Here is a 54782-nt window from a genome sequence, read left to right on the forward strand (position 1 = left end):
GTGAAGCTGTACTTCATGTGCGGCCTGCCGACCGAGACCGACGAGGACGTCCTCCAGATCGGCGACATGGCGGTCAACGTGATCGCCAAGGGCCGCGAGGTCTCCGGCCAGAACGACATCCGCTGCACGGTCTCCATCGGCGGTTTCGTCCCCAAGCCGCACACCCCCTTCCAGTGGGCCCCGCAGCTCTCCGCCGAGGAGACGGACGCCCGCCTGGAGAAGCTCCGCGACAAGATCCGCGGGGACAAGAAGTACGGCCGCTCCATCGGCTTCCGCTACCACGACGGCAAGCCCGGCATCGTCGAGGGCCTGCTGTCCCGCGGCGACCGCCGCATCGGCGACGTGATCCGCGCGGTCTACGAGGACGGCGGCCGCTTCGACGGCTGGCGCGAGCACTTCTCGTACGACCGCTGGATGCAGGCCGCCGAGAAGACCCTCCCCGCGTACGGCGTGGACGTGGCCTGGTACACGACCCGCGAGCGCACGTACGAGGAGGTCCTGCCCTGGGACCACCTCGACTCGGGCCTGGACAAGGACTGGCTCTGGGAGGACTGGCAGGACGCCCTCGACGAGACCGAGGTCGAGGACTGCCGCTGGACCCCGTGCTTCGACTGCGGCGTCTGCCCTCAGCTCGGCCTGGACATCCAGATCGGGCCGACCGGCAAGAAGCTCCTGCCGCTGTCCGTGGTAAACAAGTAGCCGTACCCTTGCTCCGGCCCTGTCCCAGGACGGGGCCGGAGCGCTGTCAGGGAGAAGCCGGGAACGCGTCCGGTTTGAGGGCCAGGCCCGCCTCGACGCCGAGTGGCACGGCCAGCTCCAGCCGGATCCCGGGAGCGCGGCGTCGCGGGACCCTCGTCCGGATGACACGGCAGCTGACCTGCGCCCGCAGCAGGTCCCCGGCCATGACCCGCAGTCCGCCGCGGGCCCAGCGGTCGGCGAAGGTCTCCCCCGTGGGGCGCTGTGCCCATAGGGAGCCGCCGGTCCGCTCCGGGTCTGGACGTACGTACTCCCGTACGCACACGGGCAGGGCACCCAGTGCGGCAACGGCCTCGGCGGCGAGCGCGCGGTACACGGAGTCGGGGTCGGGCGCGCCCAGACCGCCGCTCGGGCAGCTCCGGCACCGCAGGTAGGAGTAGGTGCGGCCGCCGGCGGAGGTCCTGTGGACCGTCATGTTCGTCGTGCAGTCCGCGCACACCAGGACCCCCAGGAACTCCGTCGCACCCGCCGGGTTCCGGCGCGGCTGCGACTTCGTCCGCAGATCGAGGGCGCGCTGCAAGCCCTCCCACTCGGCCCCGGAGAAGACCGGATCGGCAATCGGGACCGTTCTGCCGTGCCGGTCGAGCACCGGCTTGGACCGGCGGACCCCGCCCTCCCTGTGCTCCGTGACGCGCAGGCCCATCAGAGCGGGGTTGCGGAGTCTGCGCAGGAGCGTGGTCGCCGTCCATTGTCCGCCGCCACCCGTGGGAACCCGGGCGCGGGTGAGCACGATGGTCATGCGGCGTGCAGATACGCCTCGCAGCGCCGCGCTGCGGCACCAGTGGAGCACGCGGCGCGCTTGCGGATCGATCACCAACCTCCCGTTCCCGTCGGTTGCGTAGCCGTAGGGAGGCTTTCCCACGAGCCAGTCCGTCTGGGCCCGCGCGTACTCCCACAGGCTCGCCACCCTGGTGCTCGTGTTGCCCGCCTCGAGCTGGGCGAGAGCACCGATGACCTCGGCTACGGCCCGCCCCGCGGGGCTGGCGAGGTCGATGGCGTCGTGCCGGGAGACGAGGTTCTTCCCGTGTGCCGAGCACCAGTCGAGCATGGCGCCGAGGTCGGTGGCCCGCCGGACGAAGCGGTCGATCTTCCAGAAGAGCAGGACGTCGAAGTCCGGAACGCGTTCGTTCAGCCAGTGACCCAGTTCCCTGCGCTTCCACGGCGGGACCCTCGTGGCGGACACGTTCAGGTCCCTGGCGACACCGACGACGCGGAAGCCCCGCGCTGCGGCCAGGATCCGCAGGTCGAGTTCCTGGCGGACGGGCGAGGTGGACTCGGCACTCAAGGCGGACAGGCGTACCGAGAGCAGGGCCCTCGGGGCGTTCGGGGGCAGGGTGCGCTCGGCTTCCCGGAGTTCGTCGAGCAGCGCCAGATCGGCCTTGCGCCAGGTGGGGCGGGGGGCCCGGCCCGCGCCGGCACCGGTCGTTCGCGTAGTGGTCACGATTCCTGCAACGAGCGGGGCGGGCCTCGGATGTGCACGTGTCGGGGTCTGTTCCAGATGGATATCCACATCCGGCCGGTCCGGGCGGGCTGCCATACCGCGCCGTTGCAACTGGGCGGGGTGTGTTGCATGTCCTGGTGGGCATGGACATGCAGGAGCGGGGCGGAGTGGGCGCGGGGCCGGGGGCGGACGGGCTGCTGGTGGTCGGGGTGCGGGCGGTGGTGCGGGGGTTCGCGCTGGTGGTGCTGCTGCCCGTGCGGATGGCCTGGGATCTGGCGGCCGCGGCCGGGCGGGTGCTGCTGGGGCGGGTGCTGGCGCCGGTGGGGCGGGCCCTCGTCCGGTTCGCGGACCGCGCGGTGGTCCGCCCGGCGGTGTGGGTGGGGAAGCGGGTCCTGGCCCCGGGGGCGGTGCTCCTGTGGCGGCTGGTGTTCGTATGGCCGTGGGTGGGGCTGTGGCGCTACGTGCTGGTGCCGGTCGGCCGGGGTGCGCACCGGTGGGTGCTCCGGCCCGTCGGGGGAGCGCTGGGCCGGCTGCTGGCGGCGTGCGTGCGGTACGTGCTGGTGCCGGTGGGCCGGGGTGCCGGGTGGCTGGCCGTGTGGGCGTGGCGCGGCACGGCCCGGGCCGCCGGGTGGACGTACGCCCGGCTGGTCGCGCCGGTGGGGCGGGCGCTGGTGTGGGCGGTCCGGGGGGTGTGGGCGTACGGGCTCGTGCCGGTCGGGCGCGGGTCCGTGCGGCTGCTGGCGGTCGTCCGGCGCGGGCTCGCGTGGTCGGCGGGCGGGCTGCGGCGCGGCACGGTCGGGGCGGTCCGCGCGGGGTGGCGGGGGCTGCGGTGCGTTGGTGGCGGGGCGTGGCGCTGGGTGGTGCGGCCTGTGGGGCTGGCGGTGTGGTGCTGGGTGGTGCGGCCCGTTGGGCTGGCGGTGTGGCGCGGGGTGGTGCGGCCCGTCTGGAGGGCGCTCGGGTGGGCCTGGCGGGTGGCCGGGCGGGTGTCGCGGGCTGTCGGCCGGGGCCTGGCCCGGGCCTGGGGGCTGCTGGTCGTGAGGCCCGCGCGGTGGGTGCACCGGGTGGGGGTGCGACCGGCCGGGAGGCTCCTCCGGGAGGTGTGGGGGGCCGCCCGTACGACGGTCCGGGAGGTGCGGGCCGAGGTGCGCCGCGCGCTGTTCGGAAGTCCTCCCGGGGAACCGGCGAGGTCACCGGCGCGTACTCTGGGTAGTACGACAGCCGTCGGTACGGAGCCCGCCGCCGAGATCTCCCTGCGCAAGCAGGGGTGAGCCGGAGGGCGGGGAGCGTCCGTGCGGCTCCACAGACCTCAAGGGCGGCGCGCGCCAGCGCCCGCCCCGCACCAAGGAGAAGGACCACTGGGCAAGCGACAGCCCGAAGGACCGCCGCCCGCACCCGCGGTGCAGCGCATCCGTCTGCGCTACACCAAGCGCGGCCGCCTCCGGTTCACCAGCCACCGTGACTTCCAGCGCGCCTTCGAGCGGGCCCTGCGCCGCGCCGAGGTGCCCATGGCGTACTCGGCGGGTTTCACCCCGCACCCCAAGGTCTCGTACGCGAACGCCGCCCCCACGGGGACCGGCAGCGAGGCCGAGTACCTGGAGATCGCCCTCACGCAGACCCGCGACCCCGAGAAGCTGCGCGAGCTGCTCGACGAGTCGCTGCCCGCCGGGCTCGACATCACCGATGCCGTCGAGGCCCGCACCTCCGGCCTCGCCGACCGGCTGACCGCCTCCGTATGGGAGCTGCGCCTGGACGGGGTCGAGCCCGCCGAGGCCGGGCGCGCCGCGGCCGCCTTCCTCGCGGCCGAGACCGTCGAGGTCCAGCGCCGGACGAAGAACGGCATGCGGACCTTCGACACCCGCGGCGCTGTGGTGAGCCTCGAGGCGGGCCCCGCCGGCACTGATAGGCCGCTGGACAATGCCTGTGCGATACTGCGGCTGGTTGTTCGGCACGTGACACCTGCCGTGCGACCCGACGACGTCCTGTCCGGTCTCCGAGCTGTGGCCGACCTGGCGCCGCCGGTCCCCGCAGCGGTGACCAGGCTGGCGCAGGGGCTCTTCGACGAGGAGTCCGGCACGGTGACCGACCCGCTCGCGCCCGACCGCGAGGCCGTCACGGCCGCCCCACCCACGGCGCCGTAGCGGACGACGCGAAGGCGCCGGCCGGTCCCGCGCAGGGACCGTCGTCGCCGCGCAGCCCTGGAACTCGGGAGCCACCTGGGTCGGGCCGCGCACAGACCTGAAGACTTCCGCCAGGCCGTACGAAACGACGTACGGAACCGGCGGCCATGGACCAATGCTCCTGTGCGGTGCACGCGCCCCGGAGGCCGGTCCGCGCCGTTCACGCGCGGACCGCGCCGGACCGGATGTCAGCCGCGGCGCCCGGGAGCGTGACGGGAGAACCGCCCGCATGCCGATCAACGAACAGTCCGGCTCCGCCGACAACAGCCCCAGCGACAACCTGCCGCCGCGCCGCCGCCGCCGTGCGGCCTCGCGCCCGGCCGGCCCCCCCGGCGGCGCCGCCGAGGCGGTGACCGAGACTCCGGCCGCCGCCGAGCCCGCTCCGGTGGCCGAGGAGGCCCCCGCCGCCGCCGCTCCGGCCCGTACCCGCCGCCGCGCGACCCGCGCCGCGAGCGCCCCCGCCGCCGAGGCCGCCGCTCCGGCCGCCGAGCCGGTCGTGGAGGCCCCTGCCGCGCCCGTGGCCGAGGAGGCCCCGGCCGCCGCCCGTACCCGCCGCCGTGCGACCCGCGCCACCACCGCGGCCGCCGCCGAGACCGCCGCTCCGGCCGCCGAGCCGGTCGTGGAGGCCCCTGCCGCGCCCGTGGCCGAGGAGGCCCCGGCCGCCGCCCCCGCCCGTACCCGCCGCCGCGCCACCCGCGCCGCTGCCGCGCCCGCCGCCGAGGCGGCTGCCCCGGCCGCCGAGCCGGTCGTGGAGGCCCCTGCCGCGCCCGTGGCCGAAGAGGCTCCGGCTGCTGCTCCGGCCCGTACGCGCCGCCGCGCCACCCGCGCCGCTGCCGCTCCGGTCGCCGAGGCGGCTGCCCCGGTGGCCGAGCCGGTCGTGGAGGCTCCCGCCGAGCCCGCTCCGGTGGCCGAGGAGGCCCCGGCCGCCGCCCGTACCCGCCGCCGTGCGACCCGCGCCACCACCGCGCCCACTGCCGAGGCCGCCGCTCCGGCCGCCGCGCCGGAGACCGTGACGGTCACCGTGGCCGACGCCGTGGACGCGCCCAAGGGCCGCGGCCGCCGCCGCGCCACCCGTACCGCGCAGGCCGCCTCCTTCGAGGCCCCGAAGACCGAGCCCAAGGCCGAGGCCGCGAAGACCGAGGCCCCGGGCCGCGGCCGCCGCCGTCCGGCCGTCGCCGTCTTCCAGGCCCCGGTCTTCCAGGCGCCGATGTTCCAGACCGCGATGACCGCCGCCGCGGCCCTGGCCGCCGAGCCGGAGGCCGAGGTCGAGGAGGAGGACGAGGCCGCACTGCTGGAGGCCGACGAGACCGTCGAGGCCGTCGTCGAGGTGTCCGCCCCGCAGCCCGCCGCCCGTCGCCGCCGCCGTCGCGGCGGGGTGAGCGAGCCCGAGCCGGCCGCCGAGCCCGCCCCCGCCGCCGCTGCGCCCGCCGAGGCCGCGGAGGTCGTCGAGGCCGCCGAGGCCGAGGCCGCGGAGGCCGACGCCGAGCTCGACGACGCCGACGAGTCGGGCGAGCGCCCGGGCCGCCGTCGCCGCCGGGGCGGCCGTCGCCGCCGCCGGGGCGAGTCCGCCGACGCGGACGAGTCCGCCGAGTACGAGGCGGAGGCCGAGTCTGACGAGGAGTCTGACGAGGAGTCCGAGGAGGACGCCGACGAGGCCGCCGCGCTGGGTTCCAGCTCCAGCCGCCGCCGGCGCCGTCGCCGTCGCCGCTCCGGGGACGGCGGCGACTCCGAGTCCGGTGCCGCCGACGAGGACGGCGTCCGCACGGTCGTCAAGGTCCGCGAGCCCCGCCCGGCCCGCGAGAAGGAGACCTCCTCCGACGAGGTGCAGTCCATCAAGGGCTCCACGCGCCTGGAGGCGAAGAAGCAGCGCCGCCGCGAGGGCCGCGAGCAGGGCCGCCGCCGCGTGCCGATCATCACCGAGGCCGAGTTCCTGGCCCGCCGCGAGGCCGTCGAGCGCGTGATGGTCGTTCGCCAGAACGGCGACCGCACCCAGATCGGCGTCCTCGAGGACAACGTGCTCGTCGAGCACTACGTCAACAAGGAGGAGGCCACCTCCTACGTCGGCAACGTCTACCTGGGCAAGGTCCAGAACGTGCTGCCGTCCATGGAGGCCGCCTTCATCGACATCGGCAAGGGCCGCAACGCCGTCCTGTACGCCGGCGAGGTCAACTTCGAGGCCCTCGGCATGGCCAACGGGCCCCGCCGCATCGAGTCCGCCCTGAAGTCCGGCCAGTCCGTGCTCGTCCAGGTCACCAAGGACCCGATCGGCCACAAGGGCGCCCGCCTGACCAGCCAGGTCTCGCTGCCCGGCCGCTACCTGGTCTACGTGCCCGAGGGCTCGATGACCGGCATCAGCCGCAAGCTGCCCGACACCGAGCGCGCCCGCCTGAAGACCATCCTCAAGAAGATCGTCCCCGAGGACGCCGGCGTCATCGTGCGCACCGCGGCCGAGGGCGCGAGCGAGGACGAGCTGCGCCGCGACGTCGAGCGCCTGCAGGCCCAGTGGGAGGAGATCCAGAAGAAGGCGAAGCAGATCACGACCTCTTCGCCGAGCCTCCTTTACGGCGAGCCGGACATGACCGTCCGCGTGGTCCGCGACATCTTCAACGAGGACTTCTCGAAGGTCATCGTCAGCGGTGACACCGCCTGGGAGACCATCCACGGCTACGTCAACCACGTGGCCCCGGACCTGGCCGACCGCCTGTCGCGCTGGACCTCCGAGGTCGACGTCTTCGCGACGTACCGGATCGACGAGCAGCTCGCCAAGGCCCTGGACCGCAAGGTCTGGCTGCCGAGCGGCGGCTCGCTGGTGATCGACAAGACCGAGGCGATGATCGTCGTCGACGTCAACACCGGCAAGTTCACCGGCCAGGGCGGCAACCTCGAGGAGACCGTCACCAGGAACAACCTGGAGGCGGCCGAGGAGATCGTGCGCCAGCTGCGGCTGCGCGACCTGGGCGGCATCGTCGTCATCGACTTCATCGACATGGTGCTGGAGTCCAACCGGGACCTGGTGCTGCGGCGCCTGCTGGAGTGCCTGGGCCGGGACCGTACGAAGCACCAGGTCGCCGAGGTCACCTCGCTGGGCCTGGTCCAGATGACCCGCAAGCGGGTGGGCCAGGGCCTGCTGGAGTCCTTCTCCGAGACCTGCGTCCACTGCAACGGCCGCGGCGTGATCGTGCACATGGAGCAGGCCACCGCCCAGGGCGGCGGCGGCAACGGCAAGCGCTCGAAGAAGCGCGGCCGCGGCGGCGCCGGCGAGCACGACCACGACCACGAGCTCGTGGCGGGCACCGGTTCCGAGCAGGCCGACTCCGGCACCGAGACCGAGGCCGAGGTGGCTGCCGAGGCCGCAGCGCCGGTCGCGCTGCCCGAGCCGGGCTTCGCGCCCGACGAGGAGCTGTACAGCAGCGCCGCCGAGGCCGAGGCCGCGGCGGGCCTGGGCGGCGGCCGCCGCTCGCGCCGCCGCGCCACCCGCAAGGCCACCGCTCCGGCGGGGGCCCCGCGCGGCGCCGCGGCACCGGCCTACGAGGCCGCCGTACCGGTGACGGAGCCCGCGGACACGGTCCTGGAGCCGGCCGCGGAGCCCGTGGCCGAGGTGGTCGCCGAGGCCGTTGCGGAGACCGCCCCGGAGGCCGTGGCGCCCGCCGAGACGGCCCCCGCGGCCGACGAGGCCGCGGCTGCTGCACCGGCCCGTACGCGCCGCCGGGCCACCCGGAAGGCCACCGCTCCGGCGGCAGCCGCCCAGGCCGCCGAGCCGGCCGCCGAGGCCCCGGCCGAGGCCGTCGCGGAGCCCGTCGCCGAGGTCGTCGCGGAGCCGGTCGCCGAGCCGGCCGTCGAGGCCGAGCCCGCGGTCGAGGCCGCTCCGGCCCGTACGCGCCGCCGGGCGACCCGCAAGGCCACCTCTCCGGCCGGCTCCCCGGCCGGCGCCGAGGCAGCCGTCCTGGTCGTGGACGCACCCGCGGCGGAGGCCCCGTCCCCCGTCGAGGCGCCCGAGGCCGAGGCCGGGACCGAAGCCGCGGCTGACGCCGAGGCGGAGGCCGCAGCGGCCCCGGCCAAGAAGACGGCCCGCAAGGCCGCGGTCAAGAAGGCCCCGGCCAAGAAGGCCCCGGCGAAGAAGGCCGCCACCGCCAAGAAGACGGCGGCCACGGCCAAGAAGGCCGTAGCCGCCAAGGCCGTCGCCAAGAAGACGGTGGCCAAGAAGACCACGGCCAAGAAGGCGACGAAGAAGACCGCGGCGGCGGAGCAGCAGGCGCTGCCCTCCGTCTCGGCTTCGACCGACGCCTGACCGGGCCGTAGAAACAGGGGGCCGGGGCCCGGTTTGACCTCTCAAACCGGGCCCCGTACCCTGGACCGTCGGCGTGTCTGTGGATGCGCCAGCTCCTGAGCACCTCACCCTCCGGGCCTCACGGCGCGGGGGAGGCCGCCTGCTGTTCGGCGGGGTCGGCTGGCTTCAGGGGTTCCCGATTTTCGAGCGAGAGAGAGATCCGCGTGTACGCCATCGTGCGCAGCGGTGGTCGCCAGCACAAGGTTGCTGTCGGCGACATCGTTGAGGTTGACAAGATTTCCACTGCCAAGGCTGGCGACACGGTCGAGCTCTCGACCCTGCTCGTCGTCGACGGCGACGCCGTGACCTCGGACCCGTGGGTCCTGGCCGGCATCAAGGTGCAGGCCGAGGTCGTGGACCACACCAAGGGCGCCAAGATCGACATCCTGCGCTACAAGAACAAGACGGGCTACCGCCGTCGCCAGGGTCACCGTCAGCAGTACACGGCGATCAAGGTCACGTCCATCCCGACCGCCGCGAAGTAAAGAGGGACTGAGCAATGGCACACAAGAAGGGCGCATCGTCCACCCGGAACGGTCGCGACTCCAATGCCCAGCGGCTCGGCGTGAAGCGCTTCGGCGGTCAGGTCGTTTCCGCTGGTGAGATCCTCGTCCGCCAGCGCGGCACCCACTTCCACCCGGGCGCCGGTGTCGGCCGTGGTGGCGACGACACGCTGTTCGCCCTGCAGGCCGGTTCGGTGCAGTTCGGCACCCACCGTGGCCGCAAGGTCGTGAACATCGTTCCGGCCGCCTGATCCAGCTCCTGCTGATCAAGCGTTCGTAACTTACCGAGGGCGGATCTCCGTCTTCCCGGCTGGTCCGGGAAGACCGGTCCGCCCTCGGCGCGTTTGCACTCACACACGTTTAATGGGCAGTAGTGCCCGGAACCATCCCGTTCTTTTCTGGAGGCAACACCATGACCACCTTCGTGGACCGCGTCGAGCTGCACGTCGCCGCGGGTAACGGGGGCCACGGCTGCGCCTCCGTGCACCGGGAGAAGTTCAAGCCGCTCGGCGGCCCGGACGGGGGCAACGGCGGCCGCGGCGGAGACGTGATCCTGGTGGTGGAGCAGGCGGTCACGACCCTGCTGGAGTACCACCACAGCCCGCACCGCAAGGCCACCAACGGCAAGCCCGGCGAGGGCGACAACCGCTCCGGCAAGGACGGCCAGGACCTGGTCCTCCCCGTGCCGGACGGCACCGTGGTCCTGGACAAGGACGGCAACGTCCTCGCGGACCTGGTCGGCCAGGGCACCACGTTCGTGGCGGCCCAGGGCGGCCGCGGCGGCCTCGGCAACGCCGCGCTGTCCTCCGCCCGCCGCAAGGCCCCCGGCTTCGCCCTGCTCGGCGAGCCCGGCGACGCCGGCGACGTGGTCCTGGAGCTGAAGACCGTCGCGGACGTGGCCCTGGTCGGCTTCCCGAGCGCCGGCAAGTCCTCCCTGATCTCCGTGCTCTCCGCCGCCAAGCCGAAGATCGCGGACTACCCCTTCACCACGCTGGTCCCGAACCTGGGCGTGGTCACCGCCGGCGCCACCGTCTACACCATCGCGGACGTCCCCGGCCTGATCCCCGGCGCCAGCCAGGGCCGCGGCCTCGGCCTGGAGTTCCTGCGGCACGTCGAGCGCTGCTCGGTGCTGGTGCACGTGCTCGACACGGCCACCCTGGAGTCGGACCGCGACCCCGTCAGCGACCTCGACGTGATCGAGGAGGAGCTGCGCCTGTACGGCGGGGGCCTGGAGAAGCGCCCGCGCCTGGTCGTGCTCAACAAGGTGGACATCCCGGACGGGCAGGACCTGGCCGACATGATCCGCCCCGACCTGGAGGCGCGCGGCTACAAGGTCTTCGAGGTCTCCGCGGTCGCCCGTACCGGCCTGAAGGAGCTGTCCTTCGCCCTCGCGGAGATCGTCGCCCGGGCCCGCGCCCGCAAGCCCAAGCAGGAGGCGACCCGCATCGTCATCCGGCCGAAGGCCGTGGACGACAGCGGCTTCACCGTCGAGTTCGACGAGGCCGAGGAGGTGTACCGCGTACGCGGCGAGAAGCCGGAGCGCTGGGTGCGCCAGACCGACTTCAACAACGACGAGGCCGTGGGCTACCTCGCCGACCGCCTCAACCGCCTCGGTGTCGAGACCGCGCTGATGAAGGCGGGCGCCCGCGCCGGCGACGGCGTGGCCATCGGCTCCGAGGAGAACGCCGTGGTCTTCGACTGGGAGCCGACGATGACCGCCGGCGCCGAGATGCTCGGCCGCCGCGGCGAGGACCACCGCATGGAGGCCCCGCGTCCGGCCGCCCAGCGCCGCAAGGACCGCGACGCTGCCCGGGGCGACTCGGCGCAGCGGGAGTACGACGAGTTCCGTCCCTTCTGAGCCGGCGGGGGCTCCTTGGGCACCGTGGTGGGACCACGGTGTTGAAGGAGCCTTTACGCCGCTCCCGTAGGATCCCCGGGTGAGTAACGTGCTCGACCAGAAGATCGGTGGAATGGAAGCCTCCACCGATCGCGCAGATGGCGGCGACAGCAGCACCGGCAGCTCCGTTTGCGTGGTGGTGATCGCCTACAACGACGCCGAACTCGTCGGCGAGGCCGTGGAGTCGGCCTTGGCGCAGGGTGATGCCGTCTCCGAGGTCGTCGTCGTCGACGACGCCTCGTCGGACGGCACCGCCGGCGTGCTCGACGAGCTCGCCGCCGTGCACCCGCGGGTCCGGGTGATCCACCGCGCGGACAACAGCGGCGGCTGCGGCACCCCGCGCAACGACGGCATACGGGCCGCCACGGCCCCGTACGTCCTCTTCCTCGACAGCGACGACGTGCTGCCCCCCGGCGCCGCCGCGGCCCTCCTGGCGGCCGCGGAGCGGCACCGGGCCCCGGTGACCGTCGGATCGTGCGTACGCCGCGAGCTGCCGCAGGAGCACGACGTGCCGTGGGTGCCCGGGCTCTACCAGGCGGCGGCGGTGATCGAGCGGCCGGCGGACATGCCCGAGCTGGTCCGCGACACCCTCTGCGTCAACAAGCTGTACTCCCGGTCCTTCCTGGACGAACATTCCATCCGCTTCCCCGATGGTCGTTTCATCTACGAGGACTTCGTCTTCACCGCCCGGGTGCTCGCGGCCGCGCCGCGGATCGCGGTGATCCCCGAGCTCGTCTACATCTGGCACGTGCGCCGCAGCGCCGCCCAGGTGTCGATCTCCCTCGACCGCGCGGACATCGGCAACTGGCGGGCCCGCGTCAGCGCCCACCGCAAGGCCGTCGAGATCCTGCGCGCCTCCGGCTCGGAGGCCCTCGCCGCCGCCTGCCGGGTCAAGTTCGTCGAGTACGACCTGCGCATGTACCTGCGCGAGATCGGCGGGAACGCCGAGTACCAGGCGGCCTGGTGGGAGCTGACCCGCGCCTACCTGGACGGTTTCGAGCCCGCCGAGATCGCGGCCGCGGGCGCCTGCGCCCGCTGGGTCGCGCACGTGGTCCTGTCCGCGCCGCGCCCGCCCGCCGACCTGGCCCGCCTGGTCGAGTTCGCCGCCGAGACGCCCCGCCTGCTGCCCCCGTACGCGCTGGCCGGCGGCCGGCCCGTGTGGAGCGCGGAGCTGCCGGCCGCGGAGCTCGACGGCATGGCGGACCTGCCGCTGGCCGAGCTGCCGCTGACCGTGGACGCCCGGCTCGTCACCGGCCTGGTCGGCGAGCTGAAGGTCCGCGTCCACGACCTCTACGGACGCCTCGCGGCCGCCGGGCCCCGCACGGTCCACCTGGAGTTCGACACCCGCCGCGGCGACGAGCCGGCCCTCAGCCGGCCCGTGGAGCTCAAACCCGACGGGGAGGGCGCCTGGAGCGCCAAGCTGCCCGTCGGCATGACGGCGCTGGCCGCCGCCGGCCGCCGCCGCGGCCGCCGGGGGCTCCAGGTCTGGGACGTGCGGCTGCGCGTGCACTGCGCCGACGGGGGCTCGCTGCTGGCCTCGCTGCGCCCGCACTCCGAGCGGCTGGGGCGCAGCGCCCTGTTCAGCAGCCGGTACGGTGTTCTGCTGGTGCAGCCGTACGCGACGGCCAGCGGATCGCTGGCGCTGCGGCTGGCGCCGGGAATGCACGGGACGGTCAGCCTGGTCCGCAACCGCATGGACCGGGCACGGATGCGGCGCGCGAGCCGTTAGAACCGCCAACAGGCTTCACCAATCGGGAGATTCGAATGACGTTTCTGATCACCGGCGGCGCCGGCTACATCGGTTCGCACGTGGTCCGGGCGATGCTGCTCGCGGGCGAGAAGGTCGTCGTCCTCGACGACCTGTCGACGGGCAGCGCGGACCGGGTGCCGGAGGGCGTCCCGCTGGTGATCGGATCCGTGCTCGACCGGCTCGTCCTCGACGAGGCCATCCGCGAGCACAAGATCACCGGAGTGGTGCACCTCGCGGGCAAGAAGCAGGTCGGCGAGTCCGTAGAGAAGCCGCTGTACTACTACCACGAGAACGTGGAGGGCCTGCAGGTCCTCCTCGGCGCCGTGGCCGCGGGCGGCGTGCGCAGCTTCCTGTTCTCCTCCTCCGCCTCCGTGTACGGGATGCCCGACGTGGACTCGGTGACGGAGGAGACCCCGTGCGCGCCGATGAGCCCGTACGGCGAGACCAAGCTCGCGGGCGAGTGGCTGGTCCGCGCGGCCGGCAAGGCGCACGGCATCGCCACGGCCTGCCTGCGGTACTTCAACGTGGCCGGCGCGGCCGCCCCGGAGCTCGCCGACACGGGTGTCTTCAACCTGGTCCCGATGGTCTTCGAGCGGCTGGACGCGGGGGAGGGCGCCCGGATCTTCGGCGACGACTACCCGACGGCGGACGGCACCTGCATCCGCGACTACATCCACGTCGAGGACCTCGCCGACGCGCACCTGGTCGCCGCCCGCAAGCTCGCCCAGTGGGCGGGCGCCGGGGAGTACCGCGACCTGACGGTGAACATCGGCCGCGGCGAGGGCGTCTCCGTCCGCGAGATGGTCGAGCTGATCAACGAGAACACCGGGCACACCCACGCCCCGGTGGTCACCCCGCGCCGCCCCGGCGACCCGGCCAAGGTCGTGGCCTCGGCCGACCGGATCGCCGCCGAGCTGGGCTGGAAGGCCCGGCACGACGTCCGCGCGATGATCGACTCGGCCTGGGAGGGCTGGGTCGCCAACCGCGGGGCCAAGGCCCACGCGGAGCGCTGACCCGAAGGTCTCGGACCCGCTGCCGGGCCCCGTGCGGACGCTTCCGCACGGGGCCCGGTGCCGTTCACGGCCCGGTGCCTGCTGTCAGCGCGCGGCCCGGCGGTGGCCCGCCGCGCCCCGGACCCCCGTCAGGGCGCGGCGGGCCCGGCGGACCAGCCGCCGGCCCACGGTGGGCCGGACGGTCAGCCGCAGCGGCTCCCCGCCCGGGCCCGCGACCGGCAGGTCCCGCCGGAGGCCGCCCGCCTCCAGGCGCAGGCCGAGCGCCCAGCTGCCCGCGGGCAGCCCGCGCAGCCCGCTGCGGACGGTGATGCGGCCCTCGGGGCCGAAGACGACCTGCGCGGCCGCCGGGACGGTCGCGCGGCCCGGCGCGGTCAGCAGGGGCCGTACGAGCGCGTCGGCGGGGCAGCCCGGCACGGTGACCGCGATCTCGGCGGTGTCCCGCCCCCAGGGCCCGCGCAGCACCTGCCCGCGGGCGTCGCGGCCCAGGGCGAAGCGGGTGGCGCCCACGTCGAGGTTGACGTGCGCGTGCGCCTCGGAGTGGAAGACCGCCACCGCCGTGGTCCCGGCGGCCCCGCGGTCCACGAGCCGGGGCTCGGGCGGGGCGTCGTACGCGCCGTCCGCGGGCCGCGGCAGCCAGGCCTCCCTGCGCAGTTCCCCGCCCGCTCCGGCGGTGACCGCGACCCGCATGGTCCAGATGCCGTCCGGCAGCGGCCCGCCGTCCGCCGCGCGCCCCACGTCCACGGTGCAGGTGTAGCGGCCCTCGGCGTCGCTGCGGGCGGGCACCAGGTACGTGTAGCCCTGGCGGCGCAGCAGGATCCCGGTCTGCTGCGGGGTCTGCGCGTCGAGCCCGGTCAGCCGGGCCCGGCCGGCCAGCCGCAGCACGGGCCCGTCCCAGGCGTACGAGCCGAGCTCCTGGCTCAGTGCGATGCGCGAGGTGAGCTCGAAGAGGGAGTCGGGCAGCGCGGCCGCCGGGTCGCGGAAGCCGGGGTAGCGGACGAAGGCCCGGTCCCCCTCGACCAGGGTCGCCACCGCCGTTCCGGCCGCCTCGGCCGCCGCGTCGGCCTCCGCGACGGCGGCCAGCCCGGCTGCGTCCCGCTCCCGCAGCAGGTGGGCCTTCAGCCGCAGGCCGGGGGGCAGGGCGGCGAGCACCCCGTCCGTGAGCCAGCGGTCGGCCAGCAGTCCGCCGGCTTCGGCCATGTCCCGGCGCCCCGCGGCGTCCCGGGCGAGGTAGCGCTCCCCGAAGAGCGCCAGCACCTCGCCGTGGAAGTGGCGCTGCATGAGCCGGTCGCGGTTCGGGCCCGCGGGCACGTGCTCGGCGACCAGCTCGAATATGCCGCCCACGAACCCGAGCTGCTCGGGCCAGTCCAGCTCCTGGCGGGTGGCGTTGGAGCCGTCCTCGCGGCCCTCCAGGTAGTAGCAGTCGTGGTCGGCGACCACGGAGACCTTCGCGGCGTGCAGCAGCCCGTGCACCGAGAAGGGCAGGTCCTCGTTGACGAGGCGGCCCTCGGTGAAGCGCAGGGAGTACGCGTCCACGAGGCTGCGGCGCCACAGCTTGTACGCGGCGAGGGTCCAGTAGACGGGGGACTCGAAGATGTCCACGTCGGGGCTGGTGGTGCGCAGGTCCACCGGGGCGGGGCGGCCGCCGGTGCCGACGATCCGCCCGTAGACGATGTCGGAGCCGTGCTCGTCCGCCATCGCGACCAGCCGCTCCAGGGCCTCCGGGCCGAGGTAGTCGTCGGAGTCGAGGAAGAAGAGGTAGGTGCCGCCGGCCCGCTCGATGCCGACGTTGCGGGGGCGGCCCGGCCCGCCGGAGGCCTCCTGGTGGACGACCGTCCTGCCGGGGTGCCCGGCGGCCCAGGCGTCGAGCCAGGCCGCGGAGCCGTCGGTGGAGCCGTCGTCGACGGCTATGACCTCGATCCGGTCCTCACCCAGGGTCTGGGCGGCGACCGAATCGAAGCACCGCGGGAGGTATTTCGCGGTGTTGTGGACCGGTATGACCACGGTGACGCGCGAGCCCATGCAGGCACTTCCTCGGATGGTTGCCCCTGAAGCTTCCTGTTTCCCGAGGTTACGGATGCGGACGACGGGCCACCACTGCTCAAATGGTGACCCGTCGGCTGTGTCCCAAAAGATTCCGTGCCCGGATCAGGGATTCCGCTTCGCGGCTCCCCGGTCGCGGACCGGCGTCAGCGCTGGAGGAACGCGAACAGCTCCTCCCAGCGCCGGGTGATCTCGGCGCTGGAGTAGCGGCGGACGTCGGCGAAGGCCGCGTCGCCCAGCCGGTCGCGCAGCTCCCGGTCGCCCATCAGGGCGTCGAGGTGCGCGGCGAGCTCCATGGTGTTGCCGACCCGCGCCAGCAGGCCGTCCTCCCCGTGGCGGATGATCTCGCGGACGCCCGGCGCGCAGTCGAACGCGGCGCAGGGCACGCCCGCGGCCATCGCCTCCAGCAGCGTGATCGGGAAGCCCTCGGCGCGGGACGCCTGGGCGAACACCGAGGCCTCCCGGAGCGCGCCGAGCACGTCCGAGGTACGGCCCATCCACTCGACGGTGCCGTCGAGGCCGAGCTCCGTGCAGCGGGCCCGCAGCATGGGCTCGTCGTCGCCGGCCCCGTAGATCCGCAGCGTCCAGTCCGGGTGCTTCGGGGAGGCCTCGGCCCAGGTGTCGAGGAGCAGGTCCACGCCCTTCTCGTCCGAGAGCCGGCCGATGCTGGCGACGACCTTGGCGCTGCGGGCGACGGGGGCCTCGGGCATGAAGGGCAGCGGGTTCGGCATGGAGCCGGTGTTGTCCAGGCCGCTGCGGATCCAGCGGTCCGCGTCCTCGGGCGTGAGGACCAGCATGCGGTCCACGTCCTTGTAGTAGCGGCGGACCCGGGCGGCGCGCGAGGACTTGGTGCTGGCCACGTACGACTCGTGGCTCATGCCGATGAGCGTCACGTTCTTGGTGTCGGCCAGGGCGACCCACTCCATCGCCCACACCTGCGTGACGATGACCACGGCGCCGGGCCGGGCGGCCCGGAACAGCGTGGAGAGCTGGTCGGCCTTCTCCCGCATCAGGGCGTCGCGGGCCGCGCGGCGGGCCCGCTCGGGGGCGTTCAGCTTGCCCTTGAGGCCCCGCATCGGCGGGATGCTCGGCGGCCGCTCCTCGTAGAGGGTGGTGGTGGCGTACGGCAGGTCGGCCGGGAACTCCTGGCGCAGGCGCTCCTCGACCGGGGAGATGCCGATGACGTGGACGCTGTGCCCGCGGTCGGCGAAGAGCCGCGCCATCTGGTGGGACCAGGTGGTCACGCCGCCGAGCTCGTCGACGCTGTTGCTGACGAGGAAGATGTCGCGGCCGCCGGCGGTGCCGGCCTGCTCGGTGCTCACTTACCGCTCCTGGTGAAGAACTTCTCGACGATCTGGCGGGCGGCGTCGCCCCGGTCGAAGGCGCCGAACTCCGCCACGAAGCGCTGCCGCGACTCGGAGAACTTGGCCTCGGCCTCCTCGAGGCCCTCGACGGCGTCGAAGAGCTCTTCGGCGGTGGCCACGACCGGACCCGGCGCCTTCTCCTTCAGGTCGAAGTAGGTGCCTCGGATGTCGTTCTTGTACTCGTCGTAGTCGTACGCGAAGAACAGCATCGGCCGGTCCAGCAGCGCGTAGTCGAACATCACCGACGAGTAGTCGGTGATCAGCGCGTCCGTGAGCTCCAGCACCGGGGTGATGTCGGGCAGCTTCGTCGCGTCCAGGACCTTGCCGCGCACGGACGGCGGCAGGGTGACGTTGTTCAGGTAGTGCGTACGGATCAGCAGGACGTACCGGTCGCCGAACCGCTCCGCGAACTCCTCCACGTCGAAGGGCAGCGAGAAGCCCTTCACCGCGCCTTCGGCGGTCGCCCGGAACGTCGGCGCGTACAGCAGCACCTTCTTGTCCGCGGGGATGCCGAGCTCGGCCGCGAGGGGGCCCCGCACGCGCTCGCCGCTGGCCGCCTCGGCGCGGTGGGCGGCCACGAGCGCGTCGTTGCGCGGGTAGCCGGACTCCAGCAGGACGGACTCCTTGAGGCGGAAGCCCTTGGCCAGGGTGCGCCGGTCGTGCTCCGAGCGGATCAGGAAGTGGTCGAAGCGGTCCAGCGCCTTCTGGAAGGACTGCTGCCCCGCCCGGCCCTGCGCCTTGGTGCGCGGCTCGTCGAAGCCCATGCGCTTGAGGGCGGAGCCGTGCCAGGTCTGGATGTACGTGGTGCCCGCGCGCTTGGTGAGCGACAGCGGGAAGCCCTGGTTGTCGACCCAGAACTCGGCCTGCGCCAGCGCCCGCAGGTACGACCAGCCCCACCGCTTGACCAGGGTGGCGTCCTTCGGGAAGCCGGTCGGCTTGGCGCCCGCGTACGACCACACGGCGTCGAACTTCACGCCCTGCCGGCGCAGCTCCTCGTAGATCGCCCGGGGGCTGTCGCTGTACTGCTTGCCCAGGTGGCTCTCGAAGACGACCAGGCCCTTCTTGAGCGGCAGCTTGGAGAAGACCTCGTGGTAGACCTTCACCTTCTGCTCGCCCGAGCCGAGGTTGCGCTTCGCCTTCAGCGCCCACCGCAGCCGCGCCTTGACGACCCCGGCCGCCTTGGACTGCATCGCGTCGTCCAGCAGCTCCGTGGTGCGCACCGCCGCCCTGCCCTCGGCGGTCAGCACGTACGACAGGTTGCCCTTCTTGGTGATCTCCGGCAGGAAGCGGTCGGAGACCAGCCGGGTCAGGCGGGGGCGCACCTTCAGGGAGCGCGCGGCCTCCAGGTCCGTGCCGCCCACCGAGACGCGGGTGACCAGCGTCTGGCCGTCGGCCTTCAGGACCAGCCGGACGTCCCAGACCGCGTCGATGATGCCCAGCGGGCGCACCGTGGAGGCCACGTCCGCCTCGGCGGACCACTCGATGGCCGTCGGGGTGTGCCGCACGCTCGTCACGGGGAAGCGGAAGGACTTCACGCCGACCTGGCGGCGGGCCTTGAACTCCAGCTCCGCGCTCAGCTCGGCGTCCGCCTTGATCCGGCCCAGCGGGTTGACCACGGCGCCCGACAGCCGGACCGTGCCGCGGCCGTCGTCCTCGTACGAGTTCAGCCGGTTGCCGAGCGTGAGCCCGGTCAGCGGACGGGTGTGGAAGCCGTCGGCGGTGACGTCCAGTATGCGGCGGGCCTCGGGCTCGTCCAGGTGCTCGGCGCACCAGTAGATCCGGCCGTCGTGCTCGGCAAGCGCGGACGTGAGCCGGCCCGTGTTGGTCAGCGCCTCGGCGGTCGGGAGCAGGTTGTCCCAGTCCTCCTTGCTCAGGAGGTACGCGCAGATCGCCTGGAGGCGCTGCACGTGGTCGTAGGCGCCCGGGTCGATCGTGGCCAGGTAGCCGTTGGCCAGCTGCGCGAACTCGCGCCGGTACGCGTCGTCCAGCAGGGGCAGGTCGCGCAGGTGCAGGACCAGGTCGTGCTTGAGGAACTTGACGTCCTTGGCGAACTTCAGGCCTTCGTGGCCGTGGGCCTCCAGCAGCTCGTCGACGCGCCGGTGGATCTCCATGCGGTGCACGAAGTTCGCGATCTCGTGGCGCCGGTTGCTGATCGACTTCGACGCGGCCTTCTCGACCACGTTCCAGTAGTAGACGTGGTTGGGGATCAGGGTGATCCGCTTGGCGGCGACGTAGGCCTGCGCGGAGAACAGCAGGTCCTCGTAGTGGATGCCGACCGGGAACTCCAGGCCGGCCTCGCGCAGGAACTCGCGCCGGTAGCACTTGTTCGTCGACAGGGTGTCGAAGACGAGCAGGTCCGGCAGCTCGGTGACGGACTCCAGCGTGCGGGTGCGCGAGTAGATCCAGGGGTACCACTCGACGGTCTTCTTGTGCCGGCTGTCGAGGTGCACGCGCACGCAGATGCCGGACACCAGGTCGGCGCCGGTGCGCTCGGCGGCGTCGAGCATGTTGCGGCAGGCGTTGCGCTCCAGGACGTCGTCGCTGTCCAGGAACATCACGTAGGCGCCCTCGGCCTGCTGGATGCCGTGGTTGCGCGGGGCGCCGCAGCCGCCGCTGTTCTGCTCCAGCTGGAAGGCGCGGACCCGGCCCGGGTGCGCTGCCTCCAGCTGCTTGGCGACCTCGAATGAGCCGTCCTTGCTGCAGTCGTCGACGATCACGACCTCGACCCCGTGCAGGGTCTGGTCCAGGACGGACTGGACAGCCGTCGGCAGACGCTCTGCGTCGTTGTAGACGATGACGACCACGGAGACGTCAGGCACTGGCACCTCAAATCCACATTGTGTTCTCTTTGCGGCCACGCGGATCCAATCCGGCGGGACCCGAGCCAAAGTACCGTGTGTTGCGTGCAACCCGGACAGGCGGCGGCTGCCGCCGGACCCGGTGGCCGACCGCGCTGGTGTTCCCCGACCGCCCGTCAAAGCTACCGCGTGTCGCCCGTGGGCCCGGCAGCGGTGGCCCGGAGGGCCGCCCGGGGGACAAACCGCACCTCACCCGGATGAATGAAGCACGCATAAATACATCAACTGTGCATACTGGGCAAAAGTGGCGTAACGCCAGGGGATCAGGCCCGCTCGGGAGCGCGCCGGTACGCATGTTGACGGGGAACCAGACATGACGAAGCTGTCCGTAGTCGTCCCGTGCTTCAACGAGGAAGCGGTCATCGACAGCTTCGACAGGGAGATCCGCAGGGTCCTCGACGCGCTCTCCGCCGACTACGAGGTCTGCTACGTCGACGACGGCAGCGCCGACGGCACCCTCGGCCGCCTCCGCAAGATCGCCGCCGTCCACGGCGAGCGCGCCCGCTACGTCTCCTTCAGCCGCAACTTCGGCAAGGAGGCCGCCATGCTCGCCGGCCTGCGCGAGGCCACCGGCGACGCCGTCGTGATCATGGACGCCGACCTCCAGCACCCCCCGGAGCTCATCGGCCGGATGCTGGAGCTCTACCGGCAGGGCCACGACCAGATCATCGCCCGCCGCTCCCGCGACGGCGAGGAGAAGATTCGTTCCGCCCTCAGCCGCCTCTACTACCGGGGCGTCAACAAGTGGGTCGACGTAGAGCTCGCCGACGGGGTCGGCGACTTCCGGATGCTCTCGCGCCCCGCCGTCGACGCCCTGCTGTCCATGCCCGAGTACAACCGCTTCTCCAAGGGCCTCTTCTCCTGGATCGGCTTCGACACCGTCCACTTCGACTACCGCAACGCCCGCCGGGAGGCCGGCGAGACCAAGTGGAAGTTCGGCGCCCTGCTCAACTACGGCATGGACGGCCTGATCTCCTTCAACAACCGCCCCCTGCGCGCCGGCATCTGGATCGGCGCCGCCCTGAGCGCCCTGGCCGCCCTCTATGCTCTCTGGGTGGTCGGAATGGCACTCGCCTTCGGGGTCAGCGCACCCGGATACGTCACCCTCGTCGCCATCACCGTCGGCCTGGGCGGGGTCCAGCTGGTCATGCTCGGCCTGATCGGCGAGTACATCGGCCGCATCTACTACGAGACCAAGCGCCGCCCGCACTTCCTGGTCAAGGAGTCCCACGCCCCCACGACCGGGCCGGCCGACCTCGCCGCCCGCGCCGTGCAGGCCGCCCGCGCCGGGCTCGGCGACCCGGCCGTCGGGCTCGACCGCCGGTGAGGGGCAGCCTCCCGGAGATACTCCGCTTCGGGCTCGTCGGCGCCGTCAACACCGGCACCTTCTTCGCGCTGTACCTGCTGCTCCACCCCCCGCTGCCCTACTTCGCGGCCTACACCCTCGCCTTCCTGCTCAGCATGGTCGGCTCCTTCTTCCTCAACACGTACTTCACCTACCGCACCCGCCCCACCTGGCGGAAGTTCCTCCTCTTCCCCCTCACCAACGCCACCAACTACGCCGTCCAGTCCGCCGGCCTCTACGCCCTGGTCGGCTGGGCCGGGATGGACTCCCGCACCGCCCCGCTGCTGGCCGCCGCGGCCGCCGTGCCCGTCACGTACCTGCTCTCGAAGCGGATCCTGGTGCCCGCCCGCGGGCCGGAGCCGTCCGCGGACCGGAATGCGGCGGCGGGCCGCCCCGGTCACCCCGTAAATTGGTGACAGCTCACCGGGAGCGGTACGTGGTGCTGTGACGTGCTGCAATGCGCAAAGGGGACGGACGTGTCAGCGGCTAGGCAGGGAGTCACCGACGCCCGCAGGATCGTGGTCAAGGTCGGCTCCTCCTCCCTCACCACCGCCGAGGGCGGTCTCGACGCCGACCGCGTGGACGCCCTCGTCGACGTGCTCGCCAAGGCGCGCAGCGGCGGCGAGAAGGAGATAGTGCTGGTCTCCAGCGGCGCCATCGCCGCCGGCCTGTCCCCGCTCGGCCTGCGCCGACGGCCCAGGGACCTGGCCCGGCAGCAGGCCGCCGCCAGTGTCGGCCAGGGCCTCCTTGTGGCCCGGTACACCGCCTCCTTCGCCCGCTACGGCGTCCGCGTCGGCCAGGTCCTGCTGACCACCGACGACACCAGCCGCCGCGCCCACTACCGCAACGCCTACCGGACCCTCGACCAGCTCCTCGCCATGGGCGCCCTGCCGGTCGTCAACGAGAACGACACCGTCGCCACCGACGAGATCCGCTTCGGGGACAACGACCGGCTGGCCGCCCTCGTCGCCCACCTGGTCCGTGCCGACCTGCTCGTCCTCCTCTCCGACGTGGACGGCCTCTACGACGGCGACCCCTCCCTGCCCGGCAGCAGCCGCATCGAGGAGGTGCACGGCCCGCAGGACATCGAGCACGTCTCCATCGGCAGCGCCGGCAAGGCCGGGGTCGGCACCGGCGGCATGGTCACCAAGGTCGAGGCGGCCCGCATCGCCGCCGCCGCCGGCATCCCCGTGGTCCTCACCTCCGCCAGCCACGCGGCCGACGCCCTCGCCGCCCGCACCACCGGCACCTTCTTCCACGCCACCGGCCGGCGCTCCGCCGACCGCCTCCTGTGGCTCCAGCACGCCTCCACCCCGCAGGGCCACCTGGTCCTCGACGAGGGCGCCGTGCGCGCCGTCACCGAGCGCGGCAGCTCCCTGCTGCCCGCCGGGATCGCCGCGGTCGAGGGCGAGTTCACGGCCGGCGACCCGGTGGAGCTGCGCGACGCCCAGGGCCGCGCGGTGGCCCGCGGGCTCGTCAACTTCGACGCCCGCGAGCTCCCGCAGCTGCTCGGCCGCTCCACCCGCGAACTCGCCCGCGAACTGGGCCCCGCATACGAGCGCGAGGTCGTCCACCGCGACGATCTGGTCCTGCTCCAGGGCTGACGAGGGCCCCCCGCCCGGCCGAGGTTCGGCAAAACCGGAGCGCGCTCGCGCTCGGGCTGGTCAACTTTGTGGGCGGGACATTGACGGACGAACGCAACCAGGAGGCCGCCGGTGAGACGAACGCGCCCGGGGGAGCGAGCGCTGACCAGTGTCGAAACGGGCGACGACGTGGTGGCGTCCCGGCTGTGGCACGTCACCCTGAGCGTCTCGGGCCGCCCGGCCCCGCTCGCGGAGGTCCGCCGCGCCCTGGAACAGCTCGCCCACGACCACCCCTTCCTGCTCACCAGCCGGTACGCCGAGGACCACGCGGAGATCCGCTACTGGGAGGAGGCCCGCGACCTCCACGACGCGGCCGCCGTCGCCCTGCGGCTCTGGGGCGAACACCGCTCTTCGGCCAAACTGCCCCCGTGGGAGATCGTCGGTCTGGAGGTCATCGACCGGGCCACCTACCACCAGCGCGTCGCCGAGGGCTACGGGCCCCCGCCGGCCTCCCCGGTCGGGGTGCACCCGTACTGACCCGGGCCCGAGCCCCCGGGAGCAGCCGCGGCCGGGCCCCGGCCCGGCCGCGCCGCACCCCGGCACCCCAGCGGGCCCGGCGCGGCCGCCGGGCTCCGAAAGGGGCCGGCCCGGCCGTCTCGGGGGCTGGAACCCCCGCGGCCGCCTCCGTCCGGGGGACTACGCTGCATGCATGACGACCCCGCTCAACGAAGCCTCCGCGTCCCCCGTCATCGCCACGGCCCACCGCGCGCGCACCGCCGCCGCGGACCTCGCGCCACTGCCGCGCTCCGCCAAGGACGCCGCGCTGCTCGCGATCGCCGACGCGCTGGAGGCCCGTACCGCCGAGATCGTGGAGGCCAACGCCGTCGACACGGACCGCGCCCGCGAGGCCGGTACCAGCGAGACCGTCATCGACCGGCTCACGCTGACCCCCGAGCGGGTCCGCGCCATCGCCTCGGACGTCCGCGACGTGGCCGCGCTCCCCGACCCCGTCGGCGAGGTGGTCCGCGGCTCCACCCTGCCCAACGGCATCGACCTGCGGCAGGTCCGCGTCCCCCTCGGCGTGGTCGGCATCATCTACGAGGCCCGCCCCAACGTCACCGTGGACGCCGCCGCCCTCTGCCTGAAGTCCGGCAACGCCGTCCTGCTGCGCGGCAGCTCCTCCGCGTACGCCTCCAACACCGCCCTGGTCGCCGTCCTGCGCGACGCCGTCGAGTCCGCGGGCATCCCGGCCGACGCGATCCAGCTCGTACCGGGCGAGAGCCGCGACTCCGTCCGCGAGCTGATGCGCGCCCGCGGCCTCGTCGACGTGCTCATTCCGCGCGGCGGCGCCTCCCTGATCCGCACCGTCGTCGAGGAGTCGACCGTTCCGGTGATCGAGACCGGTACGGGCAACTGCCACGTCTACGTGGACGCGCAGGCCGACCTCGACATGGCCGTGGAGATCCTGGTCAACTCCAAGGCGCAGCGGCCCTCCGTCTGCAACGCGGCCGAGACCCTCCTCGTCCACCGCGATATCGCCCCCGCCTTCCTGCCCCGCGCCCTGGACGCCCTGGCCGAGGCCGGGGTCACCGTCCACGGGGACGCGGCCGTGCTCGGATACGCAGCGGACTCCAAGGCCACCGCCGTCGCGGCCACCGAGGAGGACTGGGAGGCGGAGTACCTCTCCTACGACATCGCCGCCGCCGTCGTGGACTCCCTCGACGCGGCCGTGGCCCACATCCGGCGCTGGACCTCCGGCCACACCGAGGCCATCGTCACCACCTCGCAGTCCGCCGCCCGCCGCTTCACCCAACTGGTCGACTCGACCACGGTCGCCGTGAACGCCTCCACGCGGTTCACGGACGGTGGCCAGTTCGGCTTCGGCGCGGAGATCGGGATCTCCACCCAGAAGCTCCACGCCCGGGGCCCCATGGGCCTTCCGGAGCTCACGTCCACGAAGTACATCGTCACCGGCGACGGTCACGTCCGGTAACCGGATGCCCGGCTCCGCGTGGCCGGAAAACACGCGGACCCTGCCCAAAGCGGCCCCCCGGGTCTACGCTGGTCCTGTGCCGGACGACGTGGGGGGCAAGCCGTCCCCGGACGACTGGGAGCCCGAAGGCCACCGCGGTGGAGCGGATGAGGAATTCGCCTCCGTGGTGCTCGACGAGGCCTTCGTCAGGGGCGCGCGGATCCATGAACCGACCGCGGCCGAGCGGACCCGGGCGGCAGCCCAGGCCCGGGCCGAGGCCGAGGAGGCCCGCGCCATCGCGGGCATCAGACCCGCCCCCGACGACGGCTGCGAGAGCTACGACGGCTACCTCGACCGCTACGGGTACGGCTACGGCCCCGACGGCACGCCGTACGGCTTCGGCCCGGACTTCGCGTACGGCTACAACCTCGGGTACGGGCCCTACGGAGCCTACGGCGGCGCCCTGCGCCCCTACCGGGGGCGGGCCCGCTGGCACCGGCCGGTGGCCTGGATGCTGGCCGTGGTGCTGGGCGTCGGCATGGTGGTCCTCGCCTTCACGGCCGTCTACCGGGGCGCCTCCGACGACCGCCGGGACCAGGCGCCACCGCCCGCCACCACGGGCATCGGCACCGCCCCGGGCAGCCCGGCCGGACAGGGCGCGCTCACCGGCGGCCCGGGCTCCCCGCCCGTGCTCCTCGCACCCTGAGCCCGCGCGGGCACCGCTGCCGGGACGGCGCCCGCCGCCCCGTAAGTTCCCCGCACGGCGGCGTTTACCTTTCCCCTCCACGACCAACCCTGAAGGTACGGCCCCTCCGCGCGGGGGGCCTCCACACGGGGGCTTCTCATGCGGGGAGAAGCAATGGCTGTACCTGGAGATCCACCGGACGGGGCACCCGACGGCGCCGGCGGCGCCGATGACGAGTACCGGTCCCTGGTGTTCGACGAGGACTTCGTCCGGGCTGCCCGGCTGCAGGAGTACTCCGCACAGGAGCGCCTCGGGGAGCACACCCGGGCCGTGCGCAGCCGCTCCGCCTGGTCCTCCGGCACCGGCCGGCCCGTGGCCCGGGGCGGCCCCGGCGGCAGCCGCAGGCACGGGCTCCTGATCGTCCTCCTCATCACCTGCGCCTTCGCCGCGGCCGTCTACATGGGCCTGCGCCACCCCTACGTGCCCGCGCCGAGCCCCTACACCGAGCCGATGACCGCCACCGTCGTGCCCCTGCGCCCGCAGGGCCCCGTGCCCGGCGGGCGGCCCGCGGAGCTCTACGCGTCCGGACCGGCGGCCGAGTACCGCATCGGCGCGGCCGGGATCACCCTCCCGGCCGTCCGCCGCACGGCGCACTTCAGCGACGGCCAGGTCCTCAACGCCCTGTCCACGGCCAAGGACTACCTCGTGCAGTCCTCCCTCGACCCCGAGGTGCTCGCCGGCGAGGCCGTCCGCCCCGTCCGCTCCCTGCTGGACGCCGAGCAGACGGCCCAGTTCGACGAGAGCCTGAACAGCCCGGCCCCCGACGGGCGGCACGCCGCCACCGGCTGGCTGGTGCGCTTCGACCCGGCCGCCGCCGTGCTCGCCGACTCCCGCGTACGGGTCTCGGGGACCATGACCGTCGCCGAGGCCGGACCCGACAGCCTCGAGGTCGCCACCGACCACACCTTCGCCTACGCGCTGCGCCCCGCACCCGGCTCCACGGCTGCGGAGGGCCGCGCCGAGGCCTCGCTCTTCACGGTCCGGCGCGAGCTGCGGCTGCGCTTCGACCGCGAGGACCTCGACCTGCACCGGGCCGAGCTGCTCTCCGCGCACGTCCGGGCCGGGCCGCTGGACTGCGCGGCCGACCCCTCCTCCGCCTTCCGGCCGCTGCTGGCCGGGGAGCGGGCCGGCCGTACGGGTCCGGCGGCCACGGACCCGTACCGCGTCGGCCACCCGCCCGCGGGGGCGGGCCTGTGCGGCGTACTCGCCGTCAGCGCCCAGCCGTCCCCGGCTCCGCGTCCGGACCCGTAGCCCCGGCACCCGAGGCCCCCGGACCCTTGCCGTCCGCAGCATCCGCAGCATCCGCAGCATCCGCAGCATCCGCGGCATCCGGGTCCGGGGCGGCGGAGGCGCCCTGCGCCCCCGCGGAGCCGCCGCCCGTGAACTTGTCGCGCAGCCGGCCGCCGAGGTCGCCCGCGCCCCCGGCGAGGTCCCCGACCAGCTTCATCAGGGGGTCCTTGCTCGTGCGCACCGATTCGGCGTAGTGCGAGGCCGACTGGCGGAAGGAGTCCGTGACCGAGGTCTCCGGGTCCTCGTCCCGGCGCGGGTAGTGCCCGTCCATCAGCCGCTGGTAGTCGCGGGTCGCCGCCCACTTGTTCAGTTCGGCGGCGCGCACCGTCGTGAAGGGGTGCGTCCGCGGCAGCATGTTGAGGATCTTGAGGACCGAGTCGCGCAGGTCGCCACCCGCCTCGTACTCCTCCGCCTGGGCGAGGAAGGCGTCCACGTTCATCTCGTGCAGGTGGTTGCCGCCGGCGATCTTCATCAGCCCGCGCATCGAGGCCTGGAGGTCCTGGCCGACCAGCAGGCCCGCCCGGTCCGCCGACAGCTCGGACTTGCGGAACCACTCGCGCAGCGCCGTCACGATCGCCGTGAGCGCCACGGTCCCCAGCGGGATCCAGGCGATCTTCACGGCCAGGTTCGTCAGGAAGAGCAGCACCGTGCGGTACACCGCGTGGCCCGACAGGGCGTGCCCCACCTCGTGGCCCACGACGGCCCGCATCTCCTCCTCGTCGAGCAGCTCGACCAGGCCCGTGGTCACCACGATGATCGGCTCGTCCAGGCCGATGCACATGGCGTTGGGCTTCGGGTCCTGCTGCACGTACATCTGGGGGACCCGCTCCAGGTCCAGGATGTGGCAGGCGTCCCGCAGCATCTCGTGCAGATGGGGGAACTGCGTCTCGCCCACCCGCACCGAGTCCGACAGGAACAGCAGCCGCAGGCTGCGCTCGGGCAGCAGCCCGCTCAGTGCCTTCAGCACCGTGTCGAATCCGGTGAGCTTGCGCAGTGCCACCAGCGCCGACCGGTCCGCCGGATGCTCGTACGCCCGTGAGGAGATCCCCGGGAAGCGCCTGCGCGTGCGCTCCGGAAGCTTCTCGAACCTGCTGTCTGTCATCGCTCTGCCCCCTCGACCGGACCTGTACTGCCCTCTCAACGCATGAGTCGGCGTGAGCGTGCCCGGCCCTCCCGCTTACGATGTGCCGGAAGTCTCTCCGCCCAGAGCTGCCCGCGAACAGCCGACACGAAATGGTCCCTGCCTGATGAGCCTCCTCACCACCACCCACGACCTGGTCTCCCTTGCCTCCGGAGGTGGCGAGGGCGGCGGCAACCACGACAGCCTGAACCCGTACCTCACCGGCGGCGGCGCGCTCTTCGCGCTCCTGCTCCTGCTGTGGATCACCACCCGCCTCAACCGCGACCGCTGAGTCGGGGCCGCTCCACCGGGCCAGTAGGCTCTGCACGCATGGGAGAGCAGGAAGTGCCTACCGGTCCGGTCAAGCGCCGCCTCGGAGTCATGGGCGGGACGTTCGATCCGATCCACCACGGACACCTGGTGGCCGCCAGTGAGGTGGCCGCGCTGTTCCACCTCGACGAGGTGGTGTTCGTACCGACCGGCGAGCCGTGGCAGAAGACGCACCGGGCCGTGTCGCCCCCCGAGGACCGCTACCTGATGACGGTCATCGCCACCGCCTCGAACCCGCAGTTCTCGGTCAGCCGCATCGACATCGACCGCGGCGGCCCCACCTACACGATCGACACCCTGCGGGACCTGCGCGCCCTCAACGACGACGCCGACCTGTTCTTCATCACGGGTGCGGACGCCCTCGCCCAGATCCTGACCTGGCGCGATGCCGAGGAGCTCTTCTCGCTCGCCCATTTCATCGGGGTCACCCGGCCCGGCCACATACTGACCGACGACGGGCTGCCCGAGGGCAAGGTCTCCCTCGTGGAGGTGCCCGCGCTCGCGATCTCGTCCACGGACTGCCGCGACCGGGTGGGCCAGGGCGATCCCGTCTGGTACCTGGTGCCCGACGGCGTGGTGCGCTACATCGACAAGCGTGAGCTGTACCGGGGCGCCTGAGGGTTCCGGAAGAGAGGGGCACCGGTGAACGACCGACAGGACCCGTACGACCGGTACGAGCCGTACCCGGCTGAGCAGCAGCTCCTCGGGTACGACGCCTACGGGCAGCCGGTGTACGGCCGGGCGGCGCCGGGCCCCGGCACGCCGGACGGCCCGTACGAGGAGTACTCCTACGGCTACGACCCGTACGGCGGGCAGCAGCAGCCCCCTCAGCCGCAGCAGGGGTACGCGGGCCAGGAGGCCTACCAGGGCGGCGACCAGGGCCAGGCGGGCTACGACCCCGGCTACGGCGGCTACGGCGCCCCCCAGCCGGTCCAGGACCGGTACGCGCCCGGCGCCTACGGCTACGACGCCGGCACCACCGGCCAGTACCCCGCGGTCGACCCCGCGCAGCAGCAGGCGTACCCCCAGGAGCCGCAGCAGCTCCACCAGATGCAGCAGACCCAGCAGACGCAGCAGGTCCAGCAGCAGTGGATCCCCCAGCAGGCCCCCGCCCCCGAGCCGCCGGCCGCCGCCCAGGTCCCCGAGCCGCGCCGCCCCGGCGCCGCCGACGGGGACGGTGCGGGGCCGGACGGCGGCGGCCGGGGCGGCGAGGGGGACCGCAGCGAGCCGTACGCCTTCCTCGACCAGTCCGACGAGGACGCCGAGGACGTCATCGACTGGCTCAAGTTCACCGAGAGCCGCACCGAGCGCCGCGAGGAGGCCCGCCGCCGGGCCCGCAGCCGCGTGATCGCCCTGATCGTCGTCCTCGCCCTCTTCGTCGTCGGCGGGGTCGGCTACCTCTGGTACGCGGGCAGGCTCCCCGGCCTCGGCGGGGAGAAGGGCGCTTCGGCGGGCGCCGCCGGCGGCCCGCAGAAGCGCGACATGATCGTCGTCCACCTGCACCACCTGAAGGGCGGCGGCACCTCCACGGCCCTGCTCGTCGACAACGTCACCACCAAGAAGGGCGCCACCGTCCTGCTGCCGAACTCCCTCGCCGTCAGCGGTGAGGAGGGCACCACCACCCTCGGCAAATCGGTGGAGGAGGACGGCCTCGGCGGCACGCGCGAGTCCCTCGACGCCATGCTCGGCACCCGTATCGAGGGCACCTGGCGGCTGGACACCCCCTACCTGGAGACCCTGGTCGACAACCTGAGCGGGATCGAGGTCGACACCGACACCGCGATCGCCGCCGACGCCAAGGCCAAGACCCCGGCCGTGGCCAAGGGCGAGAAGCAGAGCCTCAGCGGGGCGATGGCCGTCGCGTACGCCACCCACCGCGCCCCCGGCGAGCCCGAGGCCCGGCAGCTCCAGCGCTTCGGCACCGTCCTGTACGGGGTCCTGCGCAAGATCCCCGAGGACCCGCAGGCCGCCACCCTCGAAGTGGAGACCCTCGGCCAGATCCTCGACCCCTCGCTCACCGAGAAGTCCCTCGGCGGCTCGCTGGCCCGGCTGGCCGAGCACGCCAGGATCGGCGACCACGGCACGGAGGTCATGCCCGTCGGGGCGGACGGCACCCTCACCGCGCAGGCCGCGGCCGAGGTCAAGCAGCTGCTCGGCGGCGCCGTGAAGGCCGCCGACCCGGGCGGGATCCCGCGCGTGGGCCTGCAGAACGCCACCGGCAGCGCCACGTCCGCCACGGCCGCCAGGATCGCGCTGGTGAACGGCGGCTACACCTTCGTCGACGGCGGAACGGCCGCCGACAGCCGGCAGACCTCGCAGGTCACCTACGCCGACGAGGCGCAGAAGGCCAAGGCCGCGGAGGTCGCCAAGACCCTGGGCCTGCCCGCCTCGGCGGTGAAGAAGGCCGACTCGAAGGTCAACGCCGACGTGGTGGTGGTCCTCGGGGCCGACTACAAGGCGCCCTGACGGGCCCCGCAGCCGTGGGCAGGCGCCCGCGCACCACGTGCGCGGGCGCCGACGGCGGTACGTGAGACCCTTGAAGGGATCTGACCTCCGACCGGAAAGCATGGCTAGTGACCGCCACGGACCGCTCCATCGAGCTCATCACCGCCGCCGCCCAGGCAGCGGCCGACCGGCTCGCGCACGACATCATCGCGTACGACGTCAGCGACGTGCTGTCGATCACCGACGCCTTCCTGCTCGCCTCGGCGCCCAACGACCGCCAGGTCAAGTCGATCGTCGACGAGATCGAGGAGCGCCTGCTCAAGGACCTCGGCGCCAAGCCGGTGCGCCGCGAGGGCGACCGCGACGCCCGCTGGATCCTGCTCGACTACGTCGACATCGTCGTCCACGTGCAGCACAGCGAGGAGCGGGTCTTCTACGCGCTGGAGCGCCTGTGGAAGGACTGCCCCGAGATCGAGCTGCCCGAGGACGCCAAGCTGACCAAGGGCAAGGCCGAGGAGCACGCCAAGCTGCGCGAGGCCCAGGGGGACGACGACCTGGACGGTGATCTGTTCTGAGCGCCTCGAAGACCGGCCGCAGGATCGTCCTGTGGCGCCACGGCCAGACCTCGTGGAACCTGGAGCGCCGCTTCCAGGGCTCCACGGACATCGGCCTGACCGACGCGGGCATCGCCCAGGCCCGCCGCGCGGCGCGCCTGCTGGCCTCCCTGAGGCCCGACGCGATCGTCTCGTCCGACCTCAGCCGGGCGGCCGCGACGGCCGCCGAGCTGGCCGCCGTCACCGGCCTGGCCGTCGAGCACGACGAGGCCCTGCGCGAGACCTACGCGGGCGAGTGGCAGGGCCTCACGCACGAGGAGATCCTCGCGAAGTACGGCGAGCAGTACGCGGCGTGGAAGCGCGGCGAGCCCGTGCGGCGCGGCGGCGGCGAGCTGGAGACCGAGGTCGCGGACCGGGCCGCGCCCGTCGTGCTGCGCCATGCCGCGGCCCTGGGCGAGAGCGGCACGCTCGTCGTGGTCAGCCACGGCGGCACGATCCGCACGACCATCGGCCGGCTCCTCGGCCTGGAGTCCTCCCACTGGGAGGGCCTGGGCGGCCTGTCCAACTGCTGCTGGTCGGTGCTCGGTGAGGGCGCGCGCGGCTGGCGGCTGCTGGAGCACAACGCGGGCACCCTGCCCGAGCCGGTGCTCGGCGACGACGACTGACGGGGCCGCGGCCGTGGCCCCGTGGCCGCCGGGGAGCTGATTTCACTTTTCGGCTGGTCACGGGCTATGGTTCTTCTTGTTCGGAGCGAACACCGCAGGAAACAGCGGGGGAAGCGCCGGAGAGCGGGGCTATAGCTCAGTTGGTAGAGCGCCTGCATGGCATGCAGGAGGTCAGGAGTTCAATTCTCCTTAGCTCCACAATCAGGATCCCGTCCCCAACAGGGGGCGGGATCCTTGCTTTTGTCTCCCCTGCCCGAACCCCTGCCGACGTGGCAGAATCGGGACGGCCGGAGGGGGAGACGACGGCCCGGACGGCTCTGAACGGGAGGGAGTCGCTGACCGATGGGCGCACACCGACGGCGGTGCGACTGGTGCAACAACGGCACGCCGATCGTGCGGGACATGGACCCGCTCAACCCCGATTACCAGTACTGGTGCGAGGAATGCGCGCGGGCGCTGATCATAAAAGGCGACCCCATCGAGACGTACCGCGAGCTCGAGGGCGAACCGATCTACGGGCGGCTGCTCGACGAGCACTGCACCCTCAAGCGCTTCTACCAGTTCGCCACCGCCTGACGGCCGGAGCGGACGATCCGGGCCGAACGGCTGGTCCGGACAGGGCTTGAAACCCGTTTTTGGACTTCGGCGAGGACCGTGTAATGTTCTCGATGTCGCCAGGGGGAACCGGCAGGGAAACCGGCCGAGACCCCCGGAGACACCGCAGCAAGGGGCTATAGCTCAGTTGGTAGAGCGCCTGCATGGCATGCAGGAGGTCAGGAGTTCAATTCTCCTTAGCTCCACAGTGGAGAAGCGGGCCACCCGGACAGGGTGGCCCGCTTCTCGTTGTGCGGTCGTCCGAGCGGGCGCCGGAGCCCCTGCGGTACCCTGACGCCATGCGTGCCGTACGCCTTCTGCTTACCGAGCCGCGCTGATCAGTACCGGGCTGCCCGCCGACCAGGTGAGCGCAGCCGGCATCGGCGCGGCGTCCCCTCCTGTGCGAGGGGCTTTTTCGTTTGGGCAGGCAGAGACGGCAGAGTCGATCGATGGAGCTTCAGGAATCATGAGCGAGACGAACAGCCCGGCCACCGAGGCGGCCGAGGCGCACCGCTACACGGCTGCCATGGCCGCCGACATCGAGGCACGCTGGCAGGACGTATGGGACGCCGAGGGGACGTACGAGGCGCCCAACCCCACCGGTGACCTGGCCGGGGACCCCGCGGTGCTCGCGCGGCCCAAGAAGTTCATCATGGACATGTTCCCGTACCCCTCGGGCGCGGGACTGCACGTGGGCCACCCGCTGGGCTACATCGCCACCGACGTGTACGCCCGCCACCAGCGGATGAGCGGCCACAACGTCCTGCACACCCTGGGCTTCGACGCCTTCGGCCTGCCCGCCGAGCAGTACGCCGTGCAGACCGGTACGCACCCGCGCGTGTCGACCGAGGCCAACATCGAGAACATGAAGAAGCAGCTGCGCCGGCTGGGCCTGGGCCACGACAAGCGCCGCTCCTTCGCCACGATCGACGCGGACTACTACAAGTGGACGCAGTGGATCTTCCTGCAGATCTACAACTCCTGGTACGACGCCGAGGCGAAGAAGGCCCGCCCGATCGCCGAGCTGGTCGCCGCCTTCGAGGCCGGCACCCGCGAGGTCCCCGGCGGCCGCTCCTGGGCCGCGCTGAGCGCCGCCGAGCGCGCCGAGGTGCTGGGCGGGTACCGCCTGGCCTACTCCTCCGACGCGCCCGTCAACTGGTGCCCCGGGCTGGGCACCGTGCTGGCCAACGAGGAGGTCACCGCCGACGGCCGCTCCGAGCGCGGCAACTTCCCCGTCTTCAAGGCCCGCCTGAGCCAGTGGAACATGCGCATCACCGCGTACGCCGACCGGCTGCTGGACGACCTGGACGAGCTGGACTGGCCGGAGGCCATCAAGCTCCAGCAGCGCAACTGGATCGGCCGCAGCGAGGGCGCCCGCGTGGACTTCGCGCTCGGCGACGAGGCCGTGACGGTCTTCACGACCCGCCCCGACACCCTGTTCGGCGCCACCTACATGGTCCTGGCCCCCGAGCACCCGCTGGTCGACAGGTTCGTCCCGGCCGCCTGGCCCCAGGGCACGCACGAGAAGTGGACCGGCGGCCACGCCACCCCGGCCGCGGCCGTCGCGGCGTACCGCGCCTTCTCCGCCGCCAAGTCGGACGTCGAGCGGCAGGCCGACGCCAAGGAGAAGACCGGCGTCTTCACCGGCGAGTACGCCGTCAACCCCGTCAGCGGCGACAAGGTCCCGGTCTTCATCGCCGACTACGTGCTGATGGGCTACGGCACCGGCGCCATCATGGCCGTCCCGGCGCACGACAGCCGCGACTTCGAGTTCGCGCGCGCCTTCGAGCTGCCGATGCGCTGCGTCGTGCAGCCCTCGGACGGGCGCGGCACCGACCCCTCGACCTGGGACGCGGCCTTCGTCTCGTACGACGCGGCGCTGGTGAACTCCACCGGCGAGGGGATCTCCCTGGACGGCCTGGGCGTGGTCGAGGCCAAGGCCGCCATCACCGCCTGGCTGGAGGAGCGCGGCATCGGTGCGGGCACCGTCAACTTCCGCCTGCGCGACTGGCTGTTCAGCCGCCAGCGGTACTGGGGCGAGCCCTTCCCGATCGTCTACGACGAGGACGGCGTGGCCCACGCGCTGCCCGAGTCGATGCTGCCGCTGGAGCTGCCGGAGGTCGACGACTACTCCCCGCGCACCTTCGAGCCCGACGACGCGGCCTCCCAGCCGGAGACCCCGCTGTCGCGGCGCGAGGACTGGGTGAACGTCGTCCTGGACCTGGGCGACGGCCGGGGCCCGCAGCCGTACCGCCGCGAGACCAACACCATGCCCAACTGGGCCGGTTCCTGCTGGTACGAGCTGCGCTACCTGGACCCGAACAACTCCGAGCAGCTGGTCGACCCGGAGAACGAGCGCTACTGGATGGGCCCCCGCGAGGGCGCTCCGCACGGGGGCGTGGACCTGTACGTGGGCGGCGCCGAGCACGCGGTGCTGCACCTGCTGTACGCGCGCTTCTGGTCGAAGGTGCTCTTCGACCTGGGGCACGTCTCCTCCTCGGAGCCATTCCACAAGCTGTTCAACCAGGGCATGATCCAGGCCTACGCCTACACCGACGAGCGCGGCGTCTACGTGCCCGCGGCCGAGGTGGAGGAGCGCGACGGCGGCTACTTCTACGAGGGCAAGCCGGTCAAGCGCGAGCACGGCAAGATGGGCAAGTCCCTGAAGAACGCCGTCACGCCCGACGAGATCTGCACGGAGTACGGCGCCGACACCCTGCGCCTGTACGAGATGGCGATGGGCCCGCTGGACGTGTCGCGGCCGTGGGACACGCGCGCCGTGGTCGGCCAGTACCGCCTGCTGCAGCGCCTGTGGCGCAACGTCGTCGACGAGGAGACCGGCGCGGTCACCGTCGTGGACGCCGAGCCCGGCGAGGACACGCTGCGCGCCCTGCACAAGGCGATCGACGGAGCCGGCGCCGATATGGCGGGTCTGCGCTTCAACACCGCCATCGCCAAGATCACCGAGCTGAACAACTTCCTGACGAAGGCCGGCCGGCCGCTGGAGCGCTCGGTCGCCGAGCGCCTGGTGCTGCTGATCGCCCCGCTGGCCCCGCACATCGCGGAGGAGCTGTGGCGCCGGCTGGGGCACGCCGACTCGGTCGTCCACCAGGACTTCCCGGTCGCGGACCCGGCGTACGTCGTGGACGAGACGGTGACGTGCGTGGTGCAGGTCAAGGGCAAGGTGAAGGCCCGGCTGGAGGTCTCGCCCGAGATCTCCGAGGGCGACCTGGAGAAGCTGGCACTGTCCGACGCGGGCGTCGTGGCGGCCCTGGGCGGCGCGGAGGTCCGCAAGGTCATCGTGCGCGCGCCCAAGCTGGTGAACATCGTCGTCTGAGCCGCTGGGTCGGCTTGGTCGGCTGGCGGGACATCCCCTACCCGGCGCCTGCGGGTGCCGGGTAGGGGATGTCCCGTACGGGCAGGTTGGGGGTCCTGATGGAACCCCCGGCCTGCCCGCGCCGTTTACGGTGGAGAAGGACACAGGAGCAGGGGAACCGGCAAACCGGGGAAGGGGTTCTCATGGAGGTCGCGCTGATCATCTTCGCGCTGATGCTGTTCGCCTTCCTCGGCCTGGGCGTGTACGCGACCGCCAAGGTCGTCAAGGCGGCGAAGCGCGGGGTGGACCGGACGATCACCCAGGCGCGCAGGACGGTGGAGGACACCACCCTCAAGGCCAAGAGCATCGGTCAGGTCGGGGTCGGCGGCAGCCTCGCCCAGCTGCGGCTGGACCTGCGGACCTCGATGCGCTCCACCCAGGAGGCGCTGTACACCGGCGTCCAGCAGGACGCCTCGCTCCAGGAGACGATCGTGCTCTTCGAGCGCCTCAGCGCGCACGGCCACGAGCTGGACGACGAGCTGAAGCGCCTGGAGCGCGAGCCGGACAAGGCCAGGATCAGCGCGCTGCTGCCCGACCTGCGCGAGCGCACGGCGCACATCACGAAGGCTGCCGACTCCCTGCGCTGGGCCGCCCGCGACCGGGCGCGCACCTTCGCCTCGGACGACCTGGCCACGCTGACGGCTCAGATCGAGATGGAGTCGGGCGCGCTGCGGGACTACGCGCAGCCGCGGTCCGGCGGGCTGGGGGACTGGGGGGACCTGGACGGGGGCGCGGCTCCGGGGGCCGGTTCTTCTTCTCCTTCCTCTTCCTCTTCTTCTGCGTCCTCTGCGTCCTCCGGTTCTTCCGCTTCCCCGGGTGCCGGCGCGGGTCCTGCTGCTTCCGGGGCTTCGGGTGCGGGGTCTGCCGCCGCTTCGCCGGCCGCGGCCGCGCAGGGGCCGAAGGCCGTGGGGCCCGCGACCCAGCAGTGGCCCGCGGAGTACCCGTGGGAGCAGAGCAAGCGGCCCGAGAGCACGGCCTGAGCCCGCGCTGCGCGTCCCGTACGGGCTCCGTCGGTACGGGCCAGGCCGTACGGCGGTACAGGGCTGCGGGCGGGATGCGGCGAGGAGGGTACCGTGCCGTGGCCCCGCGGTGGTCCGGACTGCCGCGGGCGGTCTCCTGCCGGTAACCTCCCGCTCATGTCCCGCCATGTCGCGATCGTCACCGACTCCACGGCCTACCTGCCCCGACCGGCGATCCGGCGGCACGCAATCACCTCCGTCCCCCTCACCGTCGTCCTGGGCGACGAGGCCCTCGAAGAGGGCACGGAGATCTCTGCGCGGTCCCTGGCCCTGGCCCTCCAGAAGCGCCGCCCGGTGACCACGTCCCGCCCCAGCCCCGAGGACTTCGCGCGGGCCTATCGGGCCGCCGCGGAGGCCGGGGCGACCGCGATCGTCTCGCTGCACCTGTCCGCCGAGTTCTCGGGCACGTACGACGCCGCCGTGGTCGCGGGCCGGACGGCCCCCGTACCGGTCCGGGTCGTGGACACCGGCATGGTCGCCATGGCCCTCGGCTTCTGCGCCCTCGCGGCGGCCGAGACGGCCGAGGCGGGCGGATCGGCGGACGAGGCGGTGGCCGCCGCAGAGAAACGGGCCGCGGGCATGTCGGCCTTCTTCTACGTGGACACCCTCGACTACCTCCGCCGGGGCGGTCGCATCGGGGCAGCGCAGGCCCTCCTCGGCTCCGCCCTCGCGGTCAAACCGCTGCTCCAGCTCGACGGCGGGCGGATCGAGATGCTGGAGAAGGTGCGGACCGCCTCGAAGGCCATCGCGCGGCTCGAAGAGCTCGCCGTGGAGCGGGCCGGGGCCGGGCCCGTGGACGTAGCCGTGCACCACCTGGCGGCCCCGGAGCGGGCGGAGCGGCTCGCGGAGCGGCTGCGGGAGCGGGTGCCGGGGCTTGCGGAACTGCACGTCAGCGAGGTCGGAGCGGTGATCGGGGCGCACACCGGGCCGGGGCTGCTGGCTGCGGTGGTCTCGCCCAGGTGAATGCTCCGGTCTGTGGCCTCGCCTGGGGCCCGGCCTGTGGCCCGGCCTCGGTGGGCGGCCCGGTCGGATGAGCTGAGCTGTTGTCGGGGGTGTGGTCGCGGCCGTGGTGCGGGCGGGTGACGGTTCCGCCGGGAGGGTGGCCGGGTTGTCCACAACGGGCGCTCCCTCCACCGGAATCGAGCGGTCCGAGCGGTAGCCGGGCTTCCTGCCTAGCGTCTGGGGCATGACTCTTCGACAGCCTCGCGTACGACACGGCAGCCACCGCAGCCCGCGGCCCCTGCGGGGCCCCGGCGGGCCCGCTTCGAGCGGCCCGGGCCGCTCCCCGGGATCGGACGGCCGGGCGGGAGCCCGCCGCGGGCCCCGCCCTCCCGTTCCCGATCCGACGGCCGTGCGCCTGCGGGCCGCTGCCCTGCTCGCCGCGCCCCCGCCGGATCCGGCGGCGCGGCCCGATCCGGAGCGGCTGCGGGGGATCCCCGTCCGCCCGGATCCGGGCGGGGGGCCAGGACGCGCGGAGGGCGCCGACGGGGCGCGGCCGGATGCTCCCCTCGTGGTGCCGTCGGCCGCGGACGGGTACGGGGAGGCCCTGTCCGGGGCGGGGCTCCGGGCGGCGGCGGTCCGGGAGCGGCTGCCGGTGTGGCTTCAGGTGCGGTGCGGGTACCAGCCGCGGACGGTGGCCGCGGTGGCCGTGGTCCTGGTGCTCGCGGTCGGCTTCGCGGCCCAGCAGTTCTGGTCGGGGCGGCCGCGGCCGGTTGCCGCCCCGCAGGTGGTCGCCGCGGGTGTGCAGGCCGTGGCGCAGTCCCCGGCGCGGATCGTGGTGGACGTCTCGGGGAAGGTCCGCGAGCCGGGGGTGCGCAGGCTGCCGGCCGGATCGCGGGTCGAGGACGCCCTCGCCGCCGCGGGCGGGGTCAGACCGGGCGCCGACACCAGCGGGCTCAACCGGGCCCGGGTCCTGCTCGACGGGGAGCAGGTGGTGGTCGGGCTCCCGCCCCCGGCCGCCGGGGCGCTGCCCGGGGCGGCGGGTGCGGGCCTCCCCGCGGGGCCGGGGGCGCCCGTGAGCCTCGGTTCGGCGACGGTGGAGCAGTTGGACGCGCTGCCCGGTGTCGGACCGGTGTTGGCCCGGCACATCGTGGCCTTCCGCACCGAGCGCGGCGGCTTCCGCTCGGTGGCGGACCTGCGGCAGGTGGACGGGATCGGCGAGCGCCGGTTCGCGGAGCTGCGCCCGCTGGTGCGGCCGTGATCCGCCGGGGGGACGGGGGCGCCGCAGGCGCCGACTCCGCGGGTGCGGGGACGGGGCCGCGGGAGGGGCCGGCTGATCTGCGGCTGGTGCCCCCGGCGCTGGGTGCCTGGGGTGCCGCGGCGGCGGTCCTGGGGATGCCCGGCCGGCCGGTGGCCGTGGTGGCGGCCGGGTGCACCCTGGCCGCGGGAGTCCTGCTCCTGCCGGCCGTCGCGGGGCGGACGCGCGGACTGGGGACGGCCGTGGCGGCGACCCTCCTGTGCGCGGCGGCCGGAGCCGCCGCGGCGGGGCTGCACGCGGGACAGGCGCGCAGCGGTCCGGTCGTGGGGCTGGCCGAGGAACGGGCGCGGGTGTCGGTGGAGCTCACCGTGACCTCCGACCCGCGACGCACCCGGCGCGGACCGCCGGCCGTCCTGGCCGACGCCGAGCTGACCCGGGTGACCGCACCCGGAGGGCGGACCACTGCGGTGCGCACGCCGGTGCTGGTGCTGGCGCGGCACGCCGACTGGGAGTCCCTGCTGCCCTCCACCCGGGTGCGGGTGACCGCCAGGCTCGCCCCGGCCCTGGGGCCCGCGGGCCGGGCGGTGGCCGTGCTCCGGGTGCCGGGCAGCAGGCCGCCCGAGGTGCTGGCCGGGCCCGGCGCCGTGCAGCGGGCGGCCGGCGATCTCAGGGCGGGGCTGCGCGCGGCCACGGACGGGCTCGCCCCGGACGCCCGGGCCCTGCTGCCCGGGCTCGTGGTCGGGGACACCTCGCGGGTGCCCGCGGACCTCCACGAGGCCTTCCTCACCACCGACCTGGTGCACCTGCTGGCCGTGTCCGGGTCCAACCTGACCATCGTGCTGTTCCTGCTGATCGGACCGCCGGGGTCCGCGCTGCGGGCCGAGCGCGGCGGGCTGGCCCCGCGGGTGGGGCTGTCGCTGCGCGGGACCGCGCTGTGCGGGGGCGCCCTGGTCCTCGCGTTCGTGGTGGTGTGCCGGCCCGAACCGAGCGTGCTGCGGGCGGCCGCCTGCGGGGCGGTCACCCTGCTGGCCATCGGCACCGGGCGGCGCAGATCGCTGGTCCCGGCCCTCGCCGCCGCGGTCCTGCTGCTGGTCCTGTGGGACCCCTGGCTCGCGCGGAGCTACGGGTTCCTGCTGTCGGTGCTCGCCACGGGCGCCCTGCTGACGCTGGGGCCCCGCTGGAGCGCGGCGCTCCAGCGGCGGGGCCTGCGGGCCCGGTTCGCCGAGCCGCTGGCGGCCGCCGCTGCGGCCCAGGCCGTGTGCGCGCCCGTCGTGGCCGTGCTGGCGGCGCGGGTGAGCCTGGTCGCCGTACCGTGCAACCTGCTCGCGGAGGCGGCGGCGGGGCCTGCGACGGTGCTCGGGTTCGCGGCCCTGGCGGCGGCCGCCGTGTGGATGCCCGCGGCCGAGGCGCTCGCCTGGTGCGCCGGGGTGCCGGCGGGCTGGATCGCGGCCGTGGCCCGCACCGGCGCGGCGCTGCCGGGGGCGGAAGTCGACTGGCCGGGCGGGCCCTCGGGCGGGCTGCTGCTCGCCGGGGCGGTGCTCCTCGCCGCTGTGGCGGCCCGGCGGGTGCTCCGGTACCGCTGGGTGTGCGCAGCCGCCGCCCTGGTCCTGGTCCTCGCGGTGCTCAGGCCCGTGCCGCTGGCCCGGGTGCTCGCGGGCTGGCCGCCCTCCGGGTGGCGGTACGTGCAGTGCGCGGTCGGCCAGGGGGACGCGGGGGTGCTGGCGGCGGGGCCGGGGACGGCCGTGGTGGTGGACACCGGGCCCGAGCCCGGGCCGGTGGACCGCTGCCTGAGCATGCTGCGCGTCACGCGGATCCCGCTGCTCGTTCTCACGCACTTCCACCAGGACCACGTGGGCGGGCTGGCGGGGGTGCTGCGAGGCCGCTCCGTGGGCCTGATCCAGACCACGGGTCTGGCCGAGCCCCCCGAGCAGGCGCGCGCCGTGCACCGGGCCGCCGCCGCGGCCGGGATCCCCGTGGAGCAGGCCGCGGCGGGGGAGCGGCGGCGGGCCGGGCCCCTGGAGTGGCAGGTGCTGTGGCCCCCGCCGGGCGGACCGCCCTCATGGGAGGCCAACGACGCCAGCGTGGTGCTGCTCGCCCGCTCGCACGGGCTGCGGATCCTGCTCCTCGGCGATCTCGAACCGCCCGCCCAGGAGGCCCTGCTGAGGGAGCATCCGGAGCTCGGCCCGGTGGACGTGCTCAAGGTCGCGCACCACGGCTCCCCGCACCAGGACCCCGCGCTGCCCGCCCGGTTGAGGCCCCGGCTGGCCCTCGTACCCGTAGGCGAGGGCAACGGCTACGGGCACCCGTCGCCGCGCACGGTCGGTGCCCTGCGGGCCGCGGGGGCTGCGGTGCTGCGCACGGACACCGACGGCGCGATCGCCGTGACCGGGGCGGGCGCCGGGGTCAGGGCGGTGCCGGCCGGGCGGCGGCGCAGGCCCGTACCGGTGCGGCGGGGCGTACGGGACCGCCGCACTTCGGGCGTCCCGTACCGGCCCGGCCATACCGGGCCCGACCATTCTGTTTGCCCCCATCCCGGCAGCATGATCGAATGCGTCTTCGCCAGAGGGGTCCCAATCCAGAGAGCACGGGGGTGCATGCGACATGTTCGGTCGCCGACGGGGGAGCGACACGGCCGCAGGGCCGGCGCCGGTCCACAGGCCGGAGGTCCCGCCGGAAGCGGGGCTGCTGGGCTACCGGGTGCTGAACCAGTTCCAACAGCCCGTCCGGCAGGCGCGGTTCGAGGTCACGGACCCGATCGGGCGCCGGGTGGTCAGCGGGGAGACCGATCCCTACGGGGGCTTCGTCGCCGCCGTGCCCGCCGGCGAGTACCGGCTCGCGGTGTCCGCCGAGGGGTACGCGCCGCACCACGGGGCGGCCGTGGTGGCCGCGGGGGACGGGGACGAGCCGGGCGACCTGCTGCTGGAGGCCGTGGATCCGCCGGTACTGCCGCGGCCGGGACACTGGGAGGTAGAACCGACGCACTCCAGCATCGGTTTCACGGCCCGTCACATCGGACTGGCGCGGATCCGGGGGCGGTTCAACACCTTCGCGGGCGCGGTGCGGATCGCCGACCGCATGGAGGACTCCGCCATGCACGTGATCATCGACGCGGCCAGCATCGACACCGGGGTCCGGCTGCGCGACGAGCACCTGCGGTCCGCGGACTTCCTGGACGCGGGGCGCCACCCGACGATCGAGTTCTACAGCGAGCGGTTCATCCACCGCACCGGCACCCGCTGGGCGGTGGCCGGGGCCCTGACCCTGCACGGGGTGAGCCGGTCCGTCACCCTCGACACCGAGTACCTCGGGATCGGGACCGGGATGGAGGGGGAGACCCGGGCCGCCTGCCGGGCCACCACCGAGCTGCACCGGGAGGACTTCACCCTGACCTGGCAGTCCCTGCTGGCACACGGGATCGCGGCCGTGGGCTCGAGCATCGACGTGACGCTCGACGTGCAGATAGTCCACAAGAACTGAGGGAGGGCGGGGCCCCGTCAGGGGGCTTCGAGCCAGCCCTCGTGCTCCTCGGCGAGGGCGTCGAGGGCCGCGGGGTCCAGGCGGTCCCGGGGGTCCTCCACGACGACCAGCCACTGGGCGTCCTCGGCGTCGTCCTCCCCGGCCAGGGCGTCCCTGACCAGCTGGGGCTCCTCGGTCAGCGCGAAGCGGTCGGAGAGCTCCTCGGCCACCGCCTCGGCGGCGTCGCGGTCGGGCAGTACGAGTACGTGTCGTGCGTTCACGCGGCCCATTGTCGGACACCCGGTTTTGGCCCGCTGTCGGAGGGGCGTGGGATGCTGGACCGCGATGGCCACCAGGAAGAACCCCAGCGACGACCCGCTCGCCCCCCTCACCCTCGCGGTGGGGCAGGAGGAGCTGCTGCTCGACCGCGCCGTGCGGGAGGTGGTGGCGGCCGCGCGGGCCGCCGACGCCGACACGGACGTGCGCGACCTCGCCCCGGAGCAGCTGCAGCCCGGCACACTCGCCGAGCTGACCAGCCCCTCGCTCTTCTCCGAGCGCAAGGTCGTGGTCGTCCGCAACTCCCAGGACCTGTCCGCCGACTCGGTCAAGGACGTCAAGGCGTACCTGGCCGCGCCGTTCGAGGAGATCACCCTCGTCCTGCTGCACGCGGGCGGCGCCAAGGGCAAGGCCCTGCTGGACGCGGCCCGCAAGGCGGGCGCGCGCGAGGTGGCCTGCCCGAAGATGACCAAGGCGGCGGACCGGCTGGCCTTCGTGCGCACGGAGTTCCGGGGACTGGGCCGTTCGGCCTCGCCCGCGGCCACCGAGGCGCTCGTGGACGCCATCGGCAGCGACCTTCGGGAGCTGGCGAGCGCGGTGGCGCAGCTGTGCGCCGACGTCGAGGGCACCATCGACGAGGCCGTGGTCGGGCGGTACTACACCGGCCGGGCCGAGGCCTCCAGCTTCACGGTGGCGGACCGGGCGGTGGAGGGCCGGGCCGCGGAGGCCCTGGAGGCCCTGCGCTGGTCCCTGTCGACCGGGGTCGCCCCCGTCATGATCACCAGCGCCCTGGCCCAGGGGGTGCGCGCCATCGGGAAGCTGGCCTCCGCCCCCCGCGGCGCCCGCCCCGGCGACCTGGCCCGCGACCTCGGCATGCCGCCCTGGAAGATCGACCGGGTCCGCCAGCAGATGCGGGGCTGGTCGGCCGACGGGGTGGCCGCGGCCCTGCGGGCGGTGGCCGAGGCCGACGCCGGGGTCAAGGGCGGCGGGGACGATCCCGAGTACGCGCTGGAGAAGGCCGTCGTGGCCGTGGCCCGCGCCGCCCGCCCGGCCCGCCGCGACCCGTACTGACCGCGCCGGGCGGGGGAGGGCTCAGCCCCGCGTGTCCTGCGGGCTCAGCCCTGGGTGTCCTGGGGGCGCGGCTCGGTGTCGCGGTTGCGGTTCTCCTTGAGCTCGACCCGGGCCTCGGTCCGGTGGGAGCGCGCGATGTAGTCCCGTACGACGGCCTCCACGGCGTCCTGTGGTGAGCCGGCCCCCGCCAGCACCATCACCTCGACCACCAGCTCCGCGTCCAGGCTCACGTTCACCTTGGCCATCGGTACCCTCCCCGTTCCCCGCCCGTGCCTACCTGCCGGACTCTAGTGGGACGAGGGGCCCCGGGTATGCCGAAGGCCCCGGTTCCGGTCCTGGGGAAGGACCGGCCGGGGCCGACAGTTTCACGCTGTGTGCCCCACACCCGCGTGGCGAACGCAGGCCGCGTGTGGGGCGGGGTGCCGGTCAGGAGCGGATGAGAGGGCCCGCTGGGTCCCTTCCGGCGATCACATCGAGTGCTCAGCCCTGAAGGGGGGCGACCTTGGCAGCCAGCGCCGACTTCTTGTTGGCGGCGGCGTTCTTGTGGATGACACCCTTCGAAACGGCCTTGTCCAGCTTCCGCGAGGCGACACGGGCAGCCTCGGTGGCCTTGGCGGCGTCGCCGGAGGCGATGGCCTCGTTGGCCTTGCGGATGAAGGTCTTGAGCTCGGACTTGACGGACTTGTTGCGAAGGCGGGCCTTCTCGTTCGTCTTGTTCCGCTTGATCTGGGACTTGATGTTCGCCACGAAAGAGCCTTTTCAGGTTCAGTGCCGGACCCCGCAAGGGGCCGACGTTTGATCTTGCAGGTATGTGCCGCGCAGGCTGAGAGGGCACACGAGACACAGCTGCCCAGGCTACCAGCAGCCCGTTGGGCGGCCCAAACCGACCGCAGTCGCGCAGCCATGGGACCATGGAGTCTGCGTATCCATACGACATCGCCCGAGAATCAGGACCTTGCGTGCCCGCGACCCCTAGCCACGTGCCCGAGCCGAGCCGTACCGACCCGGCGCTGATCCGCAATTTCTGCATCATCGCGCACATCGACCACGGCAAGTCGACTCTCGCCGACCGGATGCTCCAGCTCACCGGTGTCGTCGATCAGCGTCAGATGCGCGCCCAGTACCTCGACCGCATGGACATCGAGCGCGAGCGAGGCATCACGATCAAGTCCCAGGCGGTCCGGCTGCCCTGGGCCCCCACGACGGGTGGGGACCAGGGCAAGACCCACATCCTCAACATGATCGACACCCCGGGACACGTCGACTTCACGTACGAGGTCTCCCGGTCGCTCGCCGCCTGCGAGGGCACCCTCCTGCTGGTCGACGCCGCCCAGGGCATCGAGGCCCAGACCCTGGCCAACCTGTACCTGGCCATGGAGAACGACCTCGCGATCGTCCCCGTGCTCAACAAGATCGACCTGCCGGCGGCCCAGCCGGAGAAGTTCGCCGAGGAGCTGGCGAACCTGGTCGGCTGCGAGCCGGACGACGTCCTGCGGGTCTCCGCGAAGACGGGCCTCGGCGTGGAGGCGCTGCTGGACCGCGTGGTCGAGCGCGTCCCGGCCCCGGTCGGCGTCAAGGACGCCCCGGCCCGCGCGATGATCTTCGACTCGGTCTACGACTCGTACCGGGGCGTGGTCACGTACGTCCGTGTGGTCGACGGCACGCTCAACAAGCGCGAGCGCATCCGGATGATGTCCACGGGCGCCACCCACGAGCTGCTGGAGATCGGCTGCAACTCGCCCGAGATGCTGCCGGCCGACGGCCTGTCCGTCGGCGAGGTGGGCTACCTCATCACCGGTGTGAAGGACGTCCGCCAGTCCAAGGTCGGCGACACCATCACCCAGATGACGGGCGGCGCCACCGAGGCCCTCGGCGGCTACAAGGACCCGAAGCCGATGGTCTTCTCGGGCCTGTACCCGCTCGACGGCTCGGACTACCCGGACCTGCGCGAGGCCCTGGACAAGCTCCAGCTCAACGACGCCGCGCTGGTCTACGAGCCGGAGACCTCCGCGGCCCTCGGCTTCGGCTTCCGCGTCGGCTTCCTCGGCCTGCTGCACCTGGACGTGGTCCGCGAGCGCCTGGAGCGCGAGTTCGGCCTCGAGCTGATCGCGACCGCGCCGAACGTGGTCTACCGCGTGGTGCTGGAGGACGGCAAGGAGGTCACCGTCACCAACCCGAGCGAGTTCCCCGAGGGCAAGATCTCGGACGTGTTCGAGCCGGTCGTCCGCGCCACCGTCCTCGCGCCCAGCGAGTTCATCGGCGCGATCATGGAGCTCTGCCAGACCCGCCGCGGCACCCTCCTCGGCATGGACTACCTCTCCGAGGACCGGGTCGAGATCCGCTACACCCTTCCGCTCGCCGAGATCGTCTTCGACTTCTTCGACCAGCTGAAGTCCAAGACCCGCGGCTACGCCTCCCTCGACTACGAGCCCACGGGCGAGCAGGCCTCCAGCCTGGTCAAGGTCGACATCCTGCTGCACGGCGACAAGGTCGACGCCTTCTCCGCCGTGACGCACAAGGACGCCGCCTACGCCTACGGCGTGCGCCTGGTCGCCAAGCTGCGCGAGCTGATCCCGCGGCAGGCCTTCGAGGTGCCGATCCAGGCCGCCGTCGGCTCCCGGGTCATCGCCCGCGAGACCATCCGCGCTATCCGCAAGGACGTCCTCGCCAAGTGCTACGGCGGCGACATCTCCCGTAAGCGGAAGCTGCTGGAGAAGCAGAAGGAGGGCAAGAAGCGCATGAAGATGGTCGGCTCCGTCGAGGTCCCGCAGGACGCCTTCATCGCCGTGCTGTCCAGCGACGACTCCGGCCCGGGCAAGGGCAAGAAGTAGCCACCGGACAAGCCGTGACGTACGGGCCCCCATGCCGCGGCACGGGGGCCCGTTCGTTATAAAGCGGCCGCTTGCGGCCCCTTACGCACCGCCCCCCTGGCCTCTACCCTGATCACTGCTCGATGGTTACTCGCCAGTTACCCCATGCGCTCGACGCGTGGTCCGGAGGATGTCGTGAGCGACACACAGACCTTGATCGAGAACCGCCCGCCGTCCGTGGCGGCCCTCTTCCTTGAGCGCGTCGCCGCCACCCCGGACGCCGAGGCCTACCGCTATCCCGTGCCCGCGGCCTCCGGCCAGGGGCCCGACGACTGGAAGTCCCTGAGCTGGGGCCAGGCCGCGGAGCGCGTGTTCGCCATCGCCGCGGGCCTGGTCGGGCTCGGGCTCGGGTCCGAGGAGCGGGTGGCCCTCGCCTCCAACACCCGCGTCGAGTGGATCCTCTCGGACCTCGGCGTGATGTGCGCGGGCGGCGCCGTCACCACCGTCTACCCGAGCACCAACGCCGAGGAGTCGGCGTTCATCCTCTCGGACTCCGAGAGCAAGGTGCTCATCGCCGAGGACGCCGCCCAGCTGGCCAAGGCCCGCGAGCGCCGCGCCGACCTGCCGGGGCTGCGCCACGTCGTGGTGATCGACCCGGCCGGGGCCGAGCCCGTCGAGGGGGACCCCGAGGGCTGGGTCCTCACCCTCGCCGAGCTGGAGGCGCGCGGCAAGGAGTACCTCGCCAAGCACCCCGAGGCGGTCAAGGAGCGGATCTCCGCGATCACCGCCACGCAGCTCGCGACCCTGATCTACACCTCGGGCACCACGGGCCGCCCCAAGGGCGTCCGCCTCCCGCACGACAACTGGTCGTACATGGCCAAGGCCATCGCCGCGACCGGCCTGGTCACCCGGGAGGACGTGCAGTACCTGTGGCTGCCGCTGGCCCACGTCTTCGGCAAGGTGCTCACCTCCGGCCAGATCGAGGTCGGGCACGTCACCGCCGTCGACGGCCGGGTCGAGAAGATCATCGAGAACCTGCCGGTGGTCCAGCCCACGTACATGGCCTCCGTACCGCGCATCTTCGAGAAGGTCTACAACGGCGTCGCCGCCAAGGCCCGCGCCGCCGGCGGGGCCAAGTACAAGATCTTCCAGTGGTCCGCCGGGGTCGCCCGCGAGTACGCGAAGGTCACCCAGGACAACTTCCGCCGCACCGGCACCGCCTCGGCCCCCTTCGGGCTCACGACCAAGCACAAGGTCGCCGACGCCCTCGTCTACTCCAAGCTCCGCGACGCCTTCGGCGGGCGGCTGCGCGCCGCCGTCTCCGGGGCCTCCGGCCTCTCGCCCGAGATCGGCTACTTCTTCTCCGGCGCCGGCATCCACATCCTGGAGGGCTACGGGCTCACGGAGTCCAGCGCCGCCAGCTTCGTCAACCCGGGCGAGGCGTACCGCACCGGCACGGTCGGCAAGCCGCTCCCCGGCTGCGAGGTCCGCATCGCCGACGACGGCGAGATCCTGCTCCGCGGCCCCGGCATCATGGAGGGCTACCACGGCCTGCCGGAGAAGACCGCCGAGGTCCTGGAGTCCGACGGCTGGCTGCACACCGGCGACATCGGCGAGCTCTCCGCGGACGGCTACCTGCGGATCACCGACCGCAAGAAGGACCTGATCAAGACCTCGGGCGGCAAGTACGTCGCCCCGGCCGAGATCGAGGGCCGGTTCAAGGCCGTGTGCCCGTTCGTCTCGAACATCCTGGTCCACGGCGCCGACCGGAACTTCTGCACCGCCCTCGTCGCCCTCGACGAGCCCACCCTGCTCGGCTGGGCGAAGGACAACGGCCTGGAGGGCAGGTCCTACGCCGAGGTGGTGGCCGCCCCGCAGACCCGCGAGATGGTCCAGGGCTACGTGGACACCCTCAACGCCGGGCTGCAGCGCTGGCAGACGATCAAGAAGTTCGCCCTGCTGCCGCGCGACCTCGACGTGGAGCACGGCGAGCTGACCCCCAGCCTCAAGCTGAAGCGGCCGGCCGTGGAGCGCGAGTTCAAGGGGCTCATCGACGCCATGTACGAGGGCGCGAACGAGGCGTAGGCCGCAGCGGAGCGCGCCGGACCGACCGGGAGGCCCGGCGGTCCGGCGCGCTCGCACGCGGTGCGGCTGCGCGCGGGCCGTCGACGCGGGCCGGTGCGGCTGCGCGGTCCGGGGCCTGCGGGCGGTGCGGGAGAATGGATCCATGCCTTCCGTACTGCCCGATGGTGAGCCCATGCCCGAAGACGGGGCGCTGCCCGCGCACGCCCTGACCGGGGCCGCGGACCGGCCGCTCGGGTTCTACCTGCACGTCCCGTACTGCGCCACGCGCTGCGGCTACTGCGATTTCAACACCTACACCGCCACCGAGCTGCGCGGTACCGGCGGCGTGCTCGCCTCCCGCGAGAACTACGCCGACACGCTCGTGGACGAGGTCCGCCTGGCCCGGAAGGTGCTGGGCGGGGACCCGCGCGAGGTGCGGACCGTCTTCGTCGGCGGCGGTACGCCGACCCTGCTGCCCGCGGCCGACCTGGTGCGGATGCTGGGCGCGATCCGGGACGAGTTCGGGCTGGCCGAGGACGCCGAGGTCACCACCGAGGCGAATCCGGAGTCGGTGGATCCGGCGTACCTGGAGGAGCTGCGGGCCGGGGGCTTCAACCGGATCTCCTTCGGCATGCAGAGCGCGAAGCAGCACGTCCTGAAGGTCCTGGACCGCACGCACACCCCGGGGCGCCCCGAGGCCTGCGTGGGCGAGGCGCGGGCGGCGGGCTTCGAGCACGTCAACCTCGACCTGATCTACGGGACCCCCGGCGAGTCAGACGAGGACTGGCGCGCCTCCCTCGACGCGGCGCTCGGCGCCGGGCCCGACCACATCTCGGCGTACGCCCTGATCGTCGAGGAGGGTACGCAGTTGGCCCGCCGGATCCGGCGCGGCGAGGTCCCCATGACGGACGACGACGTCCACGCCGACCGGTACCTGATCGCGGACTCCGTCCTCGCGGAGGCCGGCTACAGCTGGTACGAGGTCTCGAACTGGGCCACCTCGGAGGCGGGCCGCTGCCTGCACAACGAGCTGTACTGGCGCGGGGCGGACTGGTGGGGCGCCGGGCCGGGGGCGCACAGCCACGTCGGGGGGGTGCGGTGGTGGAACGTGAAGCACCCGGGCGCGTATGCGGCGGCGCTGGCGGAGGGGCGGTCGCCCGGGGCCGGGCGGGAGCGGCTCTCCGACGAGGACCGGCGGGTGGAACGGATCCTGCTGGAGCTGCGGCTGGTCGACGGGTGTCCGCTGGGGCTGCTGGCGCCGGCCGGGCTGGACGCCTCGCGGCGGGCGCTGGCGGACGGGCTGCTGGAGCCGGGGCCCTACGGGGGCGGGCGGGCCGTGCTGACCCTGCGGGGGCGGCTGCTGGCCGACGCCGTCGTCCGCGACCTGGTCGACTGAACCCCGGTCCGCTGCGCGGGGCCTGTTCCCCACCCCGCCCCTTCCCGAAAGCAGGGGCTCCGCCCCCACACCCCCGCGCCTCAAGCGCCGGCGGGGCTGGATGTTGCCGGGAGTGGTGGGTCGGGTGCGGGTGGGTGGGGGGTTTCGGGGCTCCGCCCCGGACCCCGTTCCGTGCGCTCCGCGCCCGGTGCGCTCAAACTCCCCCAGACTTCGTCCGGGGGGACCCCCTGCGCGGGCTGGAGTTGCCGCCCCTGGCGGCACCATCCAGCCCCGCCGGCGTTTGAGGCGCGGGGTCTGGGGCGGAGCCCCAGGAGCGGGAAGGGGCGGGTAGGGGAGAGGCCCGCGCAGCGGGGAACCCGTGGTCAGGACGGGGTCGTGACGAAGTCGATGAGTTCTTCCACGCGGCCCAGGAGGGACGGTTCCAGGTCCTGGTACGACCTGACCCGGGACAGGATCCGCTGCCACGCCTCACCCGTGTTCGGCGCCCACCCCAGCGCCTCGCAGACGCCCGTCTTCCAGTCCCGCCCGCGCGGGACGGACGGCCACGACGGGATGCCCAGGGAGGACGGCTTCACCGCCTGCCAGACGTCCACGTACGGGTGGCCCGCGATCAGGACGTCCGGATGGGTGACGGCGGCCGCGATGCGGGACTCCTTCGAGCCGGGGACCAGGTGGTCGACCAGGACGCCCAGCCGGGCGTCGGGGCCCGGGGCGAAGGCGTCGACCAGGGCGGGGAGGTCGTCGACGCCCTCCAGGTACTCGACGACCACGCCCTCGATCCGCAGGTCGTCGCCCCAGACCTTCTCCACCAGCTCGGCGTCGTGGCGGCCCTCCACGTAGATCCGCCCGGCCCGGGCCACCCGGGCGCGGGCGCCCGGCACCGCCACCGAGCCGGACGCGGTGCGCTGCGGCGCCGCCGGGGCGCGGGAGGGCCGGACCAGGGTGACCACGGCCCCTTCCAGCAGGAAGCCCCGAGGCGAGAGGGGGAAGGCCCGGCGCTTGCCGAAGCGGTCTTCCAAAGTGACCACGCCGCCCTCGCAGCCGGTCACCGCCCCGCAGAAGTCCGTACCGGCCACCTCGACCACCAGGCCGGGGTCCGCGGCCACCTCCGGCACCGGGCGGGTCGCGCCGCGCTTCCAGGGCGGGGTCAGGTCGGGGGAGTACTCGCGCATTCGGACGACAGTAGGCAGGGCGGCCGGTTCAGGAGGGCGACACGCCGAAGCGCGCGGCGAGTGTGGCGCGTTGCGCACGGACGAAGTCCGCGTCCACGACCGCCCCGTGGCCGGGTACGTACAGCGCGTCCTCCCCGCCCAGGGACAGCAGCCGGTCGAGGGCGGCCGGCCACTGCCTGCGGACCGAGTCGTCCCCCGCCTGGGGTTCGCCGGACTCCTCCACGAGATCCCCGCAGAACACCGTCTCCCGCTCGCCGGGCACGAACACGGCCAGATCGTGCCGGGTGTGGCCCGGGCCGACGTTCGCCAGCAGCACCTGCACCCCGCCCAGTTCCAGGGTCCACTCCCCGGAGACCAGGTGCCGCGGCGCGATCAGCAGGTCCGTGGAGTCCGCCGCCTCCTGCGGGTCCAGCCCGTGCCGGACCGCGGACTCCCGCAGCAGGTCGCGGCCGGCGAGCAGGACCGCGTCCAGGCCCACCGCCCCGTACACCTCGGCCCCCGAGAAGGCCGCGGCCCCCAGGACGTGGTCGAAATGTCCGTGTGTGAATGCGATATGGGTCACGCGCCGGCCCGCCAGCCGCTCCGCCTGGGCCCGCACCGCGGAGCCCTCGCGCACGCACGAACCGGGGTCGATCAGCAGCGCCGCATCGTCTCCCACCACCAGTCCCGCGGTGCAGTCCCACACCGGGAGCCTCAGCCGGCCGGCGCGCCCGGTCAGCCCTTCCCAGCCTGCCTCTTCCCAACGGACGTCCATGCCGCGACGCTACCCTGACGGGCCGCCCTTGCTAGGGGTGCACCTCCCCGCCGTACACTGACCGGGGGATCTCTGGCACTCCGAACCCCCGAGTGCCAAACGGACGACGTTCATCAGGTGGAGGTGCGCACGATGCTCAGCGAACGCAGACTCGAGGTGCTGCGCGCCATCGTCCAGGACTACGTCGGGACGGAGGAGCCGGTCGGCTCCAAGGCGCTCACGGAGCGGCACCGCCTCGGCGTCTCGCCCGCCACCGTGCGCAACGACATGGCCGTGCTGGAGGACGAGGGCTACATCGCCCAGCCCCACACCAGCGCCGGCCGCATCCCCACCGACAAGGGCTACCGGCTCTTCGTCGACAAGCTCGCGGGGGTCAAACCGCTGTCCACGCCCGAGCGCCGGGCCATCCAGAACTTCCTGGACGGCGCCGTCGACCTCGACGACGTGGTCGGCCGCACGGTGCGGCTGCTCGCACAGCTCACCCGGCAGGTCGCGGTGGTGCAGTACCCCTCCCTGACCCGCTCCACCGTCCGGCACGTGGAGCTCCTCGCCCTCTCGCCCGCCCGCCTGATGCTCGTCCTGATCACGGACACGGGCCGGGTCGAGCAGCGGATGGTCGACGCCGCCGCCCCCTTCGGCGAGGCCTCCCTCGCCGATCTGCGGGCGCGGCTCAACAGCCGGGTGGTCGGCCGCCGCTTCGCGGACGTGCCGCAGCTCGTCCAGGACCTCGCGGAGTCGTTCGAGCTGGAGGACCGGGCAACGGTCCAGTCCGTGCTCGCGACCCTGCTGGAGACCCTGGTCGAGGAGAAGGAGGAGCGGCTGATGATCGGCGGAACCGCCAATCTCACCCGCTTCGGACACGATTTCCCCCTGACCATCCGCCCCGTCCTGGAGGCCCTGGAGGAGCAGGTCGTGCTCCTCCGGCTCCTGGGCGAGGCGAACGAGTCGGGGATGACCGTACGCATCGGCCACGAGAACGCCTACGAGGGACTGAACTCCACGTCCGTCGTCTCGGTCGGCTACGGTTCGGGCGGCGAGGCAGTCGCCAAACTCGGCGTGGTCGGACCGACCCGCATGGACTACCCCGGAACGATGGGAGCGGTACGCGCAGTGGCACGTTACGTCGGACAGATCCTGGCGGAGTCGTAAGTGGCCACGGACTACTACGCCGTACTCGGCGTGCGCCGCGACGCATCGCAGGACGAGATCAAGAAGGCCTTCCGGAAGCTCGCGCGCGAGCTGCACCCGGACGTGAACCCCGATCCCAAGACGCAGGAGCGCTTCAAGGAGATCAACGCCGCGTACGAGGTGCTGTCGGACCCGCAGAAGAAGCAGGTCTACGACCTCGGCGGCGACCCGCTCTCGGCCTCCGGCGGCGGTGGCGGCGCGGGCGGCTTCGGGGCCGGCGGCTTCGGCAACTTCTCGGACATCATGGACGCCTTCTTCGGACAGGCCTCCCAGCGCGGCCCGCGCTCGCGCACCCGCCGGGGCCAGGACGCCATGATCCGGCTCGACCTGGAGCTCGACGAGGCCGCCTTCGGCACCACGAAGGAGATCCAGGTCGACACGGCGGTCGTGTGCACGACCTGTTCCGGCGAGGGCGCCGCCCCCGGCACCTCCGCGCAGACCTGTGACATGTGCCGCGGCCGCGGCGAGGTCTCGCAGGTCACGCGGTCCTTCCTGGGCCAGGTCATGACCTCCCGCCCCTGCCCCCAGTGCCAGGGCTTCGGCACCGTGGTCCCGACCCCGTGCCCCGAGTGCGCGGGCGACGGCCGGGTCCGCTCCCGGCGCACCCTCACGGTCAAGATCCCCGCGGGTGTGGAGAACGGCACGCGGATCCAGCTCGCGGGCGAGGGCGAGGTCGGCCCCGGCGGCGGCCCCGCCGGCGACCTGTACGTGGAGATCCACGAGCTGCCCCACTCGGTCTTCCAGCGGCGCGGCGACGACCTGCACTGCACGGTGACCATCCCGATGACCGCGGCCGCGCTGGGCACGAAGTGCCCGCTGGAGACCCTGGACGGGATGGAGGAGGTCGACATCCGGCCCGGCACCCAGTCCGGCCAGTCGATCCCGCTGCACGGGCGCGGCGTCACGCACCTGCGCGGCGGCGGCCGCGGCGACCTGATCGTCCACGTCGAGGTCCAGACCCCGGCCAAGCTGGACCCGGAGCAGGAGGCCCTGCTCCGCCAGCTGGCCAAGCTGCGCGGCGAGGAGCGCCCCACGGGCCAGTTCCAGCCCGGTCAGCAGGGGCTGTTCTCCCGGCTGAAGGACGCCTTCAACGGCCGCTGACGGCTGCTGGTGATCCCCGGCGGGGGCCCTGCCGGGGGTCCGGGGGTGGCCCCCCGGGTGGGTGCAGTCAGCCCGGTCAGCAGGGGCTGTTCTCCCGGCTGAAGGACGCCTTCAACGGCCGCTGGTGATCCCC

General features: G+C 73.4%; 43 protein-coding genes, 2 tRNA genes and 1 pseudogene (1 of these 46 only partly in view). 36 read left to right on the top strand and 10 right to left on the bottom strand.

What is annotated here, in order from left to right; all coding sequences use genetic code 11:
• Positions 1-699: the final stretch of a TIGR03960 family B12-binding radical SAM protein gene (locus ACZ7JZ_RS02990; protein ID WP_470932552.1), read on the top strand. 1230 nt of this gene lie to the left of the window's left edge; 699 of the gene's 1929 nt are visible here — the last part of the coding sequence; the start codon falls outside the window, past its left edge; it ends in the stop codon at positions 697-699.
• Positions 700-745: 46 nt separating this feature from the next.
• Here the strand turns inward: ACZ7JZ_RS02990 and ACZ7JZ_RS02995 are convergent, their stop codons facing one another.
• Positions 746-2197 carry a recombinase family protein gene (locus ACZ7JZ_RS02995; RefSeq protein WP_470932554.1) on the bottom strand — a complete coding sequence of 484 codons (1452 nt, stop codon included), beginning with the start codon at positions 2195-2197 and terminating at the stop codon, positions 746-748.
• Positions 2198-2340: 143 nt separating this feature from the next.
• Here ACZ7JZ_RS02995 and ACZ7JZ_RS03000 point away from each other — a divergent pair, with 143 nt between their 5' ends.
• From ACZ7JZ_RS03000 to galE, 8 genes are all read left to right on the top strand, one after another.
• On the top strand, positions 2341-3465 hold the full coding sequence (locus tag ACZ7JZ_RS03000) for a hypothetical protein (RefSeq protein ID WP_470932556.1): 1125 nt from the start codon (positions 2341-2343) through the stop codon (positions 3463-3465).
• 129 nt (positions 3466-3594) lie between these two features.
• The gene (locus ACZ7JZ_RS03005; protein WP_470932558.1) at positions 3595-4335 is read left to right on the top strand and encodes a TIGR03936 family radical SAM-associated protein; all 741 of its coding nucleotides are present in this window, start codon (positions 3595-3597) and stop codon (positions 4333-4335) included.
• A 268-nt stretch (positions 4336-4603) separates the two neighbouring features.
• Positions 4604-8662, top strand: a complete 4059-nt coding sequence (locus ACZ7JZ_RS03010) for an Rne/Rng family ribonuclease (RefSeq protein ID WP_470932560.1) — start codon at positions 4604-4606, stop codon at positions 8660-8662.
• Positions 8663-8865: 203 nt separating this feature from the next.
• Positions 8866-9186: a 50S ribosomal protein L21 gene (rplU, locus tag ACZ7JZ_RS03015; protein WP_265862363.1), complete on the top strand. Its 321-nt coding sequence runs from the start codon at positions 8866-8868 to the stop codon at positions 9184-9186.
• Between the two features lie 14 nt (positions 9187-9200).
• On the top strand, positions 9201-9455 hold the full coding sequence (gene rpmA / locus ACZ7JZ_RS03020; protein WP_226732937.1) for a 50S ribosomal protein L27: 255 nt from the start codon (positions 9201-9203) through the stop codon (positions 9453-9455).
• Between the two features lie 161 nt (positions 9456-9616).
• Positions 9617-11062 (top strand): GTPase ObgE, encoded by a 1446-nt coding sequence (gene obgE, locus ACZ7JZ_RS03025; protein WP_470932562.1) that lies wholly within the window; start codon positions 9617-9619, stop codon positions 11060-11062.
• Positions 11063-11141: 79 nt separating this feature from the next.
• Positions 11142-12830: a glycosyltransferase family 2 protein gene (locus tag ACZ7JZ_RS03030; RefSeq protein ID WP_470932564.1), complete on the top strand. Its 1689-nt coding sequence runs from the start codon at positions 11142-11144 to the stop codon at positions 12828-12830.
• Between the two features lie 35 nt (positions 12831-12865).
• On the top strand, positions 12866-13864 hold the full coding sequence (gene galE / locus ACZ7JZ_RS03035) for a UDP-glucose 4-epimerase GalE (protein ID WP_470932566.1): 999 nt from the start codon (positions 12866-12868) through the stop codon (positions 13862-13864).
• A gap of 84 nt (positions 13865-13948) precedes the next feature.
• On the opposite strand, the gene ACZ7JZ_RS03040 is transcribed toward galE, so the two are convergent.
• The 3 genes from ACZ7JZ_RS03040 to ACZ7JZ_RS03050 form a co-directional block, all read right to left on the bottom strand.
• Positions 13949-15883: a glycosyltransferase family 2 protein gene (locus ACZ7JZ_RS03040; RefSeq protein WP_470932568.1), complete on the bottom strand. Its 1935-nt coding sequence runs from the start codon at positions 15881-15883 to the stop codon at positions 13949-13951.
• A gap of 167 nt (positions 15884-16050) precedes the next feature.
• The gene (locus tag ACZ7JZ_RS03045; protein WP_470932570.1) at positions 16051-17226 is read right to left on the bottom strand and encodes a glycosyltransferase; all 1176 of its coding nucleotides are present in this window, start codon (positions 17224-17226) and stop codon (positions 16051-16053) included.
• The gene (locus ACZ7JZ_RS03050) at positions 17223-20093 is read right to left on the bottom strand and encodes a bifunctional glycosyltransferase/CDP-glycerol:glycerophosphate glycerophosphotransferase (protein WP_470932572.1); all 2871 of its coding nucleotides are present in this window, start codon (positions 20091-20093) and stop codon (positions 17223-17225) included. The genes ACZ7JZ_RS03045 and ACZ7JZ_RS03050 overlap by 4 nt, the downstream gene beginning before the upstream one ends.
• A gap of 346 nt (positions 20094-20439) precedes the next feature.
• On the opposite strand from ACZ7JZ_RS03050, the gene ACZ7JZ_RS03055 reads away from it, so the two are divergent.
• From ACZ7JZ_RS03055 to ACZ7JZ_RS03085, 7 genes are all read left to right on the top strand, one after another.
• Positions 20440-21453, top strand: a complete 1014-nt coding sequence (locus ACZ7JZ_RS03055; RefSeq protein WP_470932574.1) for a glycosyltransferase family 2 protein — start codon at positions 20440-20442, stop codon at positions 21451-21453.
• Positions 21450-21887, top strand: coding sequence for a GtrA family protein (locus ACZ7JZ_RS03060; RefSeq protein ID WP_470932576.1), 438 nt, complete (start codon positions 21450-21452; stop codon positions 21885-21887). Before ACZ7JZ_RS03055 ends, ACZ7JZ_RS03060 begins: the two co-directional genes overlap by 4 nt.
• A gap of 60 nt (positions 21888-21947) precedes the next feature.
• On the top strand, positions 21948-23075 hold the full coding sequence (gene proB / locus ACZ7JZ_RS03065) for a glutamate 5-kinase (RefSeq protein WP_470932578.1): 1128 nt from the start codon (positions 21948-21950) through the stop codon (positions 23073-23075).
• A 111-nt stretch (positions 23076-23186) separates the two neighbouring features.
• On the top strand, positions 23187-23591 hold the full coding sequence (locus ACZ7JZ_RS03070) for a hypothetical protein (protein WP_470932580.1): 405 nt from the start codon (positions 23187-23189) through the stop codon (positions 23589-23591).
• Between the two features lie 172 nt (positions 23592-23763).
• Positions 23764-25047 carry a glutamate-5-semialdehyde dehydrogenase gene (locus ACZ7JZ_RS03075; RefSeq protein ID WP_470932582.1) on the top strand — a complete coding sequence of 428 codons (1284 nt, stop codon included), beginning with the start codon at positions 23764-23766 and terminating at the stop codon, positions 25045-25047.
• A 76-nt stretch (positions 25048-25123) separates the two neighbouring features.
• Positions 25124-25732: an SCO2584 family spore wall biosynthesis protein gene (locus ACZ7JZ_RS03080; RefSeq protein WP_470932584.1), complete on the top strand. Its 609-nt coding sequence runs from the start codon at positions 25124-25126 to the stop codon at positions 25730-25732.
• A 153-nt stretch (positions 25733-25885) separates the two neighbouring features.
• Positions 25886-27022, top strand: coding sequence for an SCO2583 family membrane protein (locus ACZ7JZ_RS03085; RefSeq protein ID WP_470932586.1), 1137 nt, complete (start codon positions 25886-25888; stop codon positions 27020-27022).
• Here the strand turns inward: ACZ7JZ_RS03085 and ACZ7JZ_RS03090 are convergent.
• Positions 26982-28163: a M48 family metallopeptidase gene (locus ACZ7JZ_RS03090; RefSeq protein ID WP_470932588.1), complete on the bottom strand. Its 1182-nt coding sequence runs from the start codon at positions 28161-28163 to the stop codon at positions 26982-26984. The genes ACZ7JZ_RS03085 and ACZ7JZ_RS03090 overlap by 41 nt on opposite strands.
• Before the next feature lie 145 nt (positions 28164-28308).
• On the opposite strand from ACZ7JZ_RS03090, the gene ACZ7JZ_RS03095 reads away from it, so the two are divergent.
• The 14 genes and pseudogenes from ACZ7JZ_RS03095 (at position 28309) to ACZ7JZ_RS03160 (ending at position 42838) form a co-directional block, all read left to right on the top strand.
• Positions 28309-28473, top strand: a complete 165-nt coding sequence (locus ACZ7JZ_RS03095; protein ID WP_470932590.1) for a hypothetical protein — start codon at positions 28309-28311, stop codon at positions 28471-28473.
• A gap of 38 nt (positions 28474-28511) precedes the next feature.
• On the top strand, positions 28512-29129 hold the full coding sequence (gene nadD / locus ACZ7JZ_RS03100) for a nicotinate-nucleotide adenylyltransferase (RefSeq protein WP_470932592.1): 618 nt from the start codon (positions 28512-28514) through the stop codon (positions 29127-29129).
• Positions 29130-29153: 24 nt separating this feature from the next.
• Positions 29154-30977 (top strand): LCP family protein, encoded by a 1824-nt coding sequence (locus ACZ7JZ_RS03105; protein ID WP_470932594.1) that lies wholly within the window; start codon positions 29154-29156, stop codon positions 30975-30977.
• A 107-nt stretch (positions 30978-31084) separates the two neighbouring features.
• Positions 31085-31531 carry a ribosome silencing factor gene (gene rsfS, locus ACZ7JZ_RS03110; protein WP_470932596.1) on the top strand — a complete coding sequence of 149 codons (447 nt, stop codon included), beginning with the start codon at positions 31085-31087 and terminating at the stop codon, positions 31529-31531.
• Positions 31528-32175: a histidine phosphatase family protein gene (locus tag ACZ7JZ_RS03115; protein ID WP_470933363.1), complete on the top strand. Its 648-nt coding sequence runs from the start codon at positions 31528-31530 to the stop codon at positions 32173-32175. Before rsfS ends, ACZ7JZ_RS03115 begins: the two co-directional genes overlap by 4 nt.
• 125 nt (positions 32176-32300) lie before the next feature.
• Positions 32301-32373 (top strand) — tRNA-Ala (locus tag ACZ7JZ_RS03120).
• A gap of 144 nt (positions 32374-32517) precedes the next feature.
• Positions 32518-32751 (top strand): hypothetical protein, encoded by a 234-nt coding sequence (locus ACZ7JZ_RS03125; RefSeq protein ID WP_470932598.1) that lies wholly within the window; start codon positions 32518-32520, stop codon positions 32749-32751.
• A gap of 151 nt (positions 32752-32902) precedes the next feature.
• Positions 32903-32975 (top strand) — tRNA-Ala (locus ACZ7JZ_RS03130).
• A gap of 260 nt (positions 32976-33235) precedes the next feature.
• A complete protein-coding gene (gene leuS, locus ACZ7JZ_RS03135) occupies positions 33236-36106 on the top strand; it encodes a leucine--tRNA ligase (protein WP_470932600.1) in 2871 nt (956 codons plus the stop codon).
• A 182-nt stretch (positions 36107-36288) separates the two neighbouring features.
• Positions 36289-37125, top strand: coding sequence for a hypothetical protein (locus ACZ7JZ_RS03140; RefSeq protein WP_470932602.1), 837 nt, complete (start codon positions 36289-36291; stop codon positions 37123-37125).
• Between the two features lie 156 nt (positions 37126-37281).
• The gene (locus tag ACZ7JZ_RS03145) at positions 37282-38127 is read left to right on the top strand and encodes a DegV family protein (RefSeq protein ID WP_470932604.1); all 846 of its coding nucleotides are present in this window, start codon (positions 37282-37284) and stop codon (positions 38125-38127) included.
• A gap of 547 nt (positions 38128-38674) precedes the next feature.
• Positions 38675-39364, top strand: a complete 690-nt coding sequence (locus tag ACZ7JZ_RS03150) for a ComEA family DNA-binding protein (RefSeq protein ID WP_470932606.1) — start codon at positions 38675-38677, stop codon at positions 39362-39364.
• A pseudogene (locus ACZ7JZ_RS03155) lies at positions 39364-41784 on the top strand (ComEC/Rec2 family competence protein); the annotation flags it as partial. The gene ACZ7JZ_RS03150 and the pseudogene ACZ7JZ_RS03155, both read left to right, overlap by 1 nt.
• 178 nt (positions 41785-41962) lie before the next feature.
• Positions 41963-42838: a YceI family protein gene (locus ACZ7JZ_RS03160; protein WP_470932607.1), complete on the top strand. Its 876-nt coding sequence runs from the start codon at positions 41963-41965 to the stop codon at positions 42836-42838.
• Positions 42839-42855: 17 nt separating this feature from the next.
• Here the strand turns inward: ACZ7JZ_RS03160 and ACZ7JZ_RS03165 are convergent, their stop codons facing one another.
• Positions 42856-43107 (bottom strand): hypothetical protein, encoded by a 252-nt coding sequence (locus tag ACZ7JZ_RS03165; RefSeq protein WP_470932609.1) that lies wholly within the window; start codon positions 43105-43107, stop codon positions 42856-42858.
• A 55-nt stretch (positions 43108-43162) separates the two neighbouring features.
• Here ACZ7JZ_RS03165 and holA point away from each other — a divergent pair, with 55 nt between their 5' ends.
• Positions 43163-44164 (top strand): DNA polymerase III subunit delta, encoded by a 1002-nt coding sequence (gene holA / locus ACZ7JZ_RS03170; RefSeq protein WP_470932611.1) that lies wholly within the window; start codon positions 43163-43165, stop codon positions 44162-44164.
• Between the two features lie 44 nt (positions 44165-44208).
• Here holA and ACZ7JZ_RS03175 read toward each other — a convergent pair whose 3' ends face one another.
• Positions 44209-44409: a DUF2191 domain-containing protein gene (locus tag ACZ7JZ_RS03175; protein WP_470932613.1), complete on the bottom strand. Its 201-nt coding sequence runs from the start codon at positions 44407-44409 to the stop codon at positions 44209-44211.
• 235 nt (positions 44410-44644) lie between these two features.
• Positions 44645-44911, bottom strand: a complete 267-nt coding sequence (gene rpsT / locus ACZ7JZ_RS03180) for a 30S ribosomal protein S20 (protein WP_470932615.1) — start codon at positions 44909-44911, stop codon at positions 44645-44647.
• 212 nt (positions 44912-45123) lie between these two features.
• Here rpsT and lepA point away from each other — a divergent pair, with 212 nt between their 5' ends.
• The 3 genes from lepA to hemW all read left to right on the top strand — a co-directional run bounded on the left by lepA (position 45124) and on the right by hemW (position 50434).
• Positions 45124-46995 carry a translation elongation factor 4 gene (gene lepA, locus ACZ7JZ_RS03185; protein ID WP_470932617.1) on the top strand — a complete coding sequence of 624 codons (1872 nt, stop codon included), beginning with the start codon at positions 45124-45126 and terminating at the stop codon, positions 46993-46995.
• Positions 46996-47169: 174 nt separating this feature from the next.
• The gene (locus tag ACZ7JZ_RS03190) at positions 47170-49059 is read left to right on the top strand and encodes an AMP-dependent synthetase/ligase (RefSeq protein ID WP_470932619.1); all 1890 of its coding nucleotides are present in this window, start codon (positions 47170-47172) and stop codon (positions 49057-49059) included.
• Between the two features lie 142 nt (positions 49060-49201).
• Positions 49202-50434: a radical SAM family heme chaperone HemW gene (hemW, locus tag ACZ7JZ_RS03195; RefSeq protein ID WP_470932621.1), complete on the top strand. Its 1233-nt coding sequence runs from the start codon at positions 49202-49204 to the stop codon at positions 50432-50434.
• A 362-nt stretch (positions 50435-50796) separates the two neighbouring features.
• Here hemW and ACZ7JZ_RS03200 read toward each other — a convergent pair whose 3' ends face one another.
• Both ACZ7JZ_RS03200 and ACZ7JZ_RS03205 read right to left on the bottom strand, forming a co-directional pair.
• Positions 50797-51606: a DUF3097 domain-containing protein gene (locus tag ACZ7JZ_RS03200; RefSeq protein ID WP_470932623.1), complete on the bottom strand. Its 810-nt coding sequence runs from the start codon at positions 51604-51606 to the stop codon at positions 50797-50799.
• 28 nt (positions 51607-51634) lie between these two features.
• Positions 51635-52360 carry an MBL fold metallo-hydrolase gene (locus ACZ7JZ_RS03205; RefSeq protein WP_470932625.1) on the bottom strand — a complete coding sequence of 242 codons (726 nt, stop codon included), beginning with the start codon at positions 52358-52360 and terminating at the stop codon, positions 51635-51637.
• Between the two features lie 132 nt (positions 52361-52492).
• Here ACZ7JZ_RS03205 and hrcA point away from each other — a divergent pair, with 132 nt between their 5' ends.
• Together hrcA and dnaJ are read left to right on the top strand one after the other, a co-directional pair.
• A complete protein-coding gene (gene hrcA / locus ACZ7JZ_RS03210) occupies positions 52493-53509 on the top strand; it encodes a heat-inducible transcriptional repressor HrcA (protein WP_470932627.1) in 1017 nt (338 codons plus the stop codon).
• Positions 53510-54649, top strand: a complete 1140-nt coding sequence (gene dnaJ, locus ACZ7JZ_RS03215) for a molecular chaperone DnaJ (protein WP_470932629.1) — start codon at positions 53510-53512, stop codon at positions 54647-54649.
• The last annotated feature ends 133 nt before the right edge of the window (positions 54650-54782 follow it).

It is taken from the genome of Streptomyces sp. NPDC038213, assembly GCF_055600495.1.

Coding starts and splice junctions, on each gene's coding strand:
- ACZ7JZ_RS03000 (WP_470932556.1), top strand. CDS start 2,341: ATGGACATGCAGGAGCGGGGCGGAGTGGGCGCGGGGCCGGGGGCGGAC.
- ACZ7JZ_RS03010 (WP_470932560.1), top strand. CDS start 4,604: ATGCCGATCAACGAACAGTCCGGCTCCGCCGACAACAGCCCCAGCGAC.
- rpmA (WP_226732937.1), top strand. CDS start 9,201: ATGGCACACAAGAAGGGCGCATCGTCCACCCGGAACGGTCGCGACTCC.
- obgE (WP_470932562.1), top strand. CDS start 9,617: ATGACCACCTTCGTGGACCGCGTCGAGCTGCACGTCGCCGCGGGTAAC.
- galE (WP_470932566.1), top strand. CDS start 12,866: ATGACGTTTCTGATCACCGGCGGCGCCGGCTACATCGGTTCGCACGTG.
- ACZ7JZ_RS03040 (WP_470932568.1), bottom strand. CDS start 15,883: ATGGGCTCGCGCGTCACCGTGGTCATACCGGTCCACAACACCGCGAAA.
- ACZ7JZ_RS03055 (WP_470932574.1), top strand. CDS start 20,440: ATGACGAAGCTGTCCGTAGTCGTCCCGTGCTTCAACGAGGAAGCGGTC.
- ACZ7JZ_RS03075 (WP_470932582.1), top strand. CDS start 23,764: ATGACGACCCCGCTCAACGAAGCCTCCGCGTCCCCCGTCATCGCCACG.
- ACZ7JZ_RS03085 (WP_470932586.1), top strand. CDS start 25,886: ATGGCTGTACCTGGAGATCCACCGGACGGGGCACCCGACGGCGCCGGC.
- ACZ7JZ_RS03090 (WP_470932588.1), bottom strand. CDS start 28,163: ATGACAGACAGCAGGTTCGAGAAGCTTCCGGAGCGCACGCGCAGGCGC.
- ACZ7JZ_RS03095 (WP_470932590.1), top strand. CDS start 28,309: ATGAGCCTCCTCACCACCACCCACGACCTGGTCTCCCTTGCCTCCGGA.
- nadD (WP_470932592.1), top strand. CDS start 28,512: ATGGGAGAGCAGGAAGTGCCTACCGGTCCGGTCAAGCGCCGCCTCGGA.
- ACZ7JZ_RS03125 (WP_470932598.1), top strand. CDS start 32,518: ATGGGCGCACACCGACGGCGGTGCGACTGGTGCAACAACGGCACGCCG.
- leuS (WP_470932600.1), top strand. CDS start 33,236: ATGAGCGAGACGAACAGCCCGGCCACCGAGGCGGCCGAGGCGCACCGC.
- ACZ7JZ_RS03140 (WP_470932602.1), top strand. CDS start 36,289: ATGGAGGTCGCGCTGATCATCTTCGCGCTGATGCTGTTCGCCTTCCTC.
- ACZ7JZ_RS03145 (WP_470932604.1), top strand. CDS start 37,282: ATGTCCCGCCATGTCGCGATCGTCACCGACTCCACGGCCTACCTGCCC.
- ACZ7JZ_RS03160 (WP_470932607.1), top strand. CDS start 41,963: ATGTTCGGTCGCCGACGGGGGAGCGACACGGCCGCAGGGCCGGCGCCG.
- ACZ7JZ_RS03165 (WP_470932609.1), bottom strand. CDS start 43,107: ATGGGCCGCGTGAACGCACGACACGTACTCGTACTGCCCGACCGCGAC.
- holA (WP_470932611.1), top strand. CDS start 43,163: ATGGCCACCAGGAAGAACCCCAGCGACGACCCGCTCGCCCCCCTCACC.
- ACZ7JZ_RS03175 (WP_470932613.1), bottom strand. CDS start 44,409: ATGGCCAAGGTGAACGTGAGCCTGGACGCGGAGCTGGTGGTCGAGGTG.
- hemW (WP_470932621.1), top strand. CDS start 49,202: ATGCCTTCCGTACTGCCCGATGGTGAGCCCATGCCCGAAGACGGGGCG.
- ACZ7JZ_RS03200 (WP_470932623.1), bottom strand. CDS start 51,606: ATGCGCGAGTACTCCCCCGACCTGACCCCGCCCTGGAAGCGCGGCGCG.
- ACZ7JZ_RS03205 (WP_470932625.1), bottom strand. CDS start 52,360: ATGGACGTCCGTTGGGAAGAGGCAGGCTGGGAAGGGCTGACCGGGCGC.
- hrcA (WP_470932627.1), top strand. CDS start 52,493: ATGCTCAGCGAACGCAGACTCGAGGTGCTGCGCGCCATCGTCCAGGAC.